The sequence below is a fragment of the Bacteroidetes bacterium endosymbiont of Geopemphigus sp. genome (assembly GCF_002904345.1).
GTDB lineage: Bacteria > Bacteroidota > Bacteroidia > Flavobacteriales > Blattabacteriaceae > GSPS2-BC2016.
On the sequence record NZ_PEIH01000005.1, the window covers coordinates 881,908 to 939,578 of the forward strand.

Genomic DNA, 57,671 nt, shown 5'->3' on the forward strand with positions numbered 1-57,671 from the left:
GCAGGGCGGAAAAATAGGGGATTCTATCGTTGAAGAAGACAGACAGGAGCTTGCTTTAAGTTTGCTTGAGAGCGCGCATAAAAAAAACGTACAGGTTTACCTTCCTCTGGATGTGGTAGTTGCCGATGCTTTTAATAATGAAGCGAATCGAAAGGAAATTTCTATAAGAAAAATCCCCAAAGGTTGGCAGGGTTTAGATATAGGAAGCCGCTCTATAGAAATCTTTTCGAAGGTCATTGAGAGTTCTCAAACGATTTTATGGAATGGTCCTTTAGGGGTTTTTGAGATGCCTAATTTTTCGAAAGGCACCTTATCTGTTGCCCAAGCAGTGGCGAAAACTACTTCCAGGGGCGCTTTCTCATTGGTAGGCGGAGGTGATTCGGTTTCAGCTGTCAAGCAATTTCATTACGAGAGTAAAGTCAGTTATGTCTCTACCGGAGGGGGAGCTATGCTCGAGAGCTTAGAAGGAAAAATGCTTCCGGGGGTAGCTGCCATGCTCAACTCTTAAAATTAATTATCACATATTGGTCATCTTAAATCCTTCTGTAAGGTAGAAGTATAGTTGCTGCGCAGGTGTTTCTTCCCTTTTTTTAATGTATTTTCTGCATTTTTTCCTATGCGAACAATAATCATTTTCCGTTCCGGAACGGATATGATATATTATCCCAGAAGACCCACGTAAGCAAAAAAAGCAAGTTTATATTCATAATCCATCCAAGTGCCATAACCATATTTAGGACTTAACTCAGGATGTGTCATTTTTTCTATGAAGTCTTTATTAAGTAATTGCTGTCCGGTACACCTTCCTATTTGAAGGAAAAACTCTCCTAATTTTGCATAGTCTCTGACGCTGGAATACAAACAACAGAAGGCTTTTTCCATGTCGGCTTCGTCATCCAAACCCCATAGCTCCGGTTGTTCCATTTTTAATGGTTCCCATATTTTTTTCTGAGTGTATTTAGTCAGGGTTTTTCCGTTAGTCCTACGAATTAAAATTGCCAGAATTTTTGTGTTTATATTAAGGTAATTAAATCTCTTACCTGGTTTTTCTATTATTTTGATAACACTTGCTCTTCCAAGTGAGTTTCGTAGTAGGCTTTTGTAGTAGGATTTAAGGGGGGATCGATATCTTTCGTTCCTCTCTGAACCCGAGCTCATACGGGATATCTCCAACGGCAACCTCATCAGAAAAATCTATGTTTTTATACTCGCGAAGAAAATCCATTCTGGATTGATCCAGAATTTTTATGTAGTCATCTTGTATGGTAAATCTAAAAGGAGAATTACTACATATTTAGTAACTGAAAAAGCGTTGGATGTAGATTTTTTATCATGATCGACCCAATATTTTTCAAAGAAAAGTTTTTAATCTTTGATGATTATAAAAGAAAATGTTGAGTTTTTGTTTAATCTTTCCTTTAAAGCAGGTTCTAAGGGAATTTTGTTGTAATTTGGATCTAAAGGCCAGTTAAATATTGTTCCACCTCTTTGAATAAAATTGTTGCTAAAAAAAATGCCAGTCATCTACGTAAGCGGTTTTACTACACTTCATGTAAGTTTTTCGTATCTCTTTTACAATATACTTATTATCGGTAATATATAATAATATAAATTATAAAATAATAATTTAAAAATTAGTAAAAAATGATAAAAATTTAAACATTATTTGAAAATGATTATATAATCAACTAATATATAAAAAAGGATCAATCATTATTTAGAATAAAAAATTCTTGTTTTTTATATACATTAGTTGGATATTTAATCTTTAAAAACAAATCATCATGTCTTTTGAACTTCCCAAGCTTCCTTATGCTTATGACGCCCTAGAGCCCTATATAGATGCACGCACCATGGAAATTCATCACACCAAACATCATGCAGCTTATACGTCCAATCTTAACAAGGCTATAGATGGAACCGAACAGAAAAAATTACCTATTGAAGAGCTATTAAAAAAAGCGGTTAACATACCTGCTATTCGCAATAACGCAGGAGGTTTTTATAATCATAGCCTCTTTTGGAAAGTGCTTGCTGCGCCTCATCAAAGTAGGCCTTCACAAGTGCTTTTAAATGCTATAAATCAGCACTTTACTTCTTTTGAGGCTTTAAAAAAAGAATTTGAGGGAGCCGCTGCCGCTCGTTTTGGTTCCGGCTGGGCATGGCTTTGTGTATGCCCCAAAGAGAAGAAGCTTTTTATAGCTTCGTCAGCTAATCAAGACAATTCATTGATGCCCTTTGCAGAGCGTTCAGGGGTGCCAATATTAGGATTGGACGTCTGGGAACATGCCTATTATCTAAAATATCAAAATCGACGCCCTGAATATATCGCAGCTTTCTGGAAAGTCGTTAACTGGGAGGAGGTTTCTAAAAGTTATGAAAAAAAGCTTCATTGAAGCAAGCTGTTACTTAACAATACACAAAAAAGCTCCTAAAATCACGAGTTTTTTATCTTACTTGATTCTAAATAACACAAGTATTTCTTATTTTATAGCAATTATGATATTGAGTATCGGGAAGGTTTTCTGATTCTTCATGGGAATTAGATCTGGCAAAGAGCATTATAGACTGCACAGGATAGTTATGGCTGTTTTGAACCTAAATAACTTATAGGTTTGCCAATTTTTCTCCGATAGAACTTACCAGATAAGCCGCTTTTTTTTGGCTTTTGATATCTTTTTTTGCTGCATTTGACCCTTGAGAGATATATATTTGGAAATCTGGACTCTTGCAATACTTTAAGCGCTTTACTTATCTCTTGCGCTGAGGTCGTTTTAAGTTCGTAGTCCGTTTTGACGCGTAAATATCCTTCCCGGGAAACCTTTTATGAAAATTGCTACTAGCGTGATTAAGAGATAGATTTTTCAGATCTACGCCGAAAGCTTTTAAAATACTTTTTATTTTTATTTCTGTTTCTTCAAGTTTTATACGCTCTTTGGTGTCTTTTTCATCCAGAGTAATCCTGAGGTAAATCTCATAGGGAACCACCTCTGGAAAATAAATTAAGTCAGGTAAAAATCCCTTAAGTAATGTGCTGGTGAGCTCGATGTAGTAATGAATTACTAAGCTTATAAAAAAGGGCGATCTTACCCTTATGGGAATCGAAATCACAGAATGTAGCGCTCAAGTTCTAAAAATGGGAAAGACCATCAAATGGATTATAGAAACAGGCGCTTTAGATGCAGACCAAATTGTTAAGGTCTGTCGAATGATCCGAATGATCGTCCTTGATAAAATGGTACTTTTGAACGCTGAAAGAGTTTATGTAAAGTCCTCCACGGCTTTTTTTGTCTCTCAACAAGGGGCTTGGTGCGGAGAAGCGAATTTAGAGGATATAAAATCCGTATACATAGCCTTCACACCCTTATTAGTGGGGTAGATGCTGAGTTTGCACGACTTCTTATAAAATCAGGAGGGAGCTCAACGCTTAGAAACTTCTTCGCCTAAAAATCTGATTCAAAAAATATAAACTTAAAAAAACTCTACGGGAATTTTACACACCGGAACGGGTTCTATCTTGTGCCGAACGGATGCGTGCAGCTCTTGGTATTTCTCTATAAGCTCTTTCTCTCGTTCGCTAAATCGTTCCTTATTTTTACCCTGCTGAGCCATTTCCATAGCCCATTCAAGTTCTTCGTAAGAGGCACCTAGTTGCTCTTCATCGCTGCGATTGTCTTCCCAAAGACCATCTGTAGTTAAAGCTTCTTGAATGGAAGTGATAATATTGAGTTCAGAAGCTAGGGCGCGTACTTGCGTTTTGGTTAAGTCGGCGATGGGACTTATATCTACTCCCCCGTCTCCGTATTTTGTGAAAAATCCCACACCGAAATCTTCTATCTTATTTCCTGTTCCGCTAACCAGATATTTGTAAAGACCCGCATAATAATAGAGCGTACTCATGCGCAGCCGCGATCGCGTATTTGCCAAGGTCAATCCCAATTGATAAGATGTTTCTTTTTTTGTCTTGACAACAGAGCAGAAGCTCTCGAGTAAGGGACTTAGGTCTACCATTTTGCTTTGCACGTTAGGAAAATGCTTTTTCAGAAAGCAAATATGCTCTTGCGCGCGTTTTACCTGGCTGTTTTCCTGATGAATCGGCATTTCTAGCACTAAGACAGGACGCCGGGTTTTGGCTACCAGTACTGAAGTAACTGCAGAATCTATACCACCGGAGACCCCTATGACAAAACCTTTTAAAGGAGTTTTCTCGATATAGGCGTTAAGCCATGATACAATATGCTCTATGATTTTTCTTGTCCTCATGAGCAAAGCTCTATTTTTTCTCTTTGATTCTGTGAAATTCACCCAAATATAATGAAAACTTTTAGTGTGAGCGCATTTTTATTTTTCTTGACGATCAAGTTTGTGCTCTTTCCGAAAACCTGCGGATCCCTGGCGAAAAAAAGGGAGTTCTTATTTAAACAAAGAATGGTCGATGGTTGATTTTTCCAAGGATTTTTATCCTGCTTCGGATATATCTACCCTGAAACAAAAATATCCTTTCTTTTTTTCCTCGTCAATTCCGGATTCGATCTAGAGAGCCAAGAAGTATGACAGTTTTGAGCGAGCTCTTTTCACCGAAAACTTAAAAAGTATTTGCAGATCGTAAGCATTTAAAAACCTAGCTCAACGCTTTATTTAGATGCGTGAAATATTTTTTCCCTGAATTTTCCTTTCCGAAGGTATATACTTATGTTTCTAAAATCTACTACCTTTATCCGGTACTCTATGAGAAAGAGGGGTTTTTATAGATGTAGATACCTTTTTAGATATGGATTGTTCTCTTTACAAGAGCGTTCCGTAGTATATTCTCCCCGGTATGCAGCCCCCGGGGGATATTTTATGGAAACAGTCCGTTCTATCGCGAGTAAAAATGTGTTTTACAACCCGGATACCGGAGATTTTCTTGATGAGATGATCTATCAAGGAAAATTTATGCTGGTAGTTGATGTACTTTTACCTGATTCTTCTGATGAAGAAAAGATGGGATGCACCTCAAAACAATTGCATTGGAGTAGGAGTATAGGAAATAAAGGATATGTATGGACTTATCTTATTGATAATCAATTGCTTTTTAGCAAAAAAAAGAAGCTCTATGAGAGATTCATAGCCCCCGGTCCTTTTTCAAAATTCTACACTGAAATTAATCGCAGTTCACCCGGAAGGCTTGGTGTTTGTTTAGGTAGGCTGGCAAATTATGCCTTCCTGTTGGCGCGCGCATCCTGAAAAAAGCTTTCGCAAGATTATAAAAATCCTGACAATAAAGAAATATTTACAGCTTCGCACTATAAACCTCAAAGGAAATGATTAAGAAAAACACTGAGATTACCATACATGTAGACCTTGATGAAAATCATGTGCCTGAGAAAATCAGCTGGAGCGCACAAGACGGCGGTGTTAAGGATACTTCCTGTAAGGCTTTGATGCTTTCTCTCTGGAATGATCTGCGCATGGAAAGCGAGCGTATCGACCTTTGGGTTAAAGAGATGCCGCTGGATGAGATGAAAAAATTTTTTCATCAAACTTTTCTTTTTATGGCTGATACGTATTATCGCGCTACTTCTGATGAAAAACTTCAGAAAGAAATTGTTGAATTTGCTCGCGCCTTTGCTAAAAAGGCCGGTCTGCTTAAACCTGCAAGTTCTGATAGCTAAAAGAATTTTATGGCGCTTATTCTCAATATAGAAACCGCCACTAAAAATTGTTCGGTTTCTTTAGCTAGAGATGGTATGTCTCTCGTATGTGTTGAGGAAAATTCCGATAGATATTCCCATGCCGAGAAGCTACATCGATTTATCAGCTATACCCTAGAGGGAGCCCGCCTGAGACTTTCGGATCTTAATGCTATTTGTGTAAGTAAAGGTCCGGGTTCTTATACCGGTCTTCGAATAGGGGTTTCAGCGGTTAAGGGTCTATGTTTTGGTTTAAATATACCTTTGTTGTCTATAGATACATTAAGTGTTATGACACAGGGTTTTGATGTGGATCATGGAATACTCCTGCCGATGATCGACGCGCGTCGTGATGAGGTATATACGGCAGCCTTTGATAGGTATAAAAACAAAGTTGCACCTACTCAAGCAAAAATTCTTGATCGAAACATCTTTCAGGAATACCGGAAAAATAAGGTTTATATATTTGGAGACGGAGCGCGTAAGGCGGAAAAATTATTAAGCCTCTCTGCTTCTTATTTTCCTGATTTTTATCCCTCAGCGCGTCATATGGCCTTCCTTTCCGAAAGGCTTTTTAAAGAAGAAAGTTTTGGGAATCTCGATAGTTTTGAGCCTTTTTATCTAAAAGATTTTGTAAGTATTAAATAAATATATCTCTCAGGCGAAATAAAATTGGTAATCAAATAGTAAAATAAATACTATATCTTTTTTATAATAAAACAATATATACAGAAAGGGGGGTCCTTTGGGCACACCGAAGAAAACATGCAATCGCTCGGCCAGATTAGAAGAAGTTAAGCTTATTTTATTAATAGAGACATAAGGAAGACCCACCTTGATCTCTAAAGCATTTAACAGATTTCTTACGTTATCGCTTATGACATTCATCATAGTCTCTCTTTTTATAAGTACATGAACGATTGCTTTTGAAGCTCTTCGATAGAAAAAATCAAAGGATAGATCTTAATATGCTTATAGAAAAACCCCGAAGGGTAATCCAGTTTCTCGCAGAGTGCATCTACGAATTTATCTGATGCATCGACAGTGTGACTCTCGACCTTTGAGAAAAACTATCCATTTGATGTGCAAGCTTCACCCCCCCAGAAAGCACCCAACTTTCTCAGGGTGAGCTTTTATTATCATGGAATTGTATTGCTCTATTTTGAACGCGCTCATAAGGGTTTATTTATAGTTTTTACTAAAAATTCTATGTTTCATTATTCCATACGATATAATATATAGTCAAGTAAGGTTTTACCTTGATTATTTTTGATTTCTTTAAAGCTCCTTTATTCAAAAAAAACCTGATAGGCTTTTCCCTGCCAAAGCACCGGGTGTAGCATAGTGTTGCCGTCCTCATTCTTTACCTCTCTTTTGCCTTTGATTATCAATTTTATTTATTTTTTTTAGTGTGTGTTTATGATTTTAGATTTGTTAGCTATTTTATCTAGCTCCCGACACCTTGAGGAGCTCGGCTATATCTGCCTTGACTTTATAAACGGTTATATGTAAAATATTTACGGTTTTTCAAAAAGTAAAACTATTGAATCCCCAAATACCTCAGTAAAACCTGTTTGTGAATTTATTACTTGAATAAGCTCATAACTCTTTTTCTCTGAATAAGGCAATATCTTTAAGTGAATGTTATCTTCTTTTCGGTTTATTCTGATTCGTCTTGGAATGCTATTTCTAGGTGTTAGGTTAGCAACTACTTTTTCATAATCTAGTATAGAATAGAATCTTCTTGCTCAATTTTTTTGACAATAGTCTACCAAAATTTACCACCTGTTTTCAAAATTTTAAACACTTGTTGAATATGCAAGACCTGTCGACTCTTTTTTACAAGCATATGAAGACAACCCATATTCAATGCAAAATCGTAGTGTTCATCAGGTATATGACGAAAATAAATTACATCGGATTCGATGAGTATAATATTGTTCATGTCCATAACTCTTGCTCAGTTCCGTGCTTTATCCAATGCTTTCCTAGACACATCGACACCTGTTATCTGATATACCTTGACTGGCTAAACATAAACTATCTCTCCCTTCTTCACAGCTAAGATCAATGATTTCTCCTAAAAATAAGTGATGGTTTTATCCATAGTAAGCAAAAGTGAGGCATTTGGTTGAGTAGATTCCTATAGATCTTCACCGGTTGTATAAACTTGGGCATATCATCGTAATCGAAGTAATAATCATCTAGTTGTTCTGCTACATTTATTAATTCTTGCTTAATATTATATAACGTTTTAATAGTAGTGAATTTTTGAGAAGTATCGGTTGTTTTAAACTGAAAAATAATTATCTCACAAGATTCTTTTGCTGCATAAAGAAAAAGTCCATTTCCTATTACAACATACGGGGTTCACCACAGCCGAGCAAATGTGTTTGTATTCGAATAGAATCAGGATTTATTTCAGGGGCAGAAAGGGAGGAATCGAGATATATGTCGAAAAACAGCAACTTCCCTTACATAAATAACGATATTATGAGTAGCATAGCATAAATATCTCGTGAATTTATGCGAAGCGATTCCTCAATGAACATATGAGCCTCATTACCGGTAACACGAGTTTTATGGTATACATCATATTTGATGTATAGTTCATGTAGAATTCTAACATATGAGCAGCGTATATAGCAAGCACATCTTTGGAATAATTAGTCAAGAGTAACATCAATTTTTTATGAGCATGTGTGTACTCTCGCATTTTATTCAGTTATTGATGACTTTAGTTTAAAATATATCCCGCTCAGATTGTTCGTATCGATTCGTATACAAAGAAGTAAACAGGAAGTATTGTTCATTTTACCTTATTCCACTTATGGAATAAGGTAAATACATTCTATTTGAAGAAAATCCGATGAACCAGATCCTTTTTTTGAGGATCATGGGTCATTCCCAACAAACCTACTCTTCTAAAAATAGTAAATCCTCTTCCGATGATACTATTTGAGGACACCCTCTACGATCTAAAATAGTCATGTGGAGGTGTCTTTAATCAGATCTCTTTTTGTCACCGATATAAAGAAAACGACATGACCAACGCAAACAAAAAAGGCAAAAAACAAGTGTGAGAGATACTTAATTGTGAAAGGCCCAAAATCGGTAGAGCCAAAGCATTGATACAAGACATCAGGTTGCCCACCTCAGCATCTGAATACGGACGCGCCATAAGATGGAAAATCAGTATTCGAAAGCTACCAAAACCCATATCTAGATATGCTATGGAAATACCATAACTTAAAAAAAATGAATCCACCGAGGTACCAGACCAACGCTCCTATAAGGATAAATACAAATGCTCTTTTAATCTTAACTGATAATGAAAACCTATTTACCCCAAGAAAAAAGCAACCCCTCAAGAGAGGGTTTTTAGTGTAAGATCAAGTTGTTAAAAAAAGCTATAACCAATAAGGATCACATCATCGCTTTATTGACTGCACATATTAAAGAACTTGAAAATAAACAAAACCCTTCTTCTTAATGATTTTAATCCTTGAGCGCTTATAAGGGTTCCGCAAAAGCTACAAACCCTGGTATCTCGCAAAACTTCTGATGGAAAGGGACTACTCCATTATCGCTACAATAAAAACGAAATAGCATAGCTTCCTAAATCAAACACAACTTATTCCATATAAGGATCTAAAGAAAAAACCTAACTCAATAAACAATCACAAAATAATACAAAATTATTACTGTAACAATACATTTCATTTTCCTACGCTCTGCGTTTACCTTATAATATATAAAATCATAAATTTTTTAAAGTATAAATAAATTTTTAAAGAAAAGTTATATTTGATGATTAACTTTAATAGGCTTACGTTACAATAGAGAAAAGTGGAGCAAGCTTATTAAGCTAGGTAACGTTTTAAATTACAAATCTGATTCACTGGTTTATCAAGATATATACTTAACATATCTAGATGAAAGGATTATAAGGGTATCCGAATGTATTTAGTATTTCATATTAGCTAAAACAGAGCGCGAAGAATGGTTGTAGAACCATGCTGGTGATCACTACCGCTAATAAGGGTAAACGTGTTGCGGCAATAATTGATACAACTAAAGCTAAAAGATCGGAAAGGCCGCTTGTGGCGAAATGTGGCACTATCACCGTTATAAGAACGCAGCCGCCGGGATCAGCTTTCCAATATTTGAGCATGAAGACCCAAATTACGGTGTCTTAACAGCAAGTAACCGGACGCTACGCATAAGAAAAGTGGAAAGAACCATAATAACAATAGTCAAAGCTGTCAATATGTTTACTAGTTAAAAGTATTAATTTGTTCACTATTTTCTTTCATAAGCAAAATTGCAATTAAACCACTGATAAAACCCACTGGAACATAAGCCACTTCCGAGCAGAAGTGGTAAATTATCACCAAACATATCAAGCTAACAAGCCATGGAAAGGCAGTTCTTACCCCTTTCCACATACCTCTCAAAAGTACAAAGAATATTGCCGGAAAGACCATATCAAAACCCCAGCGTGTGATATCTCCAATCATGGGTTCAATAATTACACCCGCAGCTGTAGAAACTACCCAGGCGAACCATATAGCTCCAGAAAAACCTGCATAAATCCAATACTTAAGTATGGAGTTAAACTCATTATCTTAGGTTTAACCACGGTCAGCCATTCCTATTGATCATCTTTCATCACACATAGCAAACAATATCGGAAGCGTCTTTCTGGGAGGTAAATGATAGAGGTGGGGGCAAACGAAGCTCCCATGATTATATATCGACTATTAATCAATTTACTAACCAGTAAAATAGTAATGACCTGAAGTGGTGAGGTCCATAGGGTTACCTCTGCAAATTCAGAACCACCTACGAAATTAAGACCGGTTATCATGCCAAGACCGAGAGCGGATAAGCTTTTTTGTGCAAACTGTACTTCAAGAAGTAAACCAAAAGGAAGAAATGCAATTAACAATGGTAATGAAGCAATAACATCACGGTAAACTTCACCGGAAAAAGAGACAGGGAGTAGAGAGTTATGTTTTTGTTGAAAACAAAAACATAACTCTCTACACTATTTTAAATTGACTTTAAATTAATACATTAAAAAGGCGAAAATAACTGAATCGTTTAATAAAACTTATATAATATTAATATAATATAAAAATATCATAATAACTACGTCAGGAACAATAATGCGTCTCTCGGAATTGTCCTTCTTTTTCTTCATGATTATCATCAACCAATAACCATACAAATCTTTAGACTTATTTAGTGGTCTAAAAAACATTATACATCATGCTAATAGTAGTTTAGTTATTATTCATTTCGTTTGCTAATGCAAAATTTTACATGATACATGTATCATACATATTAATATATCAATTAACGTTAAACTTTATACACTCTGAAAATATGGTTTTACAAGCTAAGCATGTTACCCTCATTTATGAGGGGTTTTGTTTTTATTTCCTGCAATGTTTCTAAGTTTATTCTTAACTTGCTGAGGATATCAAGAATAAAGAAATGTTAAAAAAGTCTTAATTGCAATTTTTATTTTTCTATAAATTATTTGGATATAATTTATTGTTAAACTATATGATGGAATACAAAAAGTTCAAGATTTTCTGATCTGATCTGGATACTATTGGTCATATAGCTAATACAACTTATCAAAACTTTACTGTGCATGCGCGTTTGCATCTAATAGATGGTCAATGAATTTCTATAAATCAACTCTTAAAATAAGGTATAAGATCGATGCTTTTTTAAAAGCATACTTACTACTTTAAAGAATTTATGCTTATGGAAACCTTAAAACTGTCCACAGAGCTCACCGGTCTCTCTGAAGGTGGACGTTTCTTTAAATTTTGCCATAATTCCTACAAGGAAATCGGTCAGTATGCAGCTTTATCAGAAATCTTAGATGCCTGGACTAATTTAAACTATCGTAAACTCCTTTCAGATGTTTCGAACATTCTTTTAGAGGCGATGAATCATCTTCCGCGCTTTGAAGATTTTAGGATGCACTTACCAAAGAAGATACCCGATCTTCTTAATATTCGTCCGAAAGATCTGAAAATAGAACCTTATGTTTGATGATAAAATGCCTGTTTGCACTCCCTTAGAACAAATCGGAGAATTCTCTCTTATTAAGCATTTGACCCGAGATTTGGTTTCCAGGCAGGTCTCCACCGTAAAATCTGTGGGAGATGATGCCGCCATTCTAGAGTTTTCTAAAGAGCAATTACTGATTTCTACCGATATGTTGCTTGAGGGCATTCACTTCAATCTGGCCTATAATCCGTTAAAACATTTGGGATATAAGTCCGTAGTGGTTAATCTGAGTGATATCTACGCTATGAATGCCCGGCCCACACAAATTACTTTATCTCTGGCGATTTCCAATAGATTTTCTTTGGAATCCCTCGAGGAGTTTTATGAAGGGGTCAAACTTGCCTGTGAACATTACCAGGTGGATCTGGTGGGAGGCGATACCTCTTCTTCGCGGCTGGGCATGTTTATTTCCGTTACGGTTATAGGCGCTACCGATAAAAAAGACATCGTTTTTCGCAAAGGAGCTCAGCCAGGTGATTTACTAGTAGTTTCCGGTGATCTTGGCGCAGCTTATATGGGATTACAAATTCTCGAGCGCGAGCACAAGGTTTTCAAGGTCAATCCTCATATGCAGCCAGAACTTAAGGGTTATGAATATCTCATAGAACGCCAACTCAAGCCCGAGGCGAGAAAAGAGGTCTTTGATTTGTTCAAATCTATGAATATCAAGCCTACTTCCATGATTGATATTTCCGATGGCCTGGCCTCAGAGATTCTTCATCTTTGTGATCAAAGCGATCTGGGCTGCAAACTCTTTGAAGATAGAATTCCCATAGATCCTCAAACCATTCTTGCCTGTGAAGAGTTTAAGATGCATCCTGCCATAGCTGCGTTAAGCGGCGGAGAAGATTATGAGCTACTTTTTACCCTTGCCTTAAAAGATTATGAAAAGATTAAAGATCAGCCCTTGCTAAAAATTATAGGTCATATGACCTCCCCGGAAGAAGGTGCGCAAATACTTACACAATATGGAACCTCGACGTCTATCACTGCGCAAGGATGGGATGCTTTTCTGAAAAAATCGACTTTTTAAAATTCTGTTCAAATATTTCTAAATATGTCCACTCTCTCTGAAAGGGATCTGATCTGCAATTGGCATCCTTATACCCAGCACGCTACAGCGCTTCCTCCTGTTGGTATTGTCCGCGGAAAAGGCACTTTGCTTTTTGATGAGCATGGTAAAGAGTATATAGATGCTATTGCCTCATGGTGGTGCAATCCGCACGGACATGCCAACGAATATATCGCAGAGAGTATCTATAAACAGTTGCTTACCCTTGAGCATGTGCTTTTCGGAGGTTTTACGCATCCTGCTGCTGTAGAGCTATCTGAGCGTCTGCTTTCGGTATTGCCCGGGAATCAGAAAAAAGTCTTTTACTCAGATAATGGTTCAACGGCTGTAGAGGTCGCTTTGAAAATGGCTTTACAATTTTTTTTCAATCGTTCTGAAATCCGTGACACTATTGTAGCCTTTGAAGATTCCTTTCACGGAGATACTTTCGGAGCCATGTCCATTTCGGGCATTTCCCTTTTTACTCAAGCTTTTCAGCGCTCATTTTTTAAAGTAGTTCGTATTCCCGTGCCTTTATCGGGAAAAGAGCAGGAAACTCAACATGCTCTGCAGGCGATTTTGCGAAGCCATAAAGTAGCGGCCTTTATTTTCGAACCCCTTGTGCAAGGAACAGCCGGAATGCGAATGTATTCCCCAAACTCCCTTGAGATGTTTATAAGATTATGTAAAGAATCTCATGTTTTGACTATCGCCGATGAGGTGATGACAGGATTTGGACGAACCGGACGCTTGTTTGCCGCCGACTATATGCGCGAAAAGCCTGATATTTTTTGTCTTTCTAAAGCATTTACCGGTGGTTTTATTCCTATGGCCGCTACTACCTGTACACAAGAAATTTTTGAGGGATTTTTTCATGAAAAAACAGAAAAGGCACTTTTTCATGGTCATACTTTCATGGCCAATCCTGCGGGATGTGCTGCTGCTTTAGCCAGTTTAGAGCTCTCACTCTCGGAAAAAACCGCTGAAAGTATACAAAGAATTGCACGAAAGCATAAAGAATTTGCCCGAAAACTTCAGATGCATCCAAAAACAGAAAAGATTCGTCAGCTGGGTGTTATTCTTGCATGGGATATCAAGGTGGAAGGCATGCAGACGTATTATGGATCGCTTAGGAACCGCATGTACGCTTTTTTTATTGAACATGGTATCATCTTACGTCCTGTAGGTACTACAATTTATCTCTTACCGCCTTTTTGTATAGAGGATCATCAGCTTGATCGAGTGTATGAGGTAGCATGGAAAGCTCTAGAAACCCTCATTTGAGGTTTTCCTTGGTAAAGGATTTTAAAGATATTTTTTTACCATCGTATTCAGCATAGCTAAAGTGATGTACCCAATCGCCGGTATTGATGTATTGGCTTTTTGAATTTAATGCCTTATTCAAGGGCAAATGTCGATGACCAAAGATGAAAAACTCATAGGGTTTTTCTTTTAGTTTTTTCTCTGCATAGCAGATAAGAAATTCTTTATTTTCTCCTAAAAAAGCAGTGTAACCGTAGCCTGAGTTGCTCTTATTTTTAAGGGAAAAATATTTTCCCAGGCGTACACCTATATCCGGGTGAAGCCAGCGGAACAAAAATTTCGCTAGAGGATTTGTAAAGACTTTTTTCATGCGTTTATAGCCATCATCTTTAGGTCCTAATCCGTCTCCATGGCCTATTAAAAAAAGACGACTATTTATGATAATCTCTTTTCTTTGATGGAAAATTTGCATCCCCATCTCATCCCTTAGGTAATTGCTCATCCAAAAATCGTGATTTCCTACAAAAAAAAACAATGAAATTCCCTGATCATGCATATGCGTTAATTTACCCAGCACCCGAAGGAAACCTTTTGGAATAACTTCTTTGTATTCAAACCAGAAATCAAAAAAATCTCCTAGTATAAACAAAGCTTGCGCATCTGTTTCTATAGCGTTTAACCAGCGAATAAATTTTTTTTCTCTCTCTAAACTTCTGAGCGCTCCAGGAGCACCCAGGTGTAAATCAGAAACGAAATAGATTTTTTTTCCTTTTTCTAAAGAAAGTCGCAAGCTTTTTTCAGTAGCTTTTTTTTTAAATTCTTTCACAAGAAAATATAAGTTAGATATTCTAAATATAAGGATTTGGTAGGTTTCTCACGTTTTGTGATAGCTTTTTATGCTAAATAGACATTTCGCAGCGAGGTTTTTTTAAAAACTCTATAGAGGTATTTATGATTATTAAAATTTCCCATGGCTGTAAGAAAAGAGAATATCGAAGTTTTTCTTAAAAATGTTTGGTGAATTTTTTGCGGCGTTTGATTTATCAATTCAAGAGTCATCGGCTACTTACAATAAGTAGTGGAAAATTTTTGAAAATAACGATGAAGCGCTGATTGAAGATTGACAAATCTTTTTTGGATAAGTTGAATGATGTCAGTTTTTCTCTCCTAAAGGATTTAATAATAAGAGAGATATCAGATTATTTTCCTTAATCGGACTGTACATTTCATTTTGCGATGGATGCAATTTGTTTTAAACAGTCCTTATATTTCTGTAAAATTTTGCAGGGCAAAAAATAAATTAAAAGCTAAAATTGCCTGAAAATAAAATAGTATAAGCTAGTTATAATTTTTTCCCTTGTGAAGGATCTTCTTTAAACTCTCAGGCATTGCTGCGGATAGATTTCACGAGTTTACATTTTTGTAATTTCGCTTTTATGAATATTATGAAATGTATTTTTGGTTCTCTTTTGGTTATACTTCTTTTTTCATGTGCTCAGCAACACCCCTTAGAGGGAGGGCCTAAAGATACCACCCCTCCTGCAATGGTTTTGGCTAAACCTGCTCTCTTATCAACGAATGTTGATACGAGCATTAAAAATATAAGAATTTTCTTTGATAAGTATATCCTCTTAAAGAATCTCCAACAGATTTTTATTTCTCCTCCTTTAGATACTGTCCCTTCTTTTTCTCCTTTGGATTTGGCTAAAAAAAATATTGATATAAAGTTTTCGAATCCTCTGGAAAAAAATACTACTTATAGTATCAATTTTGGAGAGAGCATTCAGGATAATACAGAAGGAAATAAGTTGCCTTTTTTTAAGTATGTTTTTTCTACGGGCGCTCAGTTGGATTCTATAGAGATCAGTGGAAAAGTGATAGATGCTTACGATCGATCTTTAGACAAAAATATTATTGTGGGGCTTTATAAAGTGGATAGCGCTTTTAGCGATACGCTTATTTATAAACAACGCCCTTATTATCTTACTAAGGCTGATAAAGAAGGTCGTTATCAGATTACTCATATTAAGGAAGGTTCTTATTTTTTAATGGCTTTCAGTGGGGATTCTGGTAATTATATCTATAAACCCGAAAAAGGAAAGCTGGCCTTTGAGCCCAGTACTATCACTTTAAAAAAAAGTGACCTTTATCAGCTGCGTTTGTTTAAGGAAGTTCTTCCTTTTAAGCGATTGATTCCCAAACAGGTGAACGCTGGACATATTGAATTTCCATTTGAAGGATCTCTTGAAGGGGTTCATTTAGAAGTTATTCAAAAATTCGATCGTGAGCGCTTTTTACACGATTCAAATACATCAATTATACATTACTGGTATAAACCGATTTTAAAATCGGGAAAGATTAATGAAGTTACTCAGATCTATTTTAAGCTTTCTTCACAAGAAAAGATGGACAGCTTAAGCGTAATATTGGATAAAAAAGATCTTCCAGATTTCTCATTAAAAAAGCTTCCTCAAGTTTCAGCGTTCATAAAGCCGGTGTGGTTTAGCGCTGAAACTCCAATTTATTCAGTAGATCAGACTAAGGTCAAAGTATCGAAGGTTAAGGAAGATGCTTTGCAGCAAGTGACTTTCCGCTTACTGTGTCCGAAGGATGATCCTAAGAAGATTGGTTTGGATTTTTCAAAAAATCCGGGAAGTAAATATAATATAATCCTAGAAGCTGAGGCTATTGAAGATATAGTTGGTAATAAAAACCCGCTGCTCAAATTTACTGAATCCACAGGGGAAGAAGGTGATTATGGTCACTTTGAACTTGAGCTTTCTGATTTGCCTGATAAACCTTTTTGGCTGCAGTTGCTCGATAAAGAGAATAAGATGGTGGAAGAATTTTATGGTTGTGAGAATCATTATGTAATCCGCTATTTAGAGCCCGAAACTTATCGTTTACGTATACTAGTGGATGAAAATGAAGATAAAAAATGGAACCCCGGCAATTTGCTTTTAAGACGAGCACCCGAGCCAGTTTACTTTTATGAAAAACCTGTACAAATCAGGGCCTTTTGGGATATTCGGGAAAACTGGGCGGTACTTGTTAAGCCTTCTGATGATAAAAAAGATTCCTATGGAAGGAAATAAATCTTTGCCTTATTCTTTGTAAGATACTCATTTATAATTATATCAATATAAAGTTTGTAATTACTTTTTTAATCCCTCTATTTTTCATAGTTTTTCTTTTTCCCACTCCTCTGATACCTTAGAGGGAGTGAATTGTTAGTATAGCGAAGGCGGACATCCCGAAAGCCCATTTATATACCTGTCTATTTTAATTCCATCTTATTTACCCGGTATTTACTTAAATTTTTAAACTGTATGCCCTGTTTGATAGAGAACTTAAGAATATTATCTTTCTTAAAGATAGAAGATAATAAGATATATCACTAAGATGTGTTTTTATTTGTTCAATGAGCTGATGAGCCTGATAATAAGGAAACGTACCTTTAGGTTTTCTCAGGTTATTAAGGATAAAGTATCGTATGTTATGATTGAAATAGATCAGGTGGCATGATGTATATATTATGATACAGTTATTCACATATTTTACATATGTTAATTATTTTATCGATTAGTTATCTACCTTCACTTCTTGAAATTTATAAATCTGGTTTCCACGAGCAGTTGTTTGAGTGTGATTTGCTCTTCTGTTATTAGTGTCGCGTGACAATTCTGATGATGATAAAGGAAATAAATTACCAGGTTGCTCTGACTCTTAAATCAAATCTATAGAGCTATATGCGCATTTAATAAAAATACACCTAAATGGTACAGATAAAAAACTTGAAAATTGCTTTGTAAATGCATAATTTAAAATTAAGAGACTTAAAAAAAGGAGTGTTACTTGGTGTTATTGCTAATTTAATATGGTCATTTTCTACTCTTTTGTATAAACAACTATCAGAAATAAATGCTTATCATGTAGTATCCTGGAGGATAATTTCTTCTGAAGTTCTACTTCTGTTAATAATTATAATCACTAATAGAATAAAAACGATTTATGACTCACTTAAAAGAGTAAGTTTTGTTAATGTATCTTTAATTTCCCTGTTATTTGCAATATGGTGGCTTGTTCACATTTATGGAGTATTATCTGGAAAACTTCTTGAAGTCTCATTTGGCTATTTTATCAGCCCTCTTATGAGCATGCTCGCCTCTGGTATTATATTCAAAGAAAAATTATCAAACAGACAAAAAGTGGCCATATCTGTTGCTACTTTTGGAGTAGCGCTTCAGTCATTAAACTTCGAGAGTGTCCCGTGGATAGCTATAATAATAGGAGCGTGTTATTCCATATATGGAATCTTAAAAAAGAAAAATACCGGAGATGCCATTGTAATGCAGGCTCTGGAAATTTCCTTTTTGCTCCCTTTTGCGCTGACTTTTCTCATCCTCTCACCAGGAGAAAATGTTGGACACGTCTTTTTTGAGTCAACAAAAAAAGACATTTTCTTAATATCAACGGGTTTAGTAACTGTACTGCCGTTATGGTGCTATAGTATAGCAGCTAAAAAGCTACCTATGATATGGTTGGGTTTTATTCAGTTTATCCCTCCGATATGTAATTTTCTGCTGGCAGTTTTTATCTATTCTGAACCGGTGACAACCATTAAAATGATATCATTCGTTCTTATATGGATTTCGCTTATTACTATCTTCCTTCCTTTGGGGAGATCTAAAGTTTCAGTTTCATGAAAAAAAATTGCTGTAGTGGGATGTACCAGGGCTGTTGGTCAAACTATCATTAATCTTTTAGAGAATAAAAATCTTGAAGTTATATGCATGGTTTCTGATACTTCAGTGGAACGAAAAATAACTACCTAAAAATTATATCCCTGAAAAGTTCTCACCACAAGTTTGCGCGGACTCTGATATCGTATTTTTATGTGTATCGCGTAGTTTTTGAAAAACTTACACCAAAGAACTTTTTTTCGATATCATAAAAAAGTACTTTTTTTGGTTCCTTATGTTAATAAATTGGATTATAAAGGGGAGAAATTTATCGCTGACCCAAACTTGTTCATCTGGCCATTACATGAGCATTATGAACTGGAAAGCATTATTATTTCAACTTATCAGGCAAGCCAGCGGTGTGGGTAAATCAGCCATGTTGGAGTTCAGAGAACAAAACCGGAAAATTTGTGGATTACAATATTAAGAATGACTCTGAATTTTCCCATTGTAACTTAGCTTTCAATATTATTCCTCAAGTAGATAAGTTTGAAGATAAGTTTATAATACCAAAGAAGAAATGAAGGTGGTATGGGAAGTAAGAAAGGTATTGAATCTTCCTGATTTAAAGATTAGCACTACGGTTGTAAGAGTTCCCACTATTCAATCACATGCGGAAAGATTAAGCTATACTTTTTAAAAAGGAAATAAAAAAACCTCGAGCAAGTGCGTTATTTGCTTCAAAAAGCTCCGGAAGTGGAGGTAATCGATGATGTTTTAAAACAACAATATCTTCCATGAACTCCAGTTATAAACACAATGTAGAAGTAGGACGTACACATTATAATATTATCTATAGCGAATATGGCTTAGAACTTTTAATCATTGACTATCAGCTATTGCGCGGGGAAGCTTTGAACGCTTATGAAATCATAGATCTCTTAGAAAAAACAACATAGAGAATATAAGGTTTTTCTAAAACAGTATGGAACATAAAATAAGTCTATTGTTTAACTTATTTTTTAATATATAGATAATTTACATCTATCATTGAGCTTATTATCTATTACTAAACTTTCTACAATCCAAACTTACTTTTAGAATGAAGAGGTATTTTAATTATAATAAACTTGTTTACATTGTAAATTAAAATCTATATATTTAATCTTCAAATTTCTTTCAATTATTATCTCCTTTTTTTTTGCATCTTCAGCAAGTTTAGCTATAAATCTTTTTTTGAGGTACAAAGAGGAGACAAAAGTCCACTATCCTTTTCGCTCAAAAGCCGCCGACTTAGATTTTCCGGTAAGCTTACTCCTCAAAAGGCTATGGAAGTAGTGCTCTATAAAATGCGTGATTTGTTAAACAAAGGCCTTTTATTTTAAGCATCTACCGCCCCCTCAGAAAATTATATCCGTTATACCCGGATATAATTTTGTTCTTCTATTTAGCCTAGTTTGAGAACCACCTTCCAGATTATTTGCAAAAGCTATAACATTTCCTCTTGTAAAGTGATTTATTAATACCCTGATTCTTTGGGTTTTCTTGGCCAATTTTTATCATTTTTTTCTCAGCTATCAATACTTATTCTTGCTATAGGTTGAATGTGTTTACTTCCTGCATCTATAGCAAATTTTGCAAGAGTATAGACCATGTACATTCAGGCTATTGAAAATGAAAATATTTTTAAACGCTACTATAACTCTTTTTTAGATTTTCTTTAAGTCTCACAGTCACAAGATATTCCATTTTTTGTCCAGAAAAAACATGGATAACCTTTTAATAAAAATATTTTTATTCTACCGTAACAGACTTCGCTAAATTTCTAGGTTGATCAACATTCTCGCCGCGCATTATTGCGATATAATAAGCGAGCAGTTGCAAGGGTATGGTAGCTATAAGAGGCGTAAACATTTCGTCTATATCAGGTATTTCGATAATATGATCAGATAAATTGTTTACTTGTTCGTCTCCTTGATTGACTATGGCGATAATACGCGCTTTTCGCGCTTTTATTTCCTGAATATTACTGACGATTTTTTCATAATACCCTCGTTTTGGAGCGATAACCACAACAGGCATATTTTCATCAATCAGCGCAATAGGTCCGTGTTTCATTTCAGCTGCAGGATATCCTTCAGCGTGGATATAAGAAATTTCTTTAAGTTTTAAAGCCCCTTCCAGCGCTACCGGGAAATTCAAACCTCTTCCTAAATAGAGAAAGTTTTTAGCCTCTTTATACTCCCTGGCTATGAGCTCTATTTTCTGGCTCATCTCGAGGATTTCTTTCATTTTGTCGGGAATAAGATTCAACATATTACATAAGAGACGGTATCTTGGTACGTTAAGCACGCCTTTGTGTTTTCCTATTTTTAGCGCAATCAAACTCAAGACTGTCACCTGCGCGGTAAAGGCTTTAGTGGAAGCTACCCCTATCTCCGGTCCAGCATGTGTATAGGCCCCCGCATCTGTAATTCTTGCAATGGAAGATCCTGCCACATTACAAATTCCAAAGATAAAAGCACCTTTTTCTTTAGCTAATTTTACGGCAGACAGCGTATCGGCCGTCTCTCCCGATTGTGAAACGGCGATAACGATATCATCTTTATAAATAATAGGATTGCGGTATCTGAATTCTGAGGAGTATTCCACCTCTACGGGAATTTGTGCTAGTTCTTCCAAAAGATATTCTCCTATGAGGGCGGCGTGCCATGAGGTTCCGCAACCTACTATGGTGATACGTTTAGCTTTTATAAAACGTTCTTTATAATCCCATATTCCTGCCATCCATATAATACTTTCATCTACCAGGAGACGTCCACGCATCGTATCGAGTATCGAGCGGGGCTGTTCATAAATTTCTTTAAGCATAAAATGCTCGTAACCCCCTTTTTCAATTTCTTCAAGGTTCATTCGAAGTTCTTGAATGCTCGGAACCACACGATCATTATTGGTAATTTTACGAATCTCTACTTCCTTTCCTTTTATAATCACGCCCATTTCACCATCTTCCAGGTAAAGTGCGTTCTTAGTATATTCGATAAAGGGTGAAGCATCCGAGGCTAGGAAAAATTCTCCATCGCCAATACCAATAGTCAATGGGCTGCCTAGCCTGGCAGCTATCATTTTATCGGGACGTCCTCTTTCCATAACGACAATGGCATAAGCACCCACTACTTCATTAAGGGATAATCGAACGGCTTCTTCGAGAGATAAGTCATCCTGGTTTTTGATATACTCGATTAGATTGATTAACACCTCTGTGTCGGTTTCACTCTGAAAGGATACGCCTTTTCGGAGTAACATAGACTTGATCGATAAAAAATTTTCGATGATTCCATTATGTATCAGCACCAATTCTCCAGATTCGGAAAGATGTGGATGCGCGTTTGTATCATTGGGTAAACCATGTGTAGCCCAGCGTGTATGGGCAATTCCCGTTCCAGTTGTATAAGTGTGAGTGATTTTGCTTTCAAAATCGGCTACCTTTCCCTTGGTTTTAAACAAATGAAAACCTATTGACTCATTTAAGGCTAGGCCAACACTATCATATCCCCTGTATTCAAGTCTTTTTAAGCCTTTTATTAAAATCGGGCAAGCTGCCCGCGGTCCCATATATCCTACAATTCCACACACAGATCGATATTTTCAGCTTATTTTTACGCTAATTTCTTCTAGTATTGATTCTTTGTAAGGTTGCTCATAAACTTCCGCGATTTCTTCTACTGGATAATAATCGAGCGTTGTAGATGGGCTCTCTTGCAAATATTGCTCGATTTCCTCTGAAATATTAACCTCTCCTTTAATGGCTATATCAGAAAAATCTATAGAAAGCTTTGTGAGGTTAGTAAAAGAAGCCAATTCGATTTGTTTGAGCGCTTTGTTCTTTATTCCATCCCATTTGATTTTTTTTACTAATTCTTCACTTAGATACCCCTCAAAATCTTGATTGTAAAGCGAGGTGATGATCCTAGATTTTTGAAATAAAGGATCTCCTTTGTAATAGGTTTTTAGATAAAGTGGAATGCAAGCCCCTAGCCAGCCATGTACGTGCACAATATCTGGTGACCAGTTAAGTTTTTTTACCGTTTCCATAACCCCTTTGGTGAAAAACAATATTCGCTCATCATTGTCTTCGAAAAAACGTCCGGTAGCATCCTTATACATGCCTTTTCTTTTAAAGTACTCCTCATTATCAATAAAATATACTTGCAAGCGCACCTCAGGTATGGAAGCTACTTTTATAATAAGCGGCTGATCCATATCCTTAATAGTTAGGTTCATCCCTGAAAGTCTTATGACTTCATGCAGTTGATGCTTTCGTTCGTTGATAAGTCCGTAACGTGGCATAAATATACGCACATCGTTCCCCAAAGCTTGCATCACTTTAGGCACCTGAGAGCTTGCTATGGATATAGGAGTTTCAGGGGTATAAGGGAGCAATTCAGAAGAGATGTACAAGATACGTCTACCGGTCATATTTGTTAAGGATTAGTTTTTAATGAGGAATACAAAGGTAATAAAAACCTGGCGTTTTCCTTTTATATAAAAAGTCCTAATTTCACAATCTAAGCATTTTATGTACATCTTTTACCATATTTCAGATCATAAAGCCTTCCTAGATCCCTTTCATAAAATTTCAACAAGGCTTGTTCCTACTATGGGCGCACTTCATGGAGCACATCTTTCGCTGATCGAAGAATCTAAACAACAGGACGATTTGACGCTTTGCAGCATTTTTGTCAATCCCGATCAGTTTGATCGAAAAGAGGACTGGATGAATTATGCTCGATTTCCTGAAAAAGATATAACTTTTTTAGAATCAGCAGATTGTGATACGTGTTTTTTTGTCCTCTGCTCAGGAGATTTATCTTGATGAACTTCCTCAAATCTCTTCTCTGTCACTTTCAGGTTTGGATCAAACCATGGAAGGAGTCTTTCGAGTGGGGCATTTTCAGGGCGTGGTCGCTGTACTGTACCACCTTTTTCAAATCGTTTCCCCTGCCAGAGCTTATTTTGGTGAAAAAGATTTTCAGCAGCTCTGTATCATTTGATATATGACCGAGCAACTGAAAATACCTTTGAAAATCATAAGGCTTCGCATCATTAAGGAAGCTTATGATCTAGTTATGAGTTCTAGAAATCTCAGATTAACCATCTCTGAAAGAGAGCAAGCAGCTATTATTTATAAAACCCTTAGAGGGAAGTCCGGAAATTTTTCCTTGAAAAGCGCTTTTCTTACATAGACTTCTATATGAAAAGCTGTTTTTCAGGAAGCTCTTTTCGTTTGGAGTATTTTTCCATAGCTGATGAGGAATCGATTGTGGCATGTGATTCCTTTGATCCGTCAAGACACTACAGGGCCTTTATTGCCATTTTTGTCGGGAGGTCCGTTATATTAATCCTCTGATCATGAAGATTGAAGTGCTCAAATCAAAAATCCACACAGGCGAGCATGTTTATATTGTTAATGTTAACAATGGTGAGCGTTTTTCTACTTATGTTATTACCGGAGCGTCTGATACCGGAGAGGTTATTTTAAATGGACCCTCCACCCAAAAGGTACAGAAAGATGATATTGTCATCATTATTTCTTATGCTTTTGTGGATTTTGAAGAGGCTAAAAAATTCAGGCCATGGATTATTTTTCCTGATCAAAAAAACTAATCGATGTAAAACAGAATCTTGTCAGGTTCTTTAAAAAAATATTTAGGAATCTTACTTCCGCTTGTAGGTGATTTGTTATCACTCATAAGTCTCTTTCTTATATTTTCATCTGATGAATTTTAAAAGTCTTGCTTTTATAAATAAGACTGATAAATTATGGCTTATCATCTCATTATTCTTTGGCATACTCGTTTACATCAGTCGTACCATTCGCTGGGATACTTATTGCATGCTATAGGTTATTCCATAGCTTTTGATCATCTTTTATCGGCAGTAGTGCTTACCTACTTATTCCTCGATCGGGAGATTTTACGTTGTACCTTCCTTTACAAAACGGATGATTTACTGATAGATCCATTCCTTGGGGAACGTAATTTCCGAGCGATCTGTAGATGTGATAATTCTTTTTATGGATTTATTGTTAGCTATAGCAGCCAGAGGAGATTTATTTTACGAGCTTTTTCATCAAATTTTATTGCGTCGCAACTCGCTGAATTACTTTATTTTATCGCTCCTAATTATAGGTGTTATAGCTTTTGTTGTAAGGAAAAAAATTAAAAAAACTTTTTTTTATAAGAAAGTCTTGTATTTTTCACACACTTCTAACCTTAGGATCTTACTATTTAATGACTTATCTTATATTTTTTTCTTCTCCTCAAACCTCCTCTGTCTCTCCTTTTGGAGGTTTATTTATTTTAATATTGGGCGATTTTGGTATGTTAGTTCCAGCTTTTGGAAATATTGGCTCTTATCATTCGGCCATAATATGGGCTTTCCTTTCATTAGGCTTTGCTAAGAATATTGGATTGTGTTTTGGAACACTTGTACATATCATTCACTCTGGTTTATCTATAGCAGGTGGCTTTTTAGCCTTGAGTTTTTTACTTTTTATCAAGACCAGGCCATATTTTGCTAAAAATGGCTAAGGAAAAAAAGCTTTACTTCTGTAAAAACTGCGGCGCTGAATTCTCTCAGTGGATGGGCCAGTGCAATTACTGCCATGAATGGAATACCCTGGTGGAATTCTCTGTAAAAAAAAATGCGAGCTTAAGCATACGAGGTAATAATATTTCATTTGTAAAAAGATCCGCGCCTGTTACCATAGCAGACGTTCCATTATCACAAGAGGAACGTTTTTCTACGAAAGATCCAGAGATCGACAGGGTATTAGGCGGTGGTATAGTTCCTGGTTCAATGATTCTTGCGGCAGGTGATCCGGGTATTGGAAAGTCCACTTTGTTTTTACAGCTCGCACTTCGGCTTAAGGGCTCTCGCGTGCTCTATGCCTCGGGAGAGGAAAGCGAAAGGCAAATCAAATTGCGCGCTCATCGCCTTAGAAGCGAAAATACTTCCTGTTTTCTATTGGCTGAAAATCATCTAGAAGAGATTATTAAACATGCTATTGAACTTCATCCTGCTTTGCTAATTGTCGATTCGGTGCAAACGCTCCAGAGCTCTTATTTAGACACTTCTACGGGAAGCATTGGTCAGATACGTCAATGTACCTTTGATTTGATGCGCTTTTCCAAAGAAAATGGTATTTCTGTCATCCTGATTGGGCATATTACTAAAGATGGAATGATTGCCGGTCCTAAAATTCTCGAGCATATAGTAGATGTGGTTTTGCAGTTTGGCGGTGATCGCCACCATGCCTATCGTATTCTCCGGGCGAAAAAGAATCGTTTTGGAACTACCTCGGAGTTGGGAATTTATGAAATGGGCGAGGCAGGCCTTCAGGAAGTCCGCGATCCTTCAAAAATATTAACCACCCAAATGAATTTCAATTCCAGCGGACAGGCTGTAGCAGTGGCTTTAGAAGGGCTTCGTCCCATGCTTGTAGAGGTGCAAGCTCTGGTAAGCTCAGCGGTATACGGTACCCCTCAGCGTTCAGCCACTGGCTTTGATACCAAACGTTTAAATATGCTTTTGGCGATACTCGAAAAACGTGCTGGTTTTAAACTTGGCGCAAAAGATGTTTTTTTGAACATTACTGGCGGTATACGTATAGAAGATACTGCTATGGACCTCGCCTTGACCATAGCTATACTTTCCTCATATGAGGAAACAGCTGTTTCCTCAAAAGTTTGTTTTGCTGGGGAAATGGGCCTGGGTGGTGAAATTCGTCCCGTGCAACGCTTAGAGCAGCGTATTTCGGAAGCCGAACGTCTTGGTTTTGATGCTATTTTTGTATCTTCTTATAATAAAATACCCACCCATGCAAATATTCGCGTGATTTCGGCAGCCAAAATCGAAGAAATTTTCAATCAATTATTCTAATGGATCTTTTCAAAAAAGCTTTTTATACCTTTATTCCCTTATACTATATAACATAGATGTCTCGAAAGAAAAATAATACATCCTCTTTCAGCGATCCCTCACCTACCTGGCTTGGTAAAATAAAAAAGTTCTTGTGTCGATTTTCAGCCAAGTCTTCAATAAAAAAAGAGGTCATTGAAGTCTTTTCGCCGAAACCTTCCGCTAAACAAGCGACTTTTTCAAAATCTTCACGTAAGCAAAAGAAAATACAAAAACATCCTGGATCTCAGCCGAAATTGGCAGAAGGGTTTATTAACATTAAATCTTCTGGCTATGCTTTTGTAAGGGTAGAGAATTTTGAGCAGGATGTTTTTATTCCAAAAAATAAGACTTCCTCTGCTTTTGCAGGAGATAAAGTTAAAATACAATTTACTGAAAGACCTCTGGGAAAACGTCTTGAAGGAAAGGTAATAGAAATTCTCGAGCGCAAAAGAAAAATTTTTGTAGGAGTTCTTCAATTGACTGCCGAAGGACAATATGGTTTTGTTATAGTGGGTGGAAAAGCGCTACACGTAGATTTTTATATTCCCAAAGACAAACTTAAAGGAGCTAAAAATAACCAAAAGGTAGTAGCTCGCTTTTTGAATTGGCCTGAACATGCCTCCAATCCTATAGGAGAAATCATTGAGGTTTTGGGAACTTCAGGTGATCACGATACGGAAATACACGCCATATTAGCTGAGTACGACCTTCCCTATGCTTTTCCCGAAAACATCGAAGAGCAGGCGCAAAAAATTTCTTCGGATATCATTATCGATGAAATCGCTTTGCGGCGCGATATGCGCCAGGCGATAACTTTTACTATTGACCCTGACGATGCGAAAGATTTTGATGATGCGCTATCGATAAATTTGCTGGAAAATGGTCACTGGGAGATTGGAGTGCACATTGCCGATGTTTCTCATTATATAAAAGAAGGCAGTCCGCTTGATAAGGAAGCTTATCAACGCGCTACTTCGGTATATCTTGTGGATCGCGTGGTACCTATGTTACCTGAAGCGCTCTCTAATAAACTTTGCTCTCTGCGACCGAAGGAAGAAAAATTGTGTTTTTCCGCTGTTTTTGAAATCGATAAAGATGGAAGATCCCTTAGCTCGTGGTTTGGAAAAACAGTAATTTGTTCTGATCGGCGCTTTACCTATGAGGAAGCCCAAGAGCGTATTTCATCAGCTCAGGGTGATTTTTATAGAGAGATTCTTCAACTCAATGAACTGGCTGAAATATTAAGATCCGAACGACTTAAAAAAGGCGCGATTAGCTTTGATAAGCTCGAAATTAAGTTTCGTCTCAACGAGAAACATGAGCCGGTAGAATTCTTTTGGAAAGAAAGCAAACAAGCCCACCGATTGATCGAGGAGTTTATGCTTTTGGCCAACTCTAAAGTAGCGGAATTTGTAAGCTTAAATTCAAAAGGAGAAAACTCAGGGCGTACTTACATATATCGAGTGCATGATGATCCGGATATGGAAAAACTATTGATGCTTAAAGAGTTTGTAAAACCTTTGGGTTATACCCTTGATTTAAAGAATCGTCAGACTATTACTGATACCATGAACACTTTGTTAATGGCTATGCGCGGCAAGCCAGAGCAGCATGTAGTAGATTCTTTAGCTATGCGTGCGATGAGCAAGGCAAAATATTCCACTAAAAATATAGGACATTATGGATTAGCGTTTAATTGTTATACTCATTTCACTTCTCCTATACGCAGATATCCCGATATCATCGCTCATCGCCTATTACAACATTATTTGAGTAAAGGTAAAAGCCCTTTTGCGGCTCCGTATGAAGAGCAATGTGTACATGTAGGCCATCGCGAGCGTTTGGCGGCCGACGCCGAACGTGATTCTATAAAATACATGCAGGTAAAATATATGCAGCGTTTCATCGGTGAAACTTTTGATGGTATTATCTCCGGAGTTACCGAGTGGGGAATTTATATAGAACTCTCTCTTGCTGGAGCTGAAGGCCTGGTCCGTTTGCGAGATATGAAGGACGATGTGTATGTATTTAAAACCGAACAATATTGCATAGAGGGGAAGAGCGCACAACGAACTTATCGCCTTGGTGATGCTGTGAAAGTAAAAGTATTAAATGCGGATGTGGAGAAAAAGCAACTTGATTTGCAGTGGTTACCTATATAAAATATTTATTTCTTAAGGAGTGTTTTCGTTGATTCTTTCTGCTATGACTCTGGGTATTACGCTTAGTTTTATACTTATCGGTCCGGTATTTTTCATGCTTATAGAAACGAGTTTGTCAAAAGGCACCAAAGCTGCTGTGATCATGAATTTAGGTGTATTATCTTCCGATATTGTTTGTATTACACTGGCTTATTACAGCAGTCGGGAAATCGTTGCCTACATACAGATGCATCCATCGCTTTTTAAGATTGGCGCCGTTATCATATCCATTTATGGATGGTTTATGCTTTATTCTCGAAATGACCTTCATTTTAAAAAAGATGAGATTTTCCCCTCAAATAGTGCATTACGAGTTTTCGCTAAAGGTTTTTTCCTAAGTTTTGTCAACATAGGTATAATGGTCTTCTGGATTTCTGTAGTCCTAGTGGTATCAACTACATACAATCGCGCTTACGAATTTTTTCTTTATATATCTATTGTATTGTGTACATTTTTTACAGTAGATCTTTTGAAAATATTTTTAGCCAGCAAGTTTCAACATAAATTCAAGGATCAACTGGTGTATAAAATCAGACGAATCTTCGGATTTTTACTGATTTTATCCGGTATTTTTCTTTTTATAAAAAGTTTTTTTTCTATTCCTTCCATCGACAGGGACCTTCCCTTGCGTATTTTCAAGAATTCCCCACGATGATAAAATCTGGTGTATTTCTTTATAAACTATATTTTTATTAAAACTTTGCATAAGGATGTCACAAAAAGCAATTTTATTTTCTATCAGAAGCAGCAAAGATTTGGCACGAAAGATCGCCTTTTCTTACGGTGAAGAGCTAGGGAACATTCATTTTTTTGAATTTAAGGACGGCGAGTATGAGCCTTCCTTTGAGCAGTCAGTTCGCGGATCGCGCGTTTTCCTTATAGGATCGACTTTTCCTCCTGCGGATAATCTTATGGAGCTGCTCTTAATGTGTGATGCGGCTCATCGCGCTTCTGCGAAGAATATAACTCTGGTCATTCCTTACTTTGGATGGGCACGTCAGGACCGCAAAAATAAGCCTCGCGCTCCTATCGGCGCTAAACTTGTGACCAATCTTATCGAAGCTGCCGGGGCTACGCGTGTAATGACGATGGATTTGCACGCAGACCAAATACAGGGCTTTTTTGAGATCCCAGTGGATCATTTGTACGCATCAAATATATTTTCGCAATATCTTAAAGATCTGAAGCTGCAGAACCTTACTATAGCTTCTCCAGATATGGGAGGCGCTAAACGTGCTAAGAGCTATGCCAGCTATCTGAGCGCTGAGATGGCCATTTGCTATAAAGAACGAAAAAAAGCCAACGAAATTGAATATATGAATCTCATTGGCGAGGTGAAGGATAGAAATGTGATTCTTATTGATGATATGGTGGATACAGCCGGAACTTTAGTGATGGCGGCTGATCTGATTAAAAAACAGGGTGCGGCTAGTGTTCGCGCTATAGCTACGCATCCGGTGCTCTCAGGGAGAGCTTATGAGAAGATAGCTCTTTCGGCTTTAGAAGAGCTGGTAGTTACCGATAGCATTCCTTTAAAAAAAGGACTTCCATCTAAAATAAAAGTCTTATCTTGCGCTGCCCTCTTTGCGGATGTCATGCATCTGGTACATAATAAAGAGTCTATAAGTAGCAAGTTCATTATTTAATTGTTTTTCAATATGAAATCCATCACCATTCAGGGAGAAAAAAGAGAGAACGTAGGTAAATCATCAACAAGAGCTTTACGTGATGCTGAGCAAGTGCCTTGTGTTGTGTATGGTAATGGGGAAAGTATACATTTTTCTACGGCTTTATCGAGCTTTAAGAACCTTGTCTATACTCCTGAGGCACATACCGTGGTTATTAAATGGTCAGATGGTGGGAAAACTGAAGCTGTACTACAAGATGTTCAATTCCATCCGGTATCAGATCTTATTTTACATGCGGATTTTTGTCCGCTACAACCTGAAAAACCTGTGATTATGGAGATTCCCGTGAAAGTCCTCGGACGCTCTATCGGAGTATCACAAGGTGGTGTCCTTCGATTAACCTTTAGAAAGCTTAAAGTAAAAACACTTCCGGAAAATCTGCCGGATAATATTGAAATAAATATTACTTCTCTGGCCATAGGCGCGAGAATATCCGTAAAGGATCTGTCAACTGATAAATACAGTATCGAACATCCTAAAGATACGGTGATCGTCGCTGTGAAAGCCTCCCGAGCGGCGGTGAAAAGCGTACAGAACGATGTTAAGGGGAAAGATGATAAGAAAGCAAAATAATATTTTCCTAAGCTATCTTTTCGAAAGATAATCATTTTATGAAAAAGGCGCTTGAAGAGGCTATACGCGCTTTTGAGAAAAACGAAGTACCTGTGGGAACTGTCGTTGTCTGCGCCGGAAAAATTATTTCCAGGACATATAATCTTACAGAATTATTGAAAGACGTTACGGCGCATGCGGAGATACAAGCTATCGGAGCGGCTTCCTCCTATTTGGGAGGAAAGTATCTCAGAGAATGCACTTTGTATGTGACTCTGGAGCCTTGCGTAATGTGTGCCGGCGCCATATATTGGTCCCAGCTGGGCCGATTAGTTTTTGGAGCCTGCGACCCTAAAAGAGGCTTTTCCAGCGCACGAGTAAAGCTTCATCCTAAAACTCAAATAAAAGGGTCCGTACTTCCTGAAGTATCTCAGGAGCTATTGCAGCGATTTTTTAATAATAAGAGAGATTGATATAAAAAACTTTCTTAGCAGAATAAGGACTTTAATTCCCGGGCTTTACTCACATCCATTTTTCCTGCCAGTATTAAGCTGAGTTCACGGCGACGAGAAGCGCTCTCAAGCCGCTTTTTCTCTTGCGCAGTTTCAGCGATCAATTTGGGTACGGCTATAGGCGTTGCGTCGATGTTGATGTGTACAAAAGTATAGATCCCCTCATTGACCTTCTCTCGAGCGCCGTTAGTGATATCTTCTATAAATACCTCGGCAAATACTTCCATGGAAGTTGAGAAAGCCTGAGATACTTTTGCCTCAATTGTTACTACACTGCCCAGTGGAATAGGTTTATTGAAAGAGACTTGATTAACCGCTACCGTCATTACATCTCCTCCGGCATGTTTAGCAGCAGCTATAGAGCATACGCGGTCTATTCTTGCCAGCAACTCACCTCCAAACATATGACTGAATTTATTGGTTTCATTAGGCAATACGACATTGGTCATCACTGTTAGCGAGCTTGAAGCTAACTTAGGTTCTTTCATAGGTAAATAAAATTGTGAAGGTTTTATTGAGAGATCTTTATCCAGGGTTGATCATCGGGAGTGTGGACACTTGATTGTGTTCAGCTCTGCTTGTGCTTCTTCAGTAGTTGAATAGCTCGCCGTAAGTGATAAAGAATCTTTCATTTTCCTTAAAAATCCGCGAAAGCAGATGATCTTTTTTTAAGTGTTTGATAAGTTTTTTTACTCTCTTATCCGAAGCAAATACTCCGGAAACAACATGGTAATTTTTAGATGCAATAGATCTTTCTTCTTCAATATCATTTTTATTGGAATAATCCTCGTGTTCCTCTTCCTCATGAAAAGAAAAAGGAACAATACTGCTCAGCGCATTCAAAGATCCTTTTTGCAAGGGCTCGAAGTAATTCTTGTAATACCACCCGTAACTTATAGCCGTTACGAAAAATACCGCGGCGGCATAACGCAATGCGCGACGATTCCTCTTTATTATATGCATAATGGGAAAAAAGCTTTCACCGGCGACAATCTAAAGCTCTCGGTTGGAAAATTTATATCTTTCTCCGGGTGAAATACCCACCTGTTATTTCCGGAATTTTCAAAATGCCCGATGCCTTGCAGATATAATAATTTTTTGTCATCAAGAATTTTATTCCACTCTTTTACAGTTTCCTGTATTTTTATAAGCGCTTGTTCATGTGTGATTTTTTTCTGCCATAGCCACTCGATGCAATAATACTCCATCATGCGATATAAAACCCCAGAAATCTGGTACAATCACACAATCGTGCCCATAGAGAAGAAGATATTGAATGTACCCTGGTATCATATACGCAAAAATAACACAATTTTTATTTTCATAAAACTTTATAGAGATTAAATTAAAATAATTTACTTAAAAAATGAGTACCTATATAAAAATAGGTAAATTTTGATTTTTATATCGAAACTTCATAAAGTTATAGAATCTACATAGATTAATTCCTTAATAGCACATTTTATAAAACTATAAATCATTTGAACAATACTTAAACCACCTCGAATCTTTAAAGTATTTCACAAAAGGGACTTACCGTGGGGCAAATCTATCTTTGATTTATAAGGCATTTTAAGCAAAAAAAGAGTCTTCGCAGAGAACAAAACTTAGTTTTTTTTAGTAAATTCTAATGCACATCTTTTGCATTAGCTTATTTTAGACTTATACTATGTCTGTTTATAAAGATTATCTTAAGTGAGAACTTTTTTTAGGAGCTCTTCCTCTGTAGTTAGTGGCGATCAATTTTATGACAATAGGTAAGGTCGTGATTAAAATCAGAATTAAAACGATCCATTCCAGATTGTATTTGAGTTTGGGGAAAATTTTATCCAAATAATGTCCGGCCAGCATAATTGAGAATGTCCAGGAAAAAGCTCCTGCGATGTTATAAGTCATAAACTCTTTAAAGTTTACACGCACAACGCCCGCCACAATGGGAGCAAAAGTGCGCAGAATGGGTAAAAATCGACTGATGATCAGGGCTGCGGCTTTATATTTTTTATAAAAGAGCTTAGCTACGATCAGTTGCCGTTTTTTAAAAATCCATGAATCTTCCCTTTTATAGAGCATGGGTCCAGATTTGTAACCGAAGATATAACCTATGATATTCCCGAGAATAGCCGCCAGAGCCACTAATAATATGATGATAAAAAAAGGCATATCATAAAAATTCTTAGATAAATGTTTTCCAAAAATACCTGCCGTAAATAACAAAGAATCCCCTGGCAAAAAGAACCCTATGAACAAACCTGTTTCGGCAAATATGATGAGCATCAGAATATAAAGTGCAGTATTTCCAAAGTGCAAAAAAATCCATTCGGGATTAAACAGGTGGTTAAAAAAATCCAGAAGCTCAGACATATATATGAGGATAAGGAAGTAAATTTATAGATTTTAAATTGCTTTATAGCTATTGAAAATGAGAATGTTTTTCTTTTTTTTACCGGAATTCTTTTACCCGATAACATTACAAGAGCAAGGTTTATTCTAAATATTACGGATAGTATTTTATAATAGACGAGCTTCAGGAAATAGTGATCAGTACGGTTAAGTATGAAGATTATTCTTTTATTTGTTGCTGCTATACCAAAACCTACGGTTTAAGATCTTTTATCTTAAGAACAAGAGTCCAAGGTAAGGACTTCTTCAGGTTTTTATCACTCTTTTCCGCCAAAAAAGCAACGTCTTAAAAGTTATTAGGGAAATACGTAGTGCTCATTTTTATAAAAGCTTACAGAGGTATCCTTCGAAAATAGCCTTGGCGATTTCCTTATCGGAATTTTTTGGCATCGTACTTAAAATAAGACCAGCCTGATTCCGATCTTTTCGCTTACCTCACGGATTCTTTTAAGCAACTAAATGAAAAAAAATTATTCCCCTTATTTTCATCTATCATGGGACTGACAAAATTTTTAGGTTTTTATCCCAGTGTTGATCACATAGAAAAGATTTATTTTGATCTTCAAAACGGCGTTTTCATTTCAGAGTGTTTTGATCCAAAGACTTACCTCTCAAAAGAGAATTCTTCTCTTTTAAAAAGACTCATCGAGCTTGATGTTTTTAGAATACCCTTGAGAAGATATTTTGAAAGGGACAGCCCAGATCTCTTTTAAATATCCTTTTAGCCTATTATCTAATTGCAGCATGAGGGTTTTCGCATACCCCGATCTCTGGAAATCCTCTCAGAAATCCCCTAATGTGTTTATGGATTTTTTTTGAATCGTTTTTGCTCGTTGCGCGCTATGATATGTCCTGGCCTGCTCCAGCGAGCATTTTCTTTAGGGTTTGAATAATTTGTAGACTCTTCTTTTAGTGAAGGGCGTTTTTGGGATGCTTGGCAAAAGCCTTTTGTGCTTGCAGGCCTAAGACTTCGAATAACTTTATGTCTTGATTGATATCGGGATTGGATGTGGTGAGCAATTTATCTCCGGCGAATATAGAGTTCGCTCCTGCCATAAAACACCAATCTTGTCCTTCCGGGCTCATTTGAGTTATGCCAGCTGAAAGACGCACCTGAGATTTGGGAATGATGATGCGGGTTGTGGCGATCATACGAATCATCTCCCATATTTCCACGGTTATTTGATCTTCCATCGGTGTCCCTTCCACGGGTACTAGGACATTAATGGGTACCGACTCGGGATGGGGATCAAGTCGCGAAAGGGCCAGAAGCAAACCTGCTCTGTCCTCCGGGGTTTCGCCCATTCCTATAATTCCTCCCGAGCATATGGTGATATTCGTTTTGCGTACATTTTTAAGGGTTTTTAGGTGATACTCATAGTCTTGGGTAGAGATTGATCTCTCTGTTATAGTTTAGGTATCCAGATTGTGATTGTAGGCGTACAATCCGGCATGTGAGAGACGTATTGCTTACTTTTCCGTAAGCATTCCCAGCGTGCAGCAGACTTTCATGTCCATTTGATTAAGCGTTCGCACTATTTCGATGTACCTGATCAAATTCAGAGTCGTCTTTGACATTTCTCCAGGTCAGCTCCCATGCAGATGCGAGAAGCGCTGCTGGACTTGGTCCGAAGGACTTGTGCCTTGACGTGTTGCACAGACATCATCCCTTGAGTTTGAAGATCTGTATGATATCGAGCCGCTTGCGGACAATAAGCGCAATCTTCAGGACAGCCTCCTGTTTTTATCGAGAGTAAGAAGCTGACCTAAATGACACTCGGATCGTGATATTGATGATGGATGCCAGCGGTTTTATAAACTAACTCCAAAAGAGGCCTCTGGTAGAGTTTCAATATCTTTTCTTTGTTCCAGTTGTGGAGCTTTTCTTCCATAGTACCCTTTTTTTAAGAAAGGTAAATGTAGTATAAAATCTTCCTCCTTTATAAAGTGGTCATAGTTCAGAGGTTTTTAGAGAGCAGAATACTTACAGCATTGCCTCCAAAGCCGGTGGCGTTTACCAAAATTTTTCTCATTTTTTTCCGATAGGTTTTTGCTCCATAGAAGGGAAGTGGTATGAAAATATCCTCTTTAAGCATTCTTACGGCCATCTCCAGGCTAAGGGCTCCTGAAGCGCCAAGGGTATGTCCTGTTTTCCATTTGTTATTGGTAATCAGCAAAGGTGAGTTCCCAAATACCGCTTGGATCGCTCGATATTCCGCAAAATCTCCTTTTAGTGTTCCCGGAGTATGGGTGACAATAGCGTCAACTTCTTCCGCTGAGCTATGACTTAAGGCCATTTTCATGCTTTTTTGCAAATTTTCTCCTTCTTCCGATATGGAAGTATGGCTTTGGAGCGTTTCTGTGGCGAATCCTATATTTTCTATCAGCGCTAAGGCATTTTTCTTCACCCCTTTTTCCAGCGCAAATACAGCCGCGCCTTCCCCTAAGACAAAGCTGTTGCCGCTCTTTTTAAGATCCCCGGCCCGGCAAGGATAAGGGCCTTCTTTTTTTGAATAAATTCTTAAAGCTTGCATTTGTGCTATGGTAAAAGGGGTCAGAGGAGCTTCAGCGCCTCCGGCAATAAATTTTTCACAAAAACCTGAATGTAACCACACCACGGCATTTAAAAGCGCGTGCAGCGCGCTCGAGCAGGTGATAGAATGGCTGAAAGCCATCCCTGTGCTTTGCAGATGTTGTCCGGTCCAATAAGCGATATTGCCTAAGGTGGTGGTAGGTGAGCTCAGTATTTGCGCTTTGCCCTCGAGATCTTTTGAAAAATAGCTGAAATGACTCTCAAAGGCATGAGTGGCCCCACGTGAAGAACCTATATTGATTCCTATAGGTTTTTGAGCGCCCCATCGCGCTTGCTTAAGAGCTTTTTCGGCGGCAAGCATGCTCAACAATACGCTTGGGTCAAGGCATTTATATTTAGAAGAGCGACTTAGAAATGAGAAGATATATTCTTGCGCTTCTAAAGCTAAAGGCGCTGCCCATACTTGTTTATCACCTGTGAATATTTTTTTTATAAAAGTTTTTTCAGAATGTAAATTATTTATAATCTCTTCATCACTAATACCGAGAGATGACAGCGAGCCCATACCTGTAATAGAGCAGATTTTTGAAATTTTCAGATTTTTTATGTGTTTCATCTATAAAGGATAAGTCTTTTGAAAAAGCGCCCGGCTTGATTTTTTTACATAAATAGCTATTTATCGTGATGGATCTATTCTCTTTGCCAAAGAGGATTTTTTAGTGACCCTCCGAGGATCTCATTCAATGGCAAATATCGTACCCATTAAGGAATTATTTGTTACGTTGATTTTTCAGTTTTATAATTCGATTTTAAATATAAAATATGATACAAATATTTATTTATATCATGTTTTTATAAAGTATAAAATATGATTTAATTACAAATAATTAATTTTAATTATTGTATACATTTACCAATGTTAACATTTATATTCAGTAAATCATGAATCTTAATATTGCTATTAAAAAACAAAAGTTCCCAACCTTTGCTCAGCTTGGGTTGTTCTTGTTATTCATTTTTCCTTTACCGGAACATTCGCTTTTTGCTCAGATTGGTCACCAAATCTCCCGATATCTTGGCATCTCTAGATATTACTGCGCCTGCTAAAGGAAAGTGGGTTCTTATACCTCGTTTAACTAAGAGCAGCATGATAATATCCCAAATCCGGATCCGGTTTAATAATATATAATGTAAGTAATGAGTGTTTAGAGACGCACTCGGGGGTTGGGAAATTGAAATCGCGTTGTTAGGAGATAATCTAGAACTTAATCCAGAAACGGTTTACAAAGGAGCTTTAGCAAGCTGTAAAAATATCAAATATATGATACAGTGAATATGATCTTACGGTGAATGGCTAAAAATTCAAGACTTTTTGTGACATGATCTATGGCGGCTATACCTTGATCCGGAACTATTCTTTGATTACGTTGCTTAATACATATCGTTATCACGGCGTTCTTGTAGGTTAATATGTACCCGGAAGTGTTTATACTTTTTTCTGATGCGAGCGAAAATAGTAGTTTTTCAACATCAGGTATTAATTTTTTCGCTACAGGAGCTGTAAACTATGATAACTACAGAGTGCCAAGGCAGATCATAAAGAGTATAGGAATAAACTCGGTAAGGTTGGTTATGGCCAATAATCCCAAAAAGAGGATACTTAGCGTATAAATAACTATGCGGAATCCAATTATTCCAGAAAGATTTTTAATATACGTGGGTATGATAATTCAGAAAGCAGCAGAAAAATAGAAGGTAAATCTTTTAGGTTTAATCCTACAGGAGGAAGTATAAATGGGAATAGGATCTCCGAAACTTCATGTGGTCACAGAAAGGCAATGAATCCCTTCGGCGTCCCTGAAGATAGTGGTAAGACCATCCTTTACGCTAATTATCATAAATTTTTGAATTTTTTGGGGAGGGCAAACAGGCTTGTTTGGTATCCGTCCCGGACGGGAAACTATTGCGCGAGTCTTACATTGACGTTTTACCCAAAAGATCAGGAGCGTTACATTCAATGGTGGATGAAATAAAAAGTTACTCAATGGATTGACCTCCGGTATTTTCTTAATGCTGGTGCTTTTATTTTGTACAAATATTACCTAACTTTTCTTTCTGTAGAAAAACATTTATTTGCCATGACGACTATATTTTTTGCTATAGGGGATTTTTTTCAGTGGTCTTTCGCAGGGCTTCGCCTGCTGGGGAATTTTCCGAACACGATATTCACCGCGACGGCATTCGCTCTGTTAATTTTTTGGCTTTACCATATTTTACGCTTCGGCTCAAAAGACAAGAAAATGAGATAAAAAGTGATTTTAGATCCCTTGCCAAAGGGCATACATGCTTTAGTAAGACTTTAAAGTGGGTTAATTGTACATCCAATCCCCAGAGGAGAGTTTTTATGGAAATTTCTTAGACTATAAATATTTGAAGACATAAGTCAAATGCGCAAGACCGCTCTGTACGGCGCCGTTTGAAATAAAAATCCGATTGGATCATGAAAAATTTGTCGATAATTTTTAAGATGACGTTGATTTTATAAAATGTTTTAAAATATCATCTGAACTTGGTTTTGAAGCGGGTTATTTTTAAACACCTTACCTTTGCGTTAAATTTTACCTCCCCCATGTATCCTGTTGTTGCCATAGTAGGTCGTCCCAATGTGGGCAAGTCCACTTTTTTTAATCGTTTGCTCGGTCGGCGAGAGGCCATTGTCGATGCTATAAGCGGCGTTACCCGAGATAGACATTATGGACTCTCTGAGTGGAATGGTCGTTTATTTAGCATAATCGATACAGGTGGTTACATCACCGGCTCGGAAGATCAGTTTGAAAGAGAAATTCGCAAGCAAGTAAGCTTAGCTATAAAGGAAGCCGATGTGCTGCTTTTTATGGTAGATGTCAGAACAGGCTTGATAGCTATGGATCATCAAGTGGCCCAATTATTGCGCGAGTCTCAAAAATCTGCTCTTTTGGTGGTTAACAAAGTAGACAGCTCCAAATATCTGCCTCAAGCCGTAGAGTTCTATTCCCTTGGTTTTGATCGTTATTATTGTCTTTCTTCTTCCAACGGCAGCGGCAGCGGAGAGCTCTTGGACGCGCTTGTAAGTGCCTTGCCTGAAAAGGAAATAGAGAAAGACGCTTCTGACATCCTGCCCAAATTCACAATTGTGGGTCGTCCTAATTCTGGGAAATCTACCTTGATCAATGCCCTTCTGGGGGAAGATCGCCATGTAGTGACTCATATCGCGGGAACTACGCGCGATGCTATGCAAGTACCCTATCGTCGCTTCGGTTTAGAATGTATATTAGTCGACACGGCGGGTATTCGTAAAAAGTCCAGGGTCACTGAAGATCTCGAATTCTATTCAGTAATGCGCGCGGTGCGCGCTATAGAGTATGCGGATGTTTGTTTGTTGATGATCGATGCTCAGCGAGGCTGGCAGGCGCAGGATATGAATATCTTCCGTTTGATTGAAAAAAATCGAAAAGGCCTGGTCATTCTTATTAACAAATGGGATACCCTGGAAAAGGATTCCGCCACTTTAAAGACCTATGAAAAGCTAATCAGAGAAAAAATCGCGCCTTTTAATGATGTGCCTATTTTATTTATTTCCGCTCTTACGAAACAACGTGTTCTGAAGGGGCTTGAAACAGCTATGAAGGTATTTGAAAATCGTCATCAGAAAATAAAAACCAGTCGTCTGAACGAGCTCATGTTACCCATTATTCATGCAAGTCCTCCACCTGCTCTCAGGGGTAAATATATTAAGATAAAGTATTGTACTCAGTTGCCTACTTTCACTCCTCAGTTCGCCTTTTTTTGCAATACCCCTCAGTATATTAAAGAACCTTATAAGCGTTTTATAGAAAATCAATTGCGGAAAATTTTTAATTTTAGAGGTGTTCCCATCACCATTTATTTCAGGAAAAAATAATTATCTAAAAATAGATATATTTATTTTCAATTATTTATTCATTTGCAAAGAGTTATATTTTCCGATAAATTAACGAAAACACATAGTTGATGTTATTATCATAAACCTAGACTATTTATCAAAAAAATTTTGTCTGAAAGACTACGTTCGTTTAACTAATGAAACGATCAATGATTTAGTGTTTATTTATTTTTGATTCCTTCGGAAAGTTAAGCATAAAGCTCAGCTATAAACTTTTTCTGAAGTTCCGCTTTTATCTCTCATAAAGCGCTACTCAAGGATATATTTTCGATCCCACAAGAAGTTTTATGGAACATAGATAGGACACAGAAGCCCCTCTAAAAGCTCAAAAACCTCTTGAGTTTTCAAGTCTCAAACACCAGATTTGACCATTGCTGATCTGTGATCCGTCCGGACTTACAATACATGATATTAAAAAAAAGAATGTATTAATTTTTATTCAATAATATATTGAAAATAATTATCATTTATTTATACTATAATTTATGTATAATTGTAGCTTAAGATGATAATAACATGAAACTATAGTCGACCGAATTCCCAAGAGTCAACTCGATGTCAAGATGAATATTAAAATAGGCAATTAGGGAAAAATTGATACGCAAGAAAGAAAAGGTATGATGCGATAGAACGATGCTAACTAATTGCTTTAAAGGTCATTACGGAACACAATGGAATTGCTTAGATCAATAGAATAACTTTTGATCAACGCAGACTTTTGTTAAAGCTCAGCGAAGAGGGATGTGCCGGTTTTAAAGATGCTGATGATGGTTGGAAAGAAGATGATTTTTCAGATACCGAAACGGTAATATCCTAAAATCGAATATGGTTAATAGCACAAAAACAAGCATTTACGATCCCTCAAAGCGGAACCATCACGGAAGATCAAGAAGGCGCTTATAAATTGGCTTATTTAATCAGATTAGATAACGATCCTGTCAAAGGGGTTTTGACGGAACTTTCGGACTATTTAGCACCTGGATTACCTATAAAAACGAGCAAATTAGATGATAACCAAGTTGTTTTTAGAGGGGCTAAAATACCCGAATAGTTGTTATTGATAGTATCGTCGATCAGATCATTTATTTAAAAAAAGGCGATAAGCTTCAAGTTTGTTTCAGAACTTATAAAACTTTCAATATGAATAGAAATTTGGATAATTTGTGTCTCAGCAAGGAAGATAGCCGTATTAGGATTTGGAAACTTTAAATAAATCCAGACTATTTTTTACCCTTTCTTCTTTTTAAGAAGGAGCGTTTTATTTATGATAACCAACGCAGATTACTGTCTGCGTGTCCTAAAAGCTCAAAAACCTCTTGTAGGTGGATATCGCCACTTTAACGAGCTTGTCCCTACAGATAAGCTTATAATCAGTTATTGCGCACTTTTTTTCTTTAATAGGTTTTTTAAAGAGTTTCCGTGAGTTTTTTGGATAGGATAAAAAATTATCAATCCTATTGAGGTTGATCTCAGATAGGATATGGTCTTCTCTATCGCTAAGGTTTTATTGAGAATGAGACTCTTTGAGGTTCCGGCAAAGCGTATTTAAAAAGCCTTAAACGTGATAATCTTTAATCAAGGTAGGCATTCTCTTAATTGATTCAGAAAGATTTTTTATGATTTATATACCCGACCGGCGATTATATTATACGCCGCCGGACACTCAAGCGCGCAAACGCAGCTCAAGCACTTTTTTTATCATTTTCAAGAGGTATGGAAGACTTCGAAGATCTCCACATCATCGACAAATTAACAATTTGTTTTTCCGATCTAAATATTGACTAACTTGGTAGCTTTTAGTAAAATATTTAAAAGCAAGACTTTAGAAGCTATTTTCGATAAAACCTCTGTCTTCTCATCTGAAATAGATCGCGATTGTAAAATTAAAATGCTCAAGGAAAGAACTTGCCGATAAGCATCATACTATTGCTTTGTTGACGGAGCGTATTTAACGAGCTTGAAAATAAACAACCCATTTTTTCTTAAATAACTCCTAGAAAACTCATCTTAAAAAAAGGACTTTAAAAGCTCCTATATTTCTAGTTGTATTTATACCATGTCTAGCTTTTCAGGGCGATCCTTAGACCTATGATAGCTATGGATATACCTATAACCCAATACATAATCTTAATTTCGTTTTTAAGACTTTGATTCTCTGTCTTAAATTCGCTGGACAGCATATCTATTCTATTTAATACTTTCTCCATATCACTTTCTACTTTTTCATCAATCAAATCAATTATGGCTAACTTTGTTTTATTTTTGAGCTCAATCTTATTGAGCTTTTCGTTCATCTCCCTTACCTTCACATTTAATCACTGTCTTCCAGAAGAGACAATTCTATTTCCATTTTAACTTAAAAAATCTGTGTTTCATACTATTTTGATAATTTGTCTTCTCAAATGTTTTGATCAAAACTATACTTTATAAGTATAAAAAATCAGCCTTTTTAATTTTTTTCGTTGCCTTCTACAGGCCACGTAGCGCTCTACGATATTTTCTCTCTCGCGTGACATGTATTTTTTAAATATTAAATACATGAGAGATATATAAATATTTTATAATCAATAAGTTAATATCAATAAACCCTACAAAAATCGGCGAAATACGTGTGCTCAGATGAGTTTAAAAAATAAGTTTGAAGCGTATCGGATATCAAAATCTACTTGATAAAACATTAGGATTAAGTCCGTTACCCAACGGAGTTTGATAGCGCATATCTGATGTTCTCAGAGCAGCTTTTTAGAAATTCTAATAAACTTTATATCTATTGAAAGAATACTCTGGATGGAAGAGGACATCTGGCAAAAGAACTCTTCTTCGACTCAAGAAGACAGATCTTATTCTTCCATGGCTTTTATCCTCAGGGGATTTCCGGAATGGTGAATTATGTGCATAAACAGGATGTTAAGTCATATGAAAACGAGCGCCTTATTAGAGTTAACAAAGCGGCTCTCTCCAATATACTCATAGCAAGCATGCTTGAGGATGCTCTGAGATTTCTTATATCAGTTTAGGCGACTTATCCGTTGAAAAAGCAAGGGAGTTTTACCTAAGAGATTATCCGGAGGCCTTTACAAAAGATTCGGCATGACAACAAATATATTCGATATATGTCTTTTACCGATGATCCAAACGATATTTCTGCGAGAAAGGATTTCAACTATCAGAGGAATTTGCGCTATGAATCCTTGGGAAACCCTCTTAGGGAGTTGTTTCAAAATAAGGAGAAATACCGAAAACAAAGCACTTTAAAGGCTTACTTGAAAAGTAAATATGTTTCCCAATTAACTGGGCAAGGTCTTGCTCAGGAGATCGGAACAACTTTCAAGTCTGAAAGCCTATGGAAAAGATTAAAAAACAGAATAGCTAGATTATTTAGCTTTTCAAGTAAGTTTAGCAAAGAAGAAAAAAGCCGATAGAAGAGCTAAATCAAAGGATTTCCTCGTAGCTAAACTTATTTCATTCACTGCCAACTTCTTCGGAAAGCGTAAAAAAAGAATACCCAAGTTCGGATTATAAAAAAATCGCTCGCAGTTTTATTATAAAACAAGGAAAATCTCTATGGGAGCCTATATGGGTGGGATAATACACGAAAATCCGGCGTTAACGGAAATGATGAATTAGGGTATACCTCTTTACATCTTGTTGAGACTTCAAGAGAATTGTTAGAACCTATGGTAGAGTATTTTAACGAAAATATAAATCTAGAAGACAAATCCGGAACTTCATTTGCTTTTTCAACAGCTATCTTTGAAAAAAATACCGCACTGCTAAGGTATCTTAAAGAAAAAGGCGCCCGTTTAGAGGAAAAAGACAATGAGGGAAATAATATTCTGTACGGAATGGTATAAAAGATCATAAAACAAATGATTGAATAAGAGATCTAACCGATAACTTTAATTACTTATTAGGACAAGGTTGTAAATCCGGCAAATGAAAATTCCGCAGGTGAATCTGCGTCTGACAGGGCTTACCGCGAAAAAAGAAGGATCTTCTATGATACTTTCTTAAAGACCTCTCCCGAGAGGTTCGGGATAGATACGTTTGGGAACCTTTAAATATATCTCTTAAAATGAATGAAATTTTAAACGATGTTTCCCCTGAAACAGGACGTATGTTTGAGCGCAAACGTCGCGATTCGTGTTATGAATCTTCTTGTGTTGCGAACAATTTCCCTGAAGTATCTTCTATAGATAGTAAACAATTTTAGAAAAGGACGCCGGACAAAGCGATCAATCCTCCACGCTTTACCGTAAAGACTCGGGTTTACGGGATCGGTCGATTTAGAAAATTCCGTAGACGTGCCAGAGGGATGGAAATTGATCTCTACATGCCATGGCTACGGTTTACTTGTTTCTTATGGTTGGTGATGAGGCTGTTTTTAAGAAAAGATTTGAGAAATTATTTGGCAATATCGAAAAGCTTGAAGAAGCTAAAGAATTGATGAAAAAGTAATCCAAAACTCGAAACATGATAAGCTATATAGTAATAACACTTGCTGGAATGATCTGGTTCATGATTTTCGTCATCGAATTGTTCAGTAAACGAAGCTTAACAAGGAAGAATATCAAAACGTATTCGTTTGTAATGAAGAAAATTATAATGCCAAAGATTCTCAGGAGAATCTTAAAATAATGGCAAAAGGGGGAGCTTATTTGGGTGATCGAGAAATAAAAGCTGCGAGTAAATTCCTCGATTGTCGAATCGATGTAGAAAGTGATAAAACAAATCATTCGTTTAATGGAAAAGCAAAGGATTCAATAGATCTGGTACGTTAATAAAAATCATTATCAATTTAAATTGAGTCAAAATTTACTGGTAAGTCCTTTGATAAAAACCAGGGCTATAAAATCCTTTCGAAAGAAGAGATCGCCGTAAAGAGACCCAAAAAGTATCTTATTAGAATAGCTTTAAAAAGTCAACTATAAAATATTAAAGAATCTTTTTTATAACCTTATTTATCTGACTGCCCGCTTTTCATATCCCGTTATTAAAATAAAGCTCTAAGAACCGATCTTTTTATAGATTAATAGTATAAATTTATTAAACTCTCAAAAGAGTATTTTTTTCCCCGCGATATATTGCTCTTATTTTTAATATATAAGAATATCATAAATTATACCATATGAAATATTTATAAATATAAAATCGTATAGGTGTATTTAATTCTAAATTAAAGTCTCATAAATTTAAATTTATTAAAATTGCATATGATTGATAATTTATCTTTAAAATGATTTCTTATTTAAAAGGAGATCTCGCGGAAAAAAATCCATCTTTTGTAATACTAGATGTGAATGGTCTTGGCTATCGTGTGCGTATTTCTCTAAACACTTTTTCACAGCTTCCTGAGCAGGGAAGCATAAAATTGTATGCTCATCTTATCATCAGGGATGATGAGCATACAATTTACGGTTTTTATGACCAGGAGGAGCGTGAAATGTTCCTTCGCCTTACCTCGGTAAATGGCGTTGGTCCAACCATGGCTCTTTTGATTTTGTCCTCCTTAAGCGCTCAGCAAATAGCCCAGGCGGTTCTTGAAGAACAAACAAAGGATTTCCAGAGAGTAAAAGGGGTAGGTGAGAAGACCGCTCGGAGGATTGTTATGGAGCTCAATGATAAAATATTTTCATTTTCATCCAATAAGCCTATGCTCTCCGGTAAAAAAAATATGCGCAAGCTAGAGGCGGTAAGCGCTCTTGAGGTTTTAGGTTTTTCGAGGAAAAATACAGAGAAATCCATCGATATCTTGTTGCGTGATGAACCTAGTCTTTCTATAGAAGAACTTGTAAAAGAGGTCCTTAGAAGTATTTAAGGGTTTTTCACTTGTTTCGGTTATCTCCCTTTTTATTTTTATTTACGTGCTGATCTTGCAGTTAAGGGCGTAGAAAGGGGATCCTCTGCGTTTGCGCGATCCCTTTTTGGAAAAAGAAGGTGGGGTTTTATTTCGAGAGTCCGTTTAAAGAATACGTGCATTACAATATTCACAAAAAGCTTTATGTAATAGAAAAGTGTATTGAAAAAATCTACGTAGGAGTGCCGCTTTATTTAATGATTCAGCAATATAGAGATTATATATTGCGTAAACCGCGTACAAGATTATTATCGCTCAAAATTCCGAGCTCTTGATGAAATCGTGAGGGAACAAAAAGTCCCTAGGAAAGACAAAAAAGAAATCGCACTGGATAAAAATCGACGTCTACTCCCAAATAATTAAGTCGAAATCCAAATTTTTCGATGCAATCTTCGGAGGAAGCGCTATCTAGCTCATTCCGCAGGGTCGCATAGGCTTGGATTTAGGGGCAATATATCAAAAATAGAGGATCCGAGTTTACCACCTCACAGTACGTTCTTCTACGGTTATAAATATAGATCGTAAAATGTAGGTATCTGCATTGGGGCGGGTTGGAAAGAATCTTGAGTTTAAGATGAATTACGATACCAACGCAGGATTTTCCTTTGAAAATCGCATGAATCTTGGATTCAAAGGAAACCAAGATCGTATTATCAAATACGAGCTCGAGAATGTCAGCATGCCATTAGGTACTTCTTTAATATGGGGAATGCAATCCCTTTTCGGGATAAAAGGAGAATACCAATTTGGTAAAACTGATTATTACCACCGTATTTTCTCAGCAGCGCTCCCAAACGCAAACTTTTACGGCTTACTGATGAGGGAGCCTTGTAATCGTTCGATAAGAGAGCTAGAGATTATCAAGACAATCAGCATTTCTGGCGCATTATTTTCATGAACATTGCAACGGAGCTCTTATGGAATATTCTCAAATCAATACCAATCTTTTGGTAGAGCAGCTCGAGGTATGGGTACTTGATAAAACAGCTAGTGGGCAAGCGGAAAGTCGTCTCTCTATTCTTGCGCTCAGATCTCTCGGTGAGAGCGGACAAGCCAACCTACCTACGCCAGGTAACAATGTAATAGGCTGTTTCATAAACAGGTGCAATAAATGAAATTAGAGATCCAATATAAGCTGAGAGACTTTTGCAAGCTTGGCCTTCTTATCAGAATGGCGAACATTTTGTTGTGAAAAGGAATGTCAGATTGCTCTCATCGAATGAGTATACCTCTAACACTATAATTAGGTTATATTTCTTTAAAACGACGACTTTAAGATCGTCAAATGCTCATCTTCGATTTTCGTGTGCGCAATACTCGGAGCGGTTAGTTATATAAATTAAGTGAACTAACTAACGATCTGGCTGCTCCTGAGGCTTTAATTATAAAACTTCCCTAATCAATCCTTAGATGTAAACTCTCCGATGTGGAAATTAATGATGAAAAATATCTACAGTCTCAGTTCACGGTTCTCAGAAAAGGATTTTTTATTGAAACTCTATTATGATGAGCTGGGAGAAGAAAGTATAAATTACTTAAAGAGCGGAGATATAAAATATTTACTACTTCATATCATGAATTTTGATCGCCTCAATACAAGTCGAAGAGTACAAAGGAACGCTCCGGGGGGCTACACAGGATCTAGGCGATAGTTTTTCGATTCTGAAGAAGGATCTTATGTAAATTCTGAACAAGGACTTGTCATTTTCACCAAGGCAGAGTCTTTTAGTAAAAATATCAGAGATTGGTTCTCGATCGATCCAAGGGCCGCGTCGAAATATGCCTTCGATGATCTCTATTCCATGCAAAAATCTGATGTCATTCAAGAAATGAATAAGAATCGCTATTGCATAAAAGGAGAATACAATTGAAGGTTCCATGTGTTTGATGATAGAGGGCAAGCAGCTTTTGGAAGGTGTGGATTATACCGTTGATTATCAGAGTGGATAAATTCGTATTGTCAACCCTTTACTAAAAGGGAAAAAATATATGGTAAGATATTGATAATCATAATAATTTCCTTTCTATAGAGTGCACTTTTCTGGACTTGAACATCGATCATCATTTCTCAATGAAATTTAACGTTGGTGCAACGTTGGTGAACTATTCGGAAAAACCCCTCACTCAGAAAGTGTAATATAACCATGAGGCGGTAAATAATACCGATTTTCGTATTTCACACTACCTTATAACACCGAGCTCCCTTTTTTCACTCGCTGGATAGGCGCTATTCCTTTCGTGAGCATAAAGTGCCTTCAAAAATAAGTCTGTCATTGGACAGGCACTTATTTTAAACCTGTAACTGATTCAGGTATGAGGGATCAGGTAGATATCGATAATTCCGATACGGATCAGTCCAAAATTTCTTTGATATCTCGTCCGGAGATCTGGTCTTTGGCAAATGTTCCTCGAGGAGGAAATCCTAATTTTCCCAATGGCGACAAAGAAAATGATTTGAGCAGCGGTTATTATCTTGGAATGATCTCATCATAAACTCCAAAGCCAACCAGCTGTGGAAGAAAAACGTGCGTGAGGTTTTTTCCTTGATTACGATGACGATTATAGACTTTATAAAAAACTTCGTATGTACATACACGCTGAAAATCTTGATGATTCTTCTGACAGTTCCTTAGATCTCAGCGCCCGCGCTTTTTTGCGCTTAGGCCGTAACGAAATGAATTATTACGGATATGAGATCCCGGTTAAATATACCACAAAGGGAAGAATTTCCGTAGATGAAATCTGGCCGCAAGAAAATCTTATCGAAGTGGCTATACAAGATTTTATAAAGGTTCTCTCGCAAAGAGATTCTTTGAGTAATTATAGATTCATCAATCGATTTTCTTATGTTAGCGATTCTAAGCATAAAGACAAAATCATCGTCGATCTTCTCTGGGTTCTCTGAGTGTATTGCTAATCGGCCTTCTCAATACTTCTCCTGAGAGATCTGTTAAAAATGTGTTGCTATAGGTTGAACTTAAGCTCGTTGGTATAAATAAAAGCGAAGGCTACCCCGCTACGGGGAAGCTTGATCTGATGCTGGCTGATCTCTGGCAGATTTCCATGAGTAGAAATTATATGGGCGCGTGCTTCGGATCCTTAGAGCAAAAACCCTCAAAGCGATCGAAGAAAAGCAAGAAGGATTATAAAATTAACACTACTTATTAACTTAGATAAGTTCTTTCCCAAGAAATGGGGTTTACGGCTCCCGATGAACTATGATCAATCGGATTTAAAAGAATCTGTTCGTGATTATAGAAAGAGCACCTACTGGTTATCACTTTAATATGCGCAAGATCAGCGCTCAAATAAAATCAGTTTCCAGACCCTGGGATTTAGAAAATTTCTTTCTTTCTCTCTTATAGAAATGATCTGTCAAAAGACATCTATAAGGTATACCAACTTCGTCGCAATGTAGAAACTGGTTTAAATTATAGCTTTTCTTTTCCTTCAAAATTTTACAAACCTTTTCGCTCATGGAAATTGGCGAAACAAGTAGCAAAATGGATTCCTTATCTTAAATGAATTTGCGAAATCAGCATCAATCCACTGCTAAGTTTGCTCAGTTTCAAAGTAAAAAATACACGTATTTATGAAGAAAATCTCCTACGAGATATTTAACTTCTCAAAAGTCACGATATTTCTTCTTCAAATACCGATTTTAGCTCTTTCTATAGTACAAACTTTCGATTAGATTAGGATTATAAAATCGGTTTTATCCTAACTAAGGATCTCAGGATAAACTATTTTTCTGGCACTCAGACATTGCTCGATGGAATGATGGCTTTTTCAGCGCCTTCTGAAACAGTAATATGGTACATTTTTCTCAAAATAGGAAAACCTATACGATATAATCAAAGTTTAGATATCAACTATCAACTTCTCATAGAGGCGCTTCCTTTTATAGACTGGTTCAAAACTAATTTAGGCTATGGAGTCACCTACCAGGGATGCATAGAATCTGGATCTGCAAAAACGTTTGGGTAATCATATACAGAATTCAGAAAATATTAGTCTCTCGAGGAATCTGAATTTTGAGAGTTTGTATAACCAAATTCCAGATTTTAAAAGATCAGATGAGAAAATCAAAAAATATGATATGCAGATGCAAAGACAAATTGCATTTTTAAATGCTTATTCAAAGCAAAAACAAAAGAAAGAAAATCAGCGCTTACTAAAGATAAAAATGTCCGATTCTCTATAAAATATTACCTACTAATGCTGATCTCAAGCGTTAAAAAGCTCAATGTAATAGTTCGACTATAAGCAGTTTTTACCCAATCCCGGCTTTTTTCGGACAGAGAAATTATTCAGATTCAGGTATCTATAGTAGTCGCGGTCCATTATGGGGGTTTTATTGGAGACCACAATCCGATATATGATAAAGAGTCATAGAAAATAGATGGATTATTCTTGATGATCAGGAAATAAGTTGCTATGACAAATATTGTGATAAAAACTTGCGAATGAATCTTTAATTAGAGATTTTCCTGGATTTTCGAATCGATTTGGACTTTCACAGGCGCTTCAATACTCGTCTTTTTCAGGAGAATTTTAATAAGGATACCGACCCATCAACACCTGGTTTTCACAATAATTTTCCGTTGCGAGAGTGTCTTCTTATGAAATGAGTTTTTTAGCCATCAAAAACCTCTTTACGCAATCTCAGGCTACTTACCCAACGTAATTTAAAGGAACTCACAAGTTATCGCCTCGCGAATGGGAAGGGAAAACACATATTTTATCCAGCCAGGATATTCTTTTACCAGCTTTTTATCGGCTGCGGCTGAAATAGATCCTTATAAAATACAGCTGGGTTATAAACATAGAATTCCCATTTCCAACTGGTGTATCAGTTATAACGGCTTATCACGATTAAATACTTTAGATCCTTATATAGAGCGTTTTGAATTAGTTTATGTCTACCGATCTTCTTACACGGTAAGGAATATACAAAATAATATAGATTATTTTCAGAATCCACAGAGAAAAGATCAGAAGGACCGTCCATTTCAATTTATACATTATGGAAATGTTATGCTATCGAGCTATTTCAGTCCACTTCTCCAAATCAACATGACTTTCAAGCTCAACATGACTTTCAAGAATCAGTTTCAAATCTCCGACGGACAGGACTAGGACGTAATTTATCTTTAAATTTTAAGGAAAATACTATTTCAGAAAATATGGAAAGAAAATGGGAAGTAGGTACGGAATATAGATTTAAAATCTTAGATTTAAAATGCGTTTTCATAATAAAAGAAAAACGATCAAAAGCGATCTCAATATCCGAGCTACGGCAGGTATCACCGATACGCAAATGAGTTTTTATAAAATTTCGAAAAATGATATACAAAAAACCGGAGGCAACAAGTAAATTGACTTAAATTTGATCAGTAGCTTATAATTTAAACAAGGATTTCTTGATCACAGCTTTTTTGGAATACCGTCGCAGTCAATATAAAATATCCACCTCTTATCCCAGGACTACGCTCATAGCGGGGCTCAATATGATTTTTTCCTTTTGGAATCGATTCGTTTACTCTATGTCGAAAAATTTAAAATATGCCCAGGAGTATGAATGGGAACGAAAAGAAGATTATTTCACTCACACAGATATTACTGATTATACTCAAAACTAAACAGGAGGTATTATCTATTCAGAGTCGGAAAACACAGGAAAATAATTATAGGCTCTAGAAATATCCGGAACTATAGAAGTTTTAAAAGCCATTTCAGAACTTTTTATTTTGATTTCCGTTGAGCTAAAAAAATTTTAATAAAGGACTAAACAATTATCTAAACTTTTGAATACTTCGCGATATTATAATAGATCAGATATATTAAGATACATTAAGCCCAAGCAATGCAAAGAATTGCACTCTGGCGAAGAATATGAAATATATATCGATCAATATCAAGTAAATTTATGATCGAAAAAAAACAAACTTATTATGAAAGGGTCATACTTATAGGCCTGATCAATTCGATGCAAGAGGACGAGAAATCCCAGGAATGCCTTAATGAGCTTGAATTTCTTGCACAAACAGCACAGGCAAAGGTCTACGCCAGATTCACTCAGCAAATTAATCGTCCACATCCGAAAACCTTTGTTGGGTCTGGAAAATTGCAGGAGATCGCGCTTTATATCAATCAATATTCTATAGATACGATTATTTTCGATGATGAACTTTCTACAGCCCAATTGAAAAATCTTGAAAAATTATTTGAGCGAAAGATCGTCGATCGCACCCAGTTAATTCTCGATATTTTTGCTCAGCGCGCAAAGACCTCCTATGCCCGAACCCAGGTGGAATTAGCCCAGTATCAATATCTTTTACCTCGTTTAACGCGTATGTGGACTCATTTAGAGCGTCAGCGAGGAGGAATCGGGTTGCGTGGTCCGGGAGAGACTGAAATCGAAACCGACCGTCGAATAGTTCGCAAGCGCATAGGTCGGCTCCGTGAAAAGCTCTTAACTATTGACAAACAAATGGCCGTTCAGCGCAAACACCGTGGCAAACTCGTGCGAGTAGCTTTAGTAGGCTACACCAACGTAGGTAAATCTACTTTGATGAATGTCTTAAGTAAATCTGATGTTTTTATCGAAGATAAGCTTTTTGCCACGCTTGATACTACTGTGCGAAAAGTAATAGTTAAGAATCTTCCCTTTTTATTGGCCGATACAGTAGGTTTTATACGTAAATTGCCCACTTCGCTCATCGAGTCCTTTAAATCTACCTTGGATGAGGTAAGAGAATCTGACATTTTACTTCACGTAGTGGATATTTCCCATGAGAGATTCGAAGATCATATGAGCTCAGTTCGTGATACGCTTGCTGAGATCAAGGCTATTGATAAGCCCGTTATTGTGATTTTTAACAAAACAGATTGCTATTGTTTCACAGAGAAAACTGATGATGACTTGACGCCTCGCACCAGAGAAAATATTTCTCTCGATGAGTGGAAGCATAGTTATTTGACAAAAGATCCTGAGCATACAATTTTCGTTTCCGCTCACACAGGTCAGGGACTAGAAGATTTGAAGGAGTTGCTTTATCAAGAGGTGAAAAGATTGCATAGTCAACGCTTTCCTTATGATGATTTTCTTTATCCAATGTATGATGAGCAAGGATGTGAGTTGAAGTAAAAACTTTTCAAGAAAGGCTCATTTTTCTGAGCTCTTCATGTTTAAGAATCTTTATTTTCTTGCCTTTCAATTCTACCAAGCCCTCCTTTTTAAGGACTGAAAGTAATCGTATGGTGGATTCTGTAGCACTTCCTATCAGGGCAGAGAGTTCTTCTCGTGTAAGTGTTGCACGTAGATAGCCTTTTGTATCTGTGCCTAATTTTTTTTCCATTACCAGTAGACTTTCGGCCAGGCGCTCTCCTATCCTTTTCTGACCCAAAGTACTAATAGCATGATCAGCATCATCGAGTTTGCCTAAGGCTTGTTTAAGCAACTCAAGAGAAAACTTGCTATTGTTTTCAATTATTTTCAAAAAAAGCGCCTGTGGGAAAAAAAGCGTTTCGCAATTTTCTATAGCATAGATCGAGGCGCTAAGACTTCTCTGCATGAGTACCGAGCAATAGCCAATAGCCTCGCCTGCTTTTACAAAACGAAGGATCTGCTCTTTTCCGTTAATGCCGATTTTTGAAATTTTACCTAATCCCTTGATTAAAAAATAAACTCCCGAAGCAAAAGTACCTTCACTGGCTATAATTTTTCCTTTAGCATAAGAGAAGATTTTTTTTTCGTTTTGAAAGTCCTTGATCTCATCTTGGGTAAGATGATTTAGAAATAAGTTTCCAGAGAGAATTTCAGAGTTCATATCTTTGTTCATAGAGCAATCCTAAAACAGGAGACTTGTTGCAGTACAAAATTAATCTTTGTTTAAGAAACAAAAAAACCTATTGAATGTCAATTCATCACTGCTTTCACTGTAATCAAGAAACTTCAGATGACATAAAAGTTTCCCATAAGATTTTTTGTTGCCAAGGATGTAAAACCGTTTATGAGATATTGCATGAAAACGACCTGGAGAAATTTTATGAACTTAACCATTCGCCGGGTATTATCCCTAATGAAAAAAATACTTATCAATTTGATTTTCTTGATACAAAATCTATTCGAGAAAAGTTGGTCGATTTTGATGATGATCAGAGCACTTCGGTACGCTTTTTCATACCCTCTATTCATTGTAGCTCTTGCGTATGGTTATTGGAAAATCTTCCTAAAATTCAACCTTTTATACTTTGCTCAACGGTAGATTTTAGCGCTCGAACTTTAAGCGTGATCTTCAAAAATAGAGAATATAAATTAAGCGAGTTGGCGCATTTTCTCAATAAAATAGGTTATAAGCCGGCACTTAATCTTGAAAGCCTTGAAAACAAAAAACCATCTGGGGATTCTTATCTCTTTTATAAGATAACTATTGCTTTTTTTTGTTTTGCCAATAGTATGTTATTAGCTTTCCCTGAATATTTAGGCTCCCATGGGGATCTTTGGCTCAAAGATAACCAATATTTCTTTCGAATGCTCATGCTCTTGCTTTCTCTTCCGGTGATGTTTTATTCAGCTACAGATTTTTTTCGGTCTGCTTATACTGCTGTATTGCAAAAGAATTTACATATTGACGTTCCCATTGCTTTGGGTATGTTGGTACTCTTTCTAAGAAGTTTTTATGAGGTGCTTACCGGCTTTGGTCCGGGTTATTTCGATAGTTTTTCTGGTTTGGTTTTTTTTATGTTGCTCGGGCGCGCTTTTCAGATCAGAACTTATCGATTCCTGGCTTTTGATCGTGATTACAAATCTTTTTATCCTATTGCCGTTACACGCATTCATAATCAAAAAGAAGAGAATATTTTGTTGTCCGATTTACATAAGGGCGATCGTATTCTTATACGAAATGAAGAAATCATCCCAGCTGATGTTATACTGATAAGTGATGAGGCATTCATCGATAACAGCTTTATTACCGGAGAATCGCGTTTGGTCTCCCATAAAAGCGGGGATCGGATCTATGCCGGAGGGCGTCAGCGAGGAGGCGTCCTTGAAGTAGAGGTAATTAAAGAGGTTGAACAGAGTCGTTTGATCCAATTGTGGAGTCATCAGGCTTTTGAAAAATCAAAGGTATACCTTGATAGTTTGGTTAATCGCTGGAGTTATTATTTTACTCTTATTGTGCTTATCTCTGCTGTTTTTACCGCTATTTACTGGTATTACTTTGATCAGGCACGCCTTTTTCAAGCGGTTTGCGCGGTTTTAATCGTGGCTTGTCCTTGCGCTTTAGCTTTGTCTACACCTTTCACACTTGGACATTTGATGCGTATTTTCTCGCGAGAGGGTCTCTATGTCAGAGATATCCACACTATAGAGCGTATGACTAAAGTAAATACTCTGGTATTTGACAAGACAGGCACGTTAACTGAAAGTGAAGGTACACAAGTTAATTATAAGGGTTCACCCTTAAATAAAAATCAACATTCTTCCCTGGCAGCTTTATTCAGAAATTCCAAACATCCCCTTAGTCGCTCATTGTGTAATTATCTGAAGAATAGCTCTGTAAAAGAGGTTAGCGATTTTCAGGAATTCCCCGGAAGAGGCTTGCAGGCGTGCATCAATGGCTCTTTTATCAAGGCGGGTTCAGCTGATTATATAGGTGCTATACAAAAAAGAGCGCAAAACCGTACACAAGTATTTGTTTCGATAGAGGGACGTACTCTGGGATGTTTTATCTTCCATCATCGTTATCGCCGGGGATTAAAAAATCTTTTTAAGCATCTGAGCCGTTACCGTCTTTCTGTTCTCTCAGGAGATAATAACGCAGAAAGACCTTTTTTAAAATCGCTCTTTCCCTTAAACAGTGAGATGTTGTTTTGGAAAAATCCTCAACAGAAGCTCGATTATATAAATCAATTGCAGCAAAACGGCTATGGCGTAATGATGTTTGGAGACGGTTTAAATGATGCCGGAGCGCTTAAGCAGAGCGACGTAGGGGTAGCAATATCTGAAAGTGTGAATAATTTCTCGCCCGATTGTGATGTTCTTATGCAAGCAGATAAATTTCACCGGATTCCCTATTTTTTAAACCTCTCTCGTATGGGTATTCAACTGGTCATGGTTGCTTTTTTAATCAGCTTATTCTACAACGCTATAGGCTTGACTTTTGCTATAAGTGGACATCTTAAGCCAGTTATAGCGGCTTTGTTAATGCCAGCGAGTTCATTATCTGTAATGCTCTTTGCTACATCTTCTACCTGGATAGTCTCCCACCTGTTAAGAGGAAAATAATTTAGAATAAATATAAATAAAAAACCGCTTTCATATACAATTTCAATAAACATTAAAAAAGATTTTCAAGGCGTATCTTTGCAATTATATGGATATATTGCTGTTAATGATATTAGCCAGCATTTCTTTAGGACTGGTTTTTTTGATTATTTTCATAATCAATGCGAAAAATAGGCAGTTTGATGACGATGAATCCCCGGCTTTAAGAATTCTTATGGATGATTCACTTTCTGAAAAAGAAAATAAAAAGAACCAAATTTTATAGTGTATCAAATGGAAGTGCAGAAATTTTATTACGACAATCGCATTGTGAAGGCTTTTCTATATGCCACTGTTTTCTGGGCGCTCATTGGCTTTATTGCAGGTTTGGCTATCGCGCTGATGCTTTTTTATCCTGAACTTCCTGAATTTTTTCTAGGAGAACATCTTAAAGATTCCTTTGGAATTTTGAGCTATGGACGTTGGAGAATGCTTCATACCAACACCGTTATTTTCGCTTTTGTCGGCAACGTTATTTTTACCGGCTCTTATTATTCACTGCAGCGTCTTCTTAAAACACGTATGTTCAGCGATGTACTTAGTTGGGCGCATTTCTGGGGGTGGCAGCTTATGATCGTGCTTACCTGGGTTACTTATATCTTAGGGATAAATACCAGCAAGGAATATGCTGAGCATGAATGGCCTATAGATATTCTTATCGCGGTGGTTTGGATCATCTACGGCATTAATATAATCGGAACTCTTTTTGTAAGAAGAGTTAGGCATATGTATGTGGCAATATGGTTTTTTCTCGGCACATGGATAGCTGTTCTTATGTTGCATATTTTCAACAATCTTGCAATGCCCATTGCGTTAAATTCTTTGAAAAGTTATTCTATATACGCAGGAGTACAAGATGCTTTGGTACAATGGTGGTATGGCCATAACGCCGTAGCTTTTGTATTGAC

55 protein-coding genes and 8 pseudogenes (2 of these 63 only partly in view) are annotated in these 57,671 nt (G+C 36.9%); 45 read left to right on the forward strand and 18 right to left on the reverse strand.

Annotated elements, in window-relative coordinates; all coding sequences use genetic code 11:
* A protein-coding gene (locus tag CS842_RS05535; protein ID WP_103327845.1) for a phosphoglycerate kinase crosses the window boundary here: on the forward strand, nucleotides 1–508 show its final stretch. Its footprint begins 686 nt before the window's first position; only the last 508 of its 1,194 coding nucleotides appear in the window; the start codon falls outside the window, past its left edge; it ends in the stop codon at nucleotides 506–508.
* A 152-nt stretch (nucleotides 509–660) separates the two neighbouring features.
* Here the strand turns inward: CS842_RS05535 and CS842_RS05540 are convergent, their stop codons facing one another.
* Nucleotides 661–1,185, reverse strand: a complete 525-nt coding sequence (locus tag CS842_RS05540; protein ID WP_103327846.1) for a serine hydrolase — start codon at nucleotides 1,183–1,185, stop codon at nucleotides 661–663.
* A 599-nt stretch (nucleotides 1,186–1,784) separates the two neighbouring features.
* Here CS842_RS05540 and CS842_RS05545 point away from each other — a divergent pair.
* Together CS842_RS05545 and CS842_RS05555 are read left to right on the forward strand one after the other, a co-directional pair.
* On the forward strand, nucleotides 1,785–2,396 hold the full coding sequence (locus CS842_RS05545) for a superoxide dismutase (protein ID WP_103327847.1): 612 nt from the start codon (nucleotides 1,785–1,787) through the stop codon (nucleotides 2,394–2,396).
* A 698-nt stretch (nucleotides 2,397–3,094) separates the two neighbouring features.
* Nucleotides 3,095–3,379, forward strand: a complete 285-nt coding sequence (locus CS842_RS05555) for a hypothetical protein (RefSeq protein ID WP_103327849.1) — start codon at nucleotides 3,095–3,097, stop codon at nucleotides 3,377–3,379.
* Nucleotides 3,380–3,471: 92 nt separating this feature from the next.
* On the opposite strand, the gene nadE is transcribed toward CS842_RS05555, so the two are convergent.
* Nucleotides 3,472–4,263 carry an NAD(+) synthase gene (gene nadE / locus CS842_RS05560; RefSeq protein WP_103328047.1) on the reverse strand — a complete coding sequence of 264 codons (792 nt, stop codon included), beginning with the start codon at nucleotides 4,261–4,263 and terminating at the stop codon, nucleotides 3,472–3,474.
* Between the two features lie 374 nt (nucleotides 4,264–4,637).
* Between nadE and CS842_RS08165 the strand changes: the two are divergent.
* The 4 genes and pseudogenes from CS842_RS08165 to tsaB form a co-directional block, all read left to right on the forward strand.
* Nucleotides 4,638–4,751, forward strand: a pseudogene (locus CS842_RS08165) (hypothetical protein); the annotation flags it as partial.
* 91 nt (nucleotides 4,752–4,842) lie between these two features.
* Nucleotides 4,843–5,226, forward strand: coding sequence for a gliding motility protein GldB-related protein (locus CS842_RS05565; protein ID WP_146037468.1), 384 nt, complete (start codon nucleotides 4,843–4,845; stop codon nucleotides 5,224–5,226).
* A gap of 77 nt (nucleotides 5,227–5,303) precedes the next feature.
* Nucleotides 5,304–5,654 carry a gliding motility protein GldC gene (gldC, locus tag CS842_RS05570; RefSeq protein ID WP_103327851.1) on the forward strand — a complete coding sequence of 117 codons (351 nt, stop codon included), beginning with the start codon at nucleotides 5,304–5,306 and terminating at the stop codon, nucleotides 5,652–5,654.
* 9 nt (nucleotides 5,655–5,663) lie between these two features.
* Nucleotides 5,664–6,320 (forward strand): tRNA (adenosine(37)-N6)-threonylcarbamoyltransferase complex dimerization subunit type 1 TsaB, encoded by a 657-nt coding sequence (tsaB, locus tag CS842_RS05575; protein ID WP_103327852.1) that lies wholly within the window; start codon nucleotides 5,664–5,666, stop codon nucleotides 6,318–6,320.
* Nucleotides 6,321–6,329: 9 nt separating this feature from the next.
* On the opposite strand, the gene CS842_RS05580 is transcribed toward tsaB, so the two are convergent.
* The 4 genes from CS842_RS05580 to CS842_RS08045 form a co-directional block, all read right to left on the reverse strand.
* Nucleotides 6,330–6,563, reverse strand: a complete 234-nt coding sequence (locus CS842_RS05580) for a hypothetical protein (protein ID WP_146037469.1) — start codon at nucleotides 6,561–6,563, stop codon at nucleotides 6,330–6,332.
* Between the two features lie 877 nt (nucleotides 6,564–7,440).
* Nucleotides 7,441–7,617 carry a class I SAM-dependent methyltransferase gene (locus tag CS842_RS05585; RefSeq protein WP_146037470.1) on the reverse strand — a complete coding sequence of 59 codons (177 nt, stop codon included), beginning with the start codon at nucleotides 7,615–7,617 and terminating at the stop codon, nucleotides 7,441–7,443.
* 1,077 nt (nucleotides 7,618–8,694) lie between these two features.
* Entirely contained in the window at nucleotides 8,695–8,940 is a 246-nt protein-coding gene (locus CS842_RS06625) for a hypothetical protein (RefSeq protein ID WP_146037471.1), read from the reverse strand.
* 1,386 nt (nucleotides 8,941–10,326) lie between these two features.
* The gene (locus CS842_RS08045; protein WP_195909907.1) at nucleotides 10,327–10,623 is read right to left on the reverse strand and encodes an AzlC family ABC transporter permease; all 297 of its coding nucleotides are present in this window, start codon (nucleotides 10,621–10,623) and stop codon (nucleotides 10,327–10,329) included.
* 830 nt (nucleotides 10,624–11,453) lie between these two features.
* Here CS842_RS08045 and CS842_RS05605 point away from each other — a divergent pair.
* The 3 genes from CS842_RS05605 to bioA are packed head-to-tail and all read left to right on the forward strand — an operon-like array spanning nucleotide 11,454 to nucleotide 14,100.
* Complete coding sequence (locus CS842_RS05605; RefSeq protein ID WP_146037472.1) at nucleotides 11,454–11,747, forward strand: hypothetical protein; 294 nt, start codon at nucleotides 11,454–11,456, stop codon at nucleotides 11,745–11,747.
* Complete coding sequence (gene thiL, locus CS842_RS05610) at nucleotides 11,740–12,798, forward strand: thiamine-phosphate kinase (RefSeq protein ID WP_103327859.1); 1,059 nt, start codon at nucleotides 11,740–11,742, stop codon at nucleotides 12,796–12,798. The genes CS842_RS05605 and thiL overlap by 8 nt, the downstream gene beginning before the upstream one ends.
* A 24-nt stretch (nucleotides 12,799–12,822) precedes the next feature.
* Nucleotides 12,823–14,100 (forward strand): adenosylmethionine--8-amino-7-oxononanoate transaminase, encoded by a 1,278-nt coding sequence (gene bioA, locus CS842_RS05615; protein WP_103327860.1) that lies wholly within the window; start codon nucleotides 12,823–12,825, stop codon nucleotides 14,098–14,100.
* On the opposite strand, the gene CS842_RS05620 is transcribed toward bioA, so the two are convergent.
* Nucleotides 14,093–14,905: a UDP-2,3-diacylglucosamine diphosphatase gene (locus tag CS842_RS05620; protein ID WP_241518474.1), complete on the reverse strand. Its 813-nt coding sequence runs from the start codon at nucleotides 14,903–14,905 to the stop codon at nucleotides 14,093–14,095. The genes bioA and CS842_RS05620 overlap by 8 nt on opposite strands.
* Nucleotides 14,906–15,524: 619 nt before the next feature.
* On the opposite strand from CS842_RS05620, the gene CS842_RS05625 reads away from it, so the two are divergent.
* From CS842_RS05625 to CS842_RS07255, 4 genes are all read left to right on the forward strand, one after another.
* The gene (locus CS842_RS05625) at nucleotides 15,525–17,174 is read left to right on the forward strand and encodes an Ig-like domain-containing domain (RefSeq protein WP_195909908.1); all 1,650 of its coding nucleotides are present in this window, start codon (nucleotides 15,525–15,527) and stop codon (nucleotides 17,172–17,174) included.
* 717 nt (nucleotides 17,175–17,891) lie between these two features.
* A complete protein-coding gene (rarD, locus tag CS842_RS05630; protein WP_103327862.1) occupies nucleotides 17,892–18,785 on the forward strand; it encodes an EamA family transporter RarD in 894 nt (297 codons plus the stop codon).
* 556 nt (nucleotides 18,786–19,341) lie between these two features.
* Nucleotides 19,342–19,461: an Asd/ArgC dimerization domain-containing protein gene (locus tag CS842_RS07250; RefSeq protein WP_241518476.1), complete on the forward strand. Its 120-nt coding sequence runs from the start codon at nucleotides 19,342–19,344 to the stop codon at nucleotides 19,459–19,461.
* A gap of 97 nt (nucleotides 19,462–19,558) precedes the next feature.
* Nucleotides 19,559–19,720, forward strand: a complete 162-nt coding sequence (locus CS842_RS07255; RefSeq protein ID WP_241518478.1) for a hypothetical protein — start codon at nucleotides 19,559–19,561, stop codon at nucleotides 19,718–19,720.
* Between the two features lie 835 nt (nucleotides 19,721–20,555).
* Here CS842_RS07255 and glmS read toward each other — a convergent pair.
* On the reverse strand, nucleotides 20,556–22,397 hold the full coding sequence (gene glmS, locus CS842_RS05640; RefSeq protein WP_103327863.1) for a glutamine--fructose-6-phosphate transaminase (isomerizing): 1,842 nt from the start codon (nucleotides 22,395–22,397) through the stop codon (nucleotides 20,556–20,558).
* 12 nt (nucleotides 22,398–22,409) lie between these two features.
* Complete coding sequence (locus CS842_RS05645) at nucleotides 22,410–23,240, reverse strand: glycogen/starch synthase (protein WP_103327864.1); 831 nt, start codon at nucleotides 23,238–23,240, stop codon at nucleotides 22,410–22,412.
* Between the two features lie 100 nt (nucleotides 23,241–23,340).
* On the opposite strand from CS842_RS05645, the gene CS842_RS07490 reads away from it, so the two are divergent.
* The 11 genes and pseudogenes from CS842_RS07490 (at nucleotide 23,341) to CS842_RS05705 (ending at nucleotide 31,640) form a co-directional block, all read left to right on the forward strand.
* A complete protein-coding gene (locus CS842_RS07490; protein WP_103327865.1) occupies nucleotides 23,341–23,637 on the forward strand; it encodes a pantoate--beta-alanine ligase in 297 nt (98 codons plus the stop codon).
* Nucleotides 23,594–24,007 (forward strand): annotated as a pseudogene (locus CS842_RS07260) (pantoate--beta-alanine ligase). The gene CS842_RS07490 and the pseudogene CS842_RS07260 overlap by 44 nt, the downstream one beginning before the upstream one ends.
* Nucleotides 24,008–24,146: 139 nt before the next feature.
* Nucleotides 24,147–24,428: pseudogene (locus tag CS842_RS05665) on the forward strand (aspartate 1-decarboxylase); the annotation flags it as partial.
* 156 nt (nucleotides 24,429–24,584) lie between these two features.
* Nucleotides 24,585–24,986, forward strand: coding sequence for a hypothetical protein (locus CS842_RS05670; protein ID WP_103327869.1), 402 nt, complete (start codon nucleotides 24,585–24,587; stop codon nucleotides 24,984–24,986).
* A gap of 68 nt (nucleotides 24,987–25,054) precedes the next feature.
* Nucleotides 25,055–25,354 (forward strand): hypothetical protein, encoded by a 300-nt coding sequence (locus CS842_RS05675; RefSeq protein WP_103327870.1) that lies wholly within the window; start codon nucleotides 25,055–25,057, stop codon nucleotides 25,352–25,354.
* Nucleotides 25,347–26,705, forward strand: a complete 1,359-nt coding sequence (radA, locus tag CS842_RS05680; RefSeq protein ID WP_103327871.1) for a DNA repair protein RadA — start codon at nucleotides 25,347–25,349, stop codon at nucleotides 26,703–26,705. Before CS842_RS05675 ends, radA begins: the two co-directional genes overlap by 8 nt.
* Before the next feature lie 131 nt (nucleotides 26,706–26,836).
* Complete coding sequence (gene rnr, locus CS842_RS05685) at nucleotides 26,837–28,888, forward strand: ribonuclease R (RefSeq protein WP_241518480.1); 2,052 nt, start codon at nucleotides 26,837–26,839, stop codon at nucleotides 28,886–28,888.
* A 19-nt stretch (nucleotides 28,889–28,907) separates the two neighbouring features.
* Nucleotides 28,908–29,582 carry a LysE family translocator gene (locus CS842_RS05690; RefSeq protein WP_146037473.1) on the forward strand — a complete coding sequence of 225 codons (675 nt, stop codon included), beginning with the start codon at nucleotides 28,908–28,910 and terminating at the stop codon, nucleotides 29,580–29,582.
* A gap of 55 nt (nucleotides 29,583–29,637) precedes the next feature.
* Nucleotides 29,638–30,573: a ribose-phosphate pyrophosphokinase gene (locus CS842_RS05695; RefSeq protein WP_103327874.1), complete on the forward strand. Its 936-nt coding sequence runs from the start codon at nucleotides 29,638–29,640 to the stop codon at nucleotides 30,571–30,573.
* A 12-nt stretch (nucleotides 30,574–30,585) separates the two neighbouring features.
* Nucleotides 30,586–31,188, forward strand: a complete 603-nt coding sequence (locus CS842_RS05700) for a 50S ribosomal protein L25/general stress protein Ctc (RefSeq protein WP_103328049.1) — start codon at nucleotides 30,586–30,588, stop codon at nucleotides 31,186–31,188.
* Between the two features lie 14 nt (nucleotides 31,189–31,202).
* Nucleotides 31,203–31,640: a nucleoside deaminase gene (locus CS842_RS05705; protein ID WP_265614214.1), complete on the forward strand. Its 438-nt coding sequence runs from the start codon at nucleotides 31,203–31,205 to the stop codon at nucleotides 31,638–31,640.
* A 14-nt stretch (nucleotides 31,641–31,654) separates the two neighbouring features.
* On the opposite strand, the gene CS842_RS05710 is transcribed toward CS842_RS05705, so the two are convergent.
* From CS842_RS05710 to CS842_RS05725, 5 genes and pseudogenes are all read right to left on the reverse strand, one after another.
* A complete protein-coding gene (locus tag CS842_RS05710) occupies nucleotides 31,655–32,167 on the reverse strand; it encodes an acyl-CoA thioesterase (RefSeq protein WP_103327876.1) in 513 nt (170 codons plus the stop codon).
* Between the two features lie 100 nt (nucleotides 32,168–32,267).
* The gene (locus CS842_RS05715; RefSeq protein WP_103327877.1) at nucleotides 32,268–32,642 is read right to left on the reverse strand and encodes a hypothetical protein; all 375 of its coding nucleotides are present in this window, start codon (nucleotides 32,640–32,642) and stop codon (nucleotides 32,268–32,270) included.
* Nucleotides 32,633–32,911, reverse strand: coding sequence for a hypothetical protein (locus tag CS842_RS05720; RefSeq protein WP_430537318.1), 279 nt, complete (start codon nucleotides 32,909–32,911; stop codon nucleotides 32,633–32,635). The genes CS842_RS05715 and CS842_RS05720 overlap by 10 nt, the downstream gene beginning before the upstream one ends.
* A gap of 7 nt (nucleotides 32,912–32,918) precedes the next feature.
* Nucleotides 32,919–32,972, reverse strand: a pseudogene (locus tag CS842_RS08050) (hypothetical protein); the annotation flags it as partial.
* Between the two features lie 393 nt (nucleotides 32,973–33,365).
* Complete coding sequence (locus tag CS842_RS05725) at nucleotides 33,366–34,040, reverse strand: DedA family protein (RefSeq protein ID WP_103327879.1); 675 nt, start codon at nucleotides 34,038–34,040, stop codon at nucleotides 33,366–33,368.
* A gap of 458 nt (nucleotides 34,041–34,498) precedes the next feature.
* On the opposite strand from CS842_RS05725, the pseudogene CS842_RS08170 reads away from it, so the two are divergent.
* Nucleotides 34,499–34,792 (forward strand): annotated as a pseudogene (locus CS842_RS08170) (hypothetical protein); the annotation flags it as partial.
* A gap of 89 nt (nucleotides 34,793–34,881) precedes the next feature.
* Here CS842_RS08170 and bioB read toward each other — a convergent pair.
* Nucleotides 34,882–35,971 (reverse strand): annotated as a pseudogene (gene bioB / locus CS842_RS05735) (biotin synthase BioB).
* 66 nt (nucleotides 35,972–36,037) lie between these two features.
* Nucleotides 36,038–37,228, reverse strand: a complete 1,191-nt coding sequence (locus CS842_RS05740; RefSeq protein WP_241518481.1) for a beta-ketoacyl synthase N-terminal-like domain-containing protein — start codon at nucleotides 37,226–37,228, stop codon at nucleotides 36,038–36,040.
* A 2,013-nt stretch (nucleotides 37,229–39,241) separates the two neighbouring features.
* Between CS842_RS05740 and der the strand changes: the two genes are divergently transcribed.
* Nucleotides 39,242–40,552 carry a ribosome biogenesis GTPase Der gene (gene der, locus CS842_RS05745; protein ID WP_103328051.1) on the forward strand — a complete coding sequence of 437 codons (1,311 nt, stop codon included), beginning with the start codon at nucleotides 39,242–39,244 and terminating at the stop codon, nucleotides 40,550–40,552.
* Between the two features lie 2,081 nt (nucleotides 40,553–42,633).
* Here der and CS842_RS05750 read toward each other — a convergent pair.
* The gene (locus CS842_RS05750; RefSeq protein ID WP_146037474.1) at nucleotides 42,634–42,867 is read right to left on the reverse strand and encodes a hypothetical protein; all 234 of its coding nucleotides are present in this window, start codon (nucleotides 42,865–42,867) and stop codon (nucleotides 42,634–42,636) included.
* Nucleotides 42,868–43,686: 819 nt separating this feature from the next.
* Here CS842_RS05750 and CS842_RS05755 point away from each other — a divergent pair.
* The 15 genes and pseudogenes from CS842_RS05755 (at nucleotide 43,687) to hflX (ending at nucleotide 53,580) form a co-directional block, all read left to right on the forward strand.
* The gene (locus CS842_RS05755; protein WP_103327882.1) at nucleotides 43,687–43,995 is read left to right on the forward strand and encodes a hypothetical protein; all 309 of its coding nucleotides are present in this window, start codon (nucleotides 43,687–43,689) and stop codon (nucleotides 43,993–43,995) included.
* A gap of 255 nt (nucleotides 43,996–44,250) precedes the next feature.
* Nucleotides 44,251–44,427, forward strand: a complete 177-nt coding sequence (locus tag CS842_RS06995; RefSeq protein WP_195909913.1) for a hypothetical protein — start codon at nucleotides 44,251–44,253, stop codon at nucleotides 44,425–44,427.
* A 783-nt stretch (nucleotides 44,428–45,210) separates the two neighbouring features.
* The gene (locus tag CS842_RS07000; RefSeq protein WP_195909914.1) at nucleotides 45,211–45,354 is read left to right on the forward strand and encodes an OTU domain-containing protein; all 144 of its coding nucleotides are present in this window, start codon (nucleotides 45,211–45,213) and stop codon (nucleotides 45,352–45,354) included.
* A gap of 455 nt (nucleotides 45,355–45,809) precedes the next feature.
* Nucleotides 45,810–46,391 (forward strand): Holliday junction branch migration protein RuvA, encoded by a 582-nt coding sequence (gene ruvA / locus CS842_RS05760; RefSeq protein WP_103327883.1) that lies wholly within the window; start codon nucleotides 45,810–45,812, stop codon nucleotides 46,389–46,391.
* A 613-nt stretch (nucleotides 46,392–47,004) separates the two neighbouring features.
* The gene (locus CS842_RS05770) at nucleotides 47,005–47,328 is read left to right on the forward strand and encodes a hypothetical protein (protein WP_103327885.1); all 324 of its coding nucleotides are present in this window, start codon (nucleotides 47,005–47,007) and stop codon (nucleotides 47,326–47,328) included.
* Nucleotides 47,329–47,347: 19 nt separating this feature from the next.
* Nucleotides 47,348–47,545 (forward strand): hypothetical protein, encoded by a 198-nt coding sequence (locus CS842_RS05775; protein ID WP_103327886.1) that lies wholly within the window; start codon nucleotides 47,348–47,350, stop codon nucleotides 47,543–47,545.
* Between the two features lie 1,198 nt (nucleotides 47,546–48,743).
* The gene (locus CS842_RS05785; protein ID WP_103327888.1) at nucleotides 48,744–48,923 is read left to right on the forward strand and encodes a hypothetical protein; all 180 of its coding nucleotides are present in this window, start codon (nucleotides 48,744–48,746) and stop codon (nucleotides 48,921–48,923) included.
* Between the two features lie 76 nt (nucleotides 48,924–48,999).
* Nucleotides 49,000–49,335, forward strand: a pseudogene (locus tag CS842_RS07495) (hypothetical protein); the annotation flags it as partial.
* 80 nt (nucleotides 49,336–49,415) lie between these two features.
* Nucleotides 49,416–49,598: pseudogene (locus tag CS842_RS08055) on the forward strand (hypothetical protein); the annotation flags it as partial.
* A 609-nt stretch (nucleotides 49,599–50,207) separates the two neighbouring features.
* Nucleotides 50,208–50,417: a hypothetical protein gene (locus tag CS842_RS05795; RefSeq protein WP_103327890.1), complete on the forward strand. Its 210-nt coding sequence runs from the start codon at nucleotides 50,208–50,210 to the stop codon at nucleotides 50,415–50,417.
* Entirely contained in the window at nucleotides 50,410–50,634 is a 225-nt protein-coding gene (locus CS842_RS05800; RefSeq protein ID WP_103327891.1) for a hypothetical protein, read from the forward strand. The genes CS842_RS05795 and CS842_RS05800 overlap by 8 nt, the downstream gene beginning before the upstream one ends.
* 515 nt (nucleotides 50,635–51,149) lie before the next feature.
* Nucleotides 51,150–51,569, forward strand: coding sequence for a hypothetical protein (locus CS842_RS05805; protein ID WP_103327892.1), 420 nt, complete (start codon nucleotides 51,150–51,152; stop codon nucleotides 51,567–51,569).
* Nucleotides 51,570–51,672: 103 nt separating this feature from the next.
* Nucleotides 51,673–51,807: a hypothetical protein gene (locus CS842_RS07500; protein WP_265614128.1), complete on the forward strand. Its 135-nt coding sequence runs from the start codon at nucleotides 51,673–51,675 to the stop codon at nucleotides 51,805–51,807.
* Between the two features lie 46 nt (nucleotides 51,808–51,853).
* Complete coding sequence (locus CS842_RS05810) at nucleotides 51,854–52,072, forward strand: hypothetical protein (protein ID WP_103327893.1); 219 nt, start codon at nucleotides 51,854–51,856, stop codon at nucleotides 52,070–52,072.
* Between the two features lie 287 nt (nucleotides 52,073–52,359).
* Nucleotides 52,360–53,580, forward strand: coding sequence for a GTPase HflX (hflX, locus tag CS842_RS05815; RefSeq protein ID WP_103327894.1), 1,221 nt, complete (start codon nucleotides 52,360–52,362; stop codon nucleotides 53,578–53,580).
* A gap of 7 nt (nucleotides 53,581–53,587) precedes the next feature.
* Here hflX and CS842_RS05820 read toward each other — a convergent pair whose 3' ends face one another.
* Nucleotides 53,588–54,262, reverse strand: a complete 675-nt coding sequence (locus CS842_RS05820; protein ID WP_195909915.1) for a Crp/Fnr family transcriptional regulator — start codon at nucleotides 54,260–54,262, stop codon at nucleotides 53,588–53,590.
* Between the two features lie 86 nt (nucleotides 54,263–54,348).
* Here CS842_RS05820 and CS842_RS05825 point away from each other — a divergent pair, with 86 nt between their 5' ends.
* The 3 genes from CS842_RS05825 to ccoN all read left to right on the forward strand — a co-directional run.
* Nucleotides 54,349–56,724: a heavy metal translocating P-type ATPase gene (locus CS842_RS05825; RefSeq protein WP_103327896.1), complete on the forward strand. Its 2,376-nt coding sequence runs from the start codon at nucleotides 54,349–54,351 to the stop codon at nucleotides 56,722–56,724.
* Between the two features lie 88 nt (nucleotides 56,725–56,812).
* Nucleotides 56,813–56,989 carry a cbb3-type cytochrome oxidase assembly protein CcoS gene (gene ccoS / locus CS842_RS05830; RefSeq protein ID WP_103327897.1) on the forward strand — a complete coding sequence of 59 codons (177 nt, stop codon included), beginning with the start codon at nucleotides 56,813–56,815 and terminating at the stop codon, nucleotides 56,987–56,989.
* 8 nt (nucleotides 56,990–56,997) lie between these two features.
* Nucleotides 56,998–57,671, forward strand: partial view of a cytochrome-c oxidase, cbb3-type subunit I gene (gene ccoN / locus CS842_RS05835; protein ID WP_103328052.1) — the start only. 1,549 nt of this gene lie beyond the right edge of the window; the window shows 674 of its 2,223 coding nt (coding positions 1–674); its start codon is at nucleotides 56,998–57,000; its stop codon lies beyond the right edge, outside the window.

Excerpts from the sequence above, each read along its gene's own strand:
- CS842_RS05795 (WP_103327890.1), top strand. The coding sequence starts at position 50,208 with ATGATGGCTTTTTCAGCGCCTTCTGAAACAGTAATATGGTACATTTTT.
- CS842_RS06995 (WP_195909913.1), top strand. The coding sequence starts at position 44,251 with ATGGTAGAGTATTTTAACGAAAATATAAATCTAGAAGACAAATCCGGA.
- CS842_RS05580 (WP_146037469.1), bottom strand. The coding sequence starts at position 6,563 with ATGATGAATGTCATAAGCGATAACGTAAGAAATCTGTTAAATGCTTTA.
- rarD (WP_103327862.1), top strand. The coding sequence starts at position 17,892 with ATGCATAATTTAAAATTAAGAGACTTAAAAAAAGGAGTGTTACTTGGT.
- CS842_RS05695 (WP_103327874.1), top strand. The coding sequence starts at position 29,638 with ATGTCACAAAAAGCAATTTTATTTTCTATCAGAAGCAGCAAAGATTTG.
- CS842_RS07250 (WP_241518476.1), top strand. The coding sequence starts at position 19,342 with ATGAAGGTGGTATGGGAAGTAAGAAAGGTATTGAATCTTCCTGATTTA.
- CS842_RS05605 (WP_146037472.1), top strand. The coding sequence starts at position 11,454 with ATGGAAACCTTAAAACTGTCCACAGAGCTCACCGGTCTCTCTGAAGGT.
- hflX (WP_103327894.1), top strand. The coding sequence starts at position 52,360 with ATGATCGAAAAAAAACAAACTTATTATGAAAGGGTCATACTTATAGGC.
- CS842_RS07490 (WP_103327865.1), top strand. The coding sequence starts at position 23,341 with ATGTACATCTTTTACCATATTTCAGATCATAAAGCCTTCCTAGATCCC.
- CS842_RS05675 (WP_103327870.1), top strand. The coding sequence starts at position 25,055 with ATGACTTATCTTATATTTTTTTCTTCTCCTCAAACCTCCTCTGTCTCT.
- CS842_RS05805 (WP_103327892.1), top strand. The coding sequence starts at position 51,150 with ATGGGAAGGGAAAACACATATTTTATCCAGCCAGGATATTCTTTTACC.
- CS842_RS05625 (WP_195909908.1), top strand. The coding sequence starts at position 15,525 with ATGAAATGTATTTTTGGTTCTCTTTTGGTTATACTTCTTTTTTCATGT.
- CS842_RS07255 (WP_241518478.1), top strand. The coding sequence starts at position 19,559 with ATGAACTCCAGTTATAAACACAATGTAGAAGTAGGACGTACACATTAT.
- CS842_RS05585 (WP_146037470.1), bottom strand. The coding sequence starts at position 7,617 with ATGAACAATATTATACTCATCGAATCCGATGTAATTTATTTTCGTCAT.
- CS842_RS05715 (WP_103327877.1), bottom strand. The coding sequence starts at position 32,642 with ATGCATATAATAAAGAGGAATCGTCGCGCATTGCGTTATGCCGCCGCG.
- CS842_RS05545 (WP_103327847.1), top strand. The coding sequence starts at position 1,785 with ATGTCTTTTGAACTTCCCAAGCTTCCTTATGCTTATGACGCCCTAGAG.
- CS842_RS05700 (WP_103328049.1), top strand. The coding sequence starts at position 30,586 with ATGAAATCCATCACCATTCAGGGAGAAAAAAGAGAGAACGTAGGTAAA.
- CS842_RS05820 (WP_195909915.1), bottom strand. The coding sequence starts at position 54,262 with ATGAACTCTGAAATTCTCTCTGGAAACTTATTTCTAAATCATCTTACC.
- gldC (WP_103327851.1), top strand. The coding sequence starts at position 5,304 with ATGATTAAGAAAAACACTGAGATTACCATACATGTAGACCTTGATGAA.
- CS842_RS05645 (WP_103327864.1), bottom strand. The coding sequence starts at position 23,240 with ATGACCGGTAGACGTATCTTGTACATCTCTTCTGAATTGCTCCCTTAT.
- ruvA (WP_103327883.1), top strand. The coding sequence starts at position 45,810 with ATGATTTCTTATTTAAAAGGAGATCTCGCGGAAAAAAATCCATCTTTT.
- CS842_RS05825 (WP_103327896.1), top strand. The coding sequence starts at position 54,349 with ATGTCAATTCATCACTGCTTTCACTGTAATCAAGAAACTTCAGATGAC.
- CS842_RS05750 (WP_146037474.1), bottom strand. The coding sequence starts at position 42,867 with ATGAACGAAAAGCTCAATAAGATTGAGCTCAAAAATAAAACAAAGTTA.
- CS842_RS05670 (WP_103327869.1), top strand. The coding sequence starts at position 24,585 with ATGGCTTATCATCTCATTATTCTTTGGCATACTCGTTTACATCAGTCG.
- der (WP_103328051.1), top strand. The coding sequence starts at position 39,242 with ATGTATCCTGTTGTTGCCATAGTAGGTCGTCCCAATGTGGGCAAGTCC.
- ccoS (WP_103327897.1), top strand. The coding sequence starts at position 56,813 with ATGGATATATTGCTGTTAATGATATTAGCCAGCATTTCTTTAGGACTG.
- CS842_RS05725 (WP_103327879.1), bottom strand. The coding sequence starts at position 34,040 with ATGTCTGAGCTTCTGGATTTTTTTAACCACCTGTTTAATCCCGAATGG.
- CS842_RS05565 (WP_146037468.1), top strand. The coding sequence starts at position 4,843 with ATGGAAACAGTCCGTTCTATCGCGAGTAAAAATGTGTTTTACAACCCG.
- CS842_RS05710 (WP_103327876.1), bottom strand. The coding sequence starts at position 32,167 with ATGAAAGAACCTAAGTTAGCTTCAAGCTCGCTAACAGTGATGACCAAT.
- CS842_RS05785 (WP_103327888.1), top strand. The coding sequence starts at position 48,744 with ATGAGGGATCAGGTAGATATCGATAATTCCGATACGGATCAGTCCAAA.
- bioA (WP_103327860.1), top strand. The coding sequence starts at position 12,823 with ATGTCCACTCTCTCTGAAAGGGATCTGATCTGCAATTGGCATCCTTAT.
- CS842_RS05775 (WP_103327886.1), top strand. The coding sequence starts at position 47,348 with ATGGAATATTCTCAAATCAATACCAATCTTTTGGTAGAGCAGCTCGAG.
- CS842_RS07000 (WP_195909914.1), top strand. The coding sequence starts at position 45,211 with ATGGCAAAAGGGGGAGCTTATTTGGGTGATCGAGAAATAAAAGCTGCG.
- CS842_RS05770 (WP_103327885.1), top strand. The coding sequence starts at position 47,005 with ATGAATTACGATACCAACGCAGGATTTTCCTTTGAAAATCGCATGAAT.
- thiL (WP_103327859.1), top strand. The coding sequence starts at position 11,740 with ATGTTTGATGATAAAATGCCTGTTTGCACTCCCTTAGAACAAATCGGA.
- radA (WP_103327871.1), top strand. The coding sequence starts at position 25,347 with ATGGCTAAGGAAAAAAAGCTTTACTTCTGTAAAAACTGCGGCGCTGAA.
- CS842_RS05540 (WP_103327846.1), bottom strand. The coding sequence starts at position 1,185 with ATGAGGTTGCCGTTGGAGATATCCCGTATGAGCTCGGGTTCAGAGAGG.
- nadE (WP_103328047.1), bottom strand. The coding sequence starts at position 4,263 with ATGAGGACAAGAAAAATCATAGAGCATATTGTATCATGGCTTAACGCC.
- CS842_RS07500 (WP_265614128.1), top strand. The coding sequence starts at position 51,673 with ATGCGTTTTCATAATAAAAGAAAAACGATCAAAAGCGATCTCAATATC.
- tsaB (WP_103327852.1), top strand. The coding sequence starts at position 5,664 with ATGGCGCTTATTCTCAATATAGAAACCGCCACTAAAAATTGTTCGGTT.
- CS842_RS05555 (WP_103327849.1), top strand. The coding sequence starts at position 3,095 with ATGGGAATCGAAATCACAGAATGTAGCGCTCAAGTTCTAAAAATGGGA.
- CS842_RS05740 (WP_241518481.1), bottom strand. The coding sequence starts at position 37,228 with ATGAAACACATAAAAAATCTGAAAATTTCAAAAATCTGCTCTATTACA.
- CS842_RS05755 (WP_103327882.1), top strand. The coding sequence starts at position 43,687 with ATGTCTTTTACCGATGATCCAAACGATATTTCTGCGAGAAAGGATTTC.